At 31.3% G+C, this 52,533-nt stretch carries 50 protein-coding genes, 9 tRNA genes and 1 other annotated feature; of the genes, 49 read left to right on the top strand and 10 right to left on the bottom strand.

Annotation, left to right across the window (positions count from 1 at the left end):
* The first annotated feature begins 25 nt into the window (after positions 1–25).
* The 9 genes from B5X81_RS25650 to B5X81_RS25690 all read left to right on the top strand — a co-directional run bounded on the left by B5X81_RS25650 (position 26) and on the right by B5X81_RS25690 (position 1,155).
* A tRNA-Lys gene (locus B5X81_RS25650) sits at positions 26–101 on the top strand.
* Positions 102–111: 10 nt separating this feature from the next.
* Positions 112–200: transfer RNA gene (locus tag B5X81_RS25655), tRNA-Ser, on the top strand.
* Between the two features lie 6 nt (positions 201–206).
* A tRNA-Ser gene (locus tag B5X81_RS25660) sits at positions 207–299 on the top strand.
* A 7-nt stretch (positions 300–306) separates the two neighbouring features.
* Positions 307–383, top strand: a tRNA-Ile gene (locus B5X81_RS25665).
* Positions 384–555: 172 nt separating this feature from the next.
* A tRNA-Trp gene (locus B5X81_RS25670) sits at positions 556–631 on the top strand.
* A gap of 59 nt (positions 632–690) precedes the next feature.
* Positions 691–767, top strand: a tRNA-Pro gene (locus B5X81_RS25675).
* A gap of 27 nt (positions 768–794) precedes the next feature.
* A tRNA-Ile gene (locus tag B5X81_RS25680) sits at positions 795–871 on the top strand.
* 75 nt (positions 872–946) lie between these two features.
* Positions 947–1,023: transfer RNA gene (locus B5X81_RS25685), tRNA-Ile, on the top strand.
* Between the two features lie 56 nt (positions 1,024–1,079).
* A tRNA-Phe gene (locus tag B5X81_RS25690) sits at positions 1,080–1,155 on the top strand.
* A 97-nt stretch (positions 1,156–1,252) separates the two neighbouring features.
* On the opposite strand, the gene B5X81_RS25695 is transcribed toward B5X81_RS25690, so the two are convergent.
* Positions 1,253–2,272 (bottom strand): ribonuclease H-like domain-containing protein, encoded by a 1,020-nt coding sequence (locus B5X81_RS25695; RefSeq protein ID WP_079495881.1) that lies wholly within the window; start codon positions 2,270–2,272, stop codon positions 1,253–1,255.
* A 140-nt stretch (positions 2,273–2,412) separates the two neighbouring features.
* On the opposite strand from B5X81_RS25695, the gene B5X81_RS25700 reads away from it, so the two are divergent.
* The 3 genes from B5X81_RS25700 to B5X81_RS25710 all read left to right on the top strand — a co-directional run bounded on the left by B5X81_RS25700 (position 2,413) and on the right by B5X81_RS25710 (position 3,803).
* Entirely contained in the window at positions 2,413–2,700 is a 288-nt protein-coding gene (locus B5X81_RS25700; RefSeq protein WP_079495882.1) for a hypothetical protein, read from the top strand.
* A 137-nt stretch (positions 2,701–2,837) separates the two neighbouring features.
* A complete protein-coding gene (locus tag B5X81_RS25705; protein WP_079495883.1) occupies positions 2,838–3,257 on the top strand; it encodes a nucleoside recognition domain-containing protein in 420 nt (139 codons plus the stop codon).
* Positions 3,258–3,353: 96 nt separating this feature from the next.
* Positions 3,354–3,803: a nucleoside recognition domain-containing protein gene (locus B5X81_RS25710; protein WP_244282249.1), complete on the top strand. Its 450-nt coding sequence runs from the start codon at positions 3,354–3,356 to the stop codon at positions 3,801–3,803.
* Between the two features lie 95 nt (positions 3,804–3,898).
* Here the strand turns inward: B5X81_RS25710 and B5X81_RS25715 are convergent, their stop codons facing one another.
* Positions 3,899–4,897 carry an asparaginase gene (locus B5X81_RS25715; protein WP_334293322.1) on the bottom strand — a complete coding sequence of 333 codons (999 nt, stop codon included), beginning with the start codon at positions 4,895–4,897 and terminating at the stop codon, positions 3,899–3,901.
* A gap of 404 nt (positions 4,898–5,301) precedes the next feature.
* On the opposite strand from B5X81_RS25715, the gene B5X81_RS25720 reads away from it, so the two are divergent.
* The 17 genes from B5X81_RS25720 to B5X81_RS25790 all read left to right on the top strand — a co-directional run bounded on the left by B5X81_RS25720 (position 5,302) and on the right by B5X81_RS25790 (position 18,066).
* Positions 5,302–5,871: a 5-formyltetrahydrofolate cyclo-ligase gene (locus tag B5X81_RS25720; protein WP_079495885.1), complete on the top strand. Its 570-nt coding sequence runs from the start codon at positions 5,302–5,304 to the stop codon at positions 5,869–5,871.
* 85 nt (positions 5,872–5,956) lie between these two features.
* Positions 5,957–6,730, top strand: a complete 774-nt coding sequence (thyX, locus tag B5X81_RS25725) for an FAD-dependent thymidylate synthase (RefSeq protein ID WP_079495886.1) — start codon at positions 5,957–5,959, stop codon at positions 6,728–6,730.
* Between the two features lie 302 nt (positions 6,731–7,032).
* Positions 7,033–7,287: a YhdT family protein gene (locus B5X81_RS25730; RefSeq protein WP_208985141.1), complete on the top strand. Its 255-nt coding sequence runs from the start codon at positions 7,033–7,035 to the stop codon at positions 7,285–7,287.
* Positions 7,288–7,338: 51 nt separating this feature from the next.
* Positions 7,339–8,796: a sodium/pantothenate symporter gene (panF, locus tag B5X81_RS25735; protein WP_079495888.1), complete on the top strand. Its 1,458-nt coding sequence runs from the start codon at positions 7,339–7,341 to the stop codon at positions 8,794–8,796.
* A 232-nt stretch (positions 8,797–9,028) separates the two neighbouring features.
* On the top strand, positions 9,029–10,189 hold the full coding sequence (locus B5X81_RS25740; protein WP_079495889.1) for a cysteine desulfurase family protein: 1,161 nt from the start codon (positions 9,029–9,031) through the stop codon (positions 10,187–10,189).
* Between the two features lie 4 nt (positions 10,190–10,193).
* The gene (gene thiI / locus B5X81_RS25745; RefSeq protein ID WP_079495890.1) at positions 10,194–11,366 is read left to right on the top strand and encodes a tRNA uracil 4-sulfurtransferase ThiI; all 1,173 of its coding nucleotides are present in this window, start codon (positions 10,194–10,196) and stop codon (positions 11,364–11,366) included.
* Between the two features lie 77 nt (positions 11,367–11,443).
* A complete protein-coding gene (locus B5X81_RS25750; RefSeq protein WP_079495891.1) occupies positions 11,444–11,794 on the top strand; it encodes a phage holin family protein in 351 nt (116 codons plus the stop codon).
* 235 nt (positions 11,795–12,029) lie between these two features.
* Complete coding sequence (spoIIAA, locus tag B5X81_RS25755) at positions 12,030–12,365, top strand: anti-sigma F factor antagonist (protein ID WP_079495892.1); 336 nt, start codon at positions 12,030–12,032, stop codon at positions 12,363–12,365.
* A 31-nt stretch (positions 12,366–12,396) separates the two neighbouring features.
* Positions 12,397–12,819 (top strand): anti-sigma F factor, encoded by a 423-nt coding sequence (gene spoIIAB / locus B5X81_RS25760; protein WP_079495924.1) that lies wholly within the window; start codon positions 12,397–12,399, stop codon positions 12,817–12,819.
* Positions 12,809–13,591 carry an RNA polymerase sporulation sigma factor SigF gene (gene sigF / locus B5X81_RS25765; RefSeq protein ID WP_079495893.1) on the top strand — a complete coding sequence of 261 codons (783 nt, stop codon included), beginning with the start codon at positions 12,809–12,811 and terminating at the stop codon, positions 13,589–13,591. Before spoIIAB ends, sigF begins: the two co-directional genes overlap by 11 nt.
* A 95-nt stretch (positions 13,592–13,686) precedes the next feature.
* A complete protein-coding gene (locus B5X81_RS27675) occupies positions 13,687–13,839 on the top strand; it encodes a hypothetical protein (RefSeq protein ID WP_170917614.1) in 153 nt (50 codons plus the stop codon).
* Positions 13,836–14,006 (top strand): hypothetical protein, encoded by a 171-nt coding sequence (locus B5X81_RS27980; RefSeq protein WP_208985142.1) that lies wholly within the window; start codon positions 13,836–13,838, stop codon positions 14,004–14,006. Before B5X81_RS27675 ends, B5X81_RS27980 begins: the two co-directional genes overlap by 4 nt.
* Positions 14,007–14,036: 30 nt before the next feature.
* The gene (gene spoVAC, locus B5X81_RS25770; protein ID WP_244282250.1) at positions 14,037–14,495 is read left to right on the top strand and encodes a stage V sporulation protein AC; all 459 of its coding nucleotides are present in this window, start codon (positions 14,037–14,039) and stop codon (positions 14,493–14,495) included.
* Between the two features lie 135 nt (positions 14,496–14,630).
* Complete coding sequence (spoVAD, locus tag B5X81_RS25775; RefSeq protein ID WP_079495895.1) at positions 14,631–15,650, top strand: stage V sporulation protein AD; 1,020 nt, start codon at positions 14,631–14,633, stop codon at positions 15,648–15,650.
* 10 nt (positions 15,651–15,660) lie between these two features.
* Complete coding sequence (gene spoVAE / locus B5X81_RS25780; protein WP_079495896.1) at positions 15,661–16,017, top strand: stage V sporulation protein AE; 357 nt, start codon at positions 15,661–15,663, stop codon at positions 16,015–16,017.
* A gap of 20 nt (positions 16,018–16,037) precedes the next feature.
* Positions 16,038–16,622 (top strand): stage V sporulation protein AE, encoded by a 585-nt coding sequence (locus tag B5X81_RS25785; RefSeq protein ID WP_330397456.1) that lies wholly within the window; start codon positions 16,038–16,040, stop codon positions 16,620–16,622.
* On the top strand, positions 16,600–18,066 hold the full coding sequence (locus tag B5X81_RS25790; RefSeq protein ID WP_330397457.1) for a spore germination protein: 1,467 nt from the start codon (positions 16,600–16,602) through the stop codon (positions 18,064–18,066). Before B5X81_RS25785 ends, B5X81_RS25790 begins: the two co-directional genes overlap by 23 nt.
* A gap of 40 nt (positions 18,067–18,106) precedes the next feature.
* On the opposite strand, the gene B5X81_RS25795 is transcribed toward B5X81_RS25790, so the two are convergent.
* Entirely contained in the window at positions 18,107–21,133 is a 3,027-nt protein-coding gene (locus B5X81_RS25795) for a penicillin-binding protein 1A (RefSeq protein ID WP_079495899.1), read from the bottom strand.
* A 305-nt stretch (positions 21,134–21,438) separates the two neighbouring features.
* Positions 21,439–21,644: a binding site (T-box leader), on the top strand.
* A gap of 77 nt (positions 21,645–21,721) precedes the next feature.
* Between B5X81_RS25795 and tyrS the strand changes: the two genes are divergently transcribed.
* Positions 21,722–22,948, top strand: a complete 1,227-nt coding sequence (gene tyrS / locus B5X81_RS25800) for a tyrosine--tRNA ligase (RefSeq protein WP_079495900.1) — start codon at positions 21,722–21,724, stop codon at positions 22,946–22,948.
* Positions 22,949–23,019: 71 nt separating this feature from the next.
* Here tyrS and B5X81_RS25805 read toward each other — a convergent pair whose 3' ends face one another.
* Together B5X81_RS25805 and B5X81_RS25810 are read right to left on the bottom strand one after the other, a co-directional pair.
* Positions 23,020–23,880: a DMT family transporter gene (locus B5X81_RS25805; RefSeq protein WP_079495901.1), complete on the bottom strand. Its 861-nt coding sequence runs from the start codon at positions 23,878–23,880 to the stop codon at positions 23,020–23,022.
* An 8-nt stretch (positions 23,881–23,888) separates the two neighbouring features.
* A complete protein-coding gene (locus B5X81_RS25810) occupies positions 23,889–25,079 on the bottom strand; it encodes a class-III pyridoxal-phosphate-dependent aminotransferase (RefSeq protein WP_079495902.1) in 1,191 nt (396 codons plus the stop codon).
* Between the two features lie 138 nt (positions 25,080–25,217).
* Between B5X81_RS25810 and B5X81_RS25815 the strand changes: the two genes are divergently transcribed.
* From B5X81_RS25815 to B5X81_RS25840, 6 genes are all read left to right on the top strand, one after another.
* The gene (locus B5X81_RS25815) at positions 25,218–26,555 is read left to right on the top strand and encodes an aminotransferase-like domain-containing protein (protein WP_244282251.1); all 1,338 of its coding nucleotides are present in this window, start codon (positions 25,218–25,220) and stop codon (positions 26,553–26,555) included.
* A gap of 224 nt (positions 26,556–26,779) precedes the next feature.
* Positions 26,780–28,261 carry a methyl-accepting chemotaxis protein gene (locus B5X81_RS25820; protein ID WP_170917615.1) on the top strand — a complete coding sequence of 494 codons (1,482 nt, stop codon included), beginning with the start codon at positions 26,780–26,782 and terminating at the stop codon, positions 28,259–28,261.
* Between the two features lie 220 nt (positions 28,262–28,481).
* Positions 28,482–29,495, top strand: a complete 1,014-nt coding sequence (locus tag B5X81_RS25825; RefSeq protein ID WP_079495904.1) for a hypothetical protein — start codon at positions 28,482–28,484, stop codon at positions 29,493–29,495.
* 289 nt (positions 29,496–29,784) lie between these two features.
* The gene (locus B5X81_RS25830; protein ID WP_079495905.1) at positions 29,785–30,216 is read left to right on the top strand and encodes a coiled-coil domain-containing protein; all 432 of its coding nucleotides are present in this window, start codon (positions 29,785–29,787) and stop codon (positions 30,214–30,216) included.
* Positions 30,203–31,270, top strand: coding sequence for a phosphodiester glycosidase family protein (locus tag B5X81_RS25835; protein WP_079495906.1), 1,068 nt, complete (start codon positions 30,203–30,205; stop codon positions 31,268–31,270). The genes B5X81_RS25830 and B5X81_RS25835 overlap by 14 nt, the downstream gene beginning before the upstream one ends.
* A gap of 252 nt (positions 31,271–31,522) precedes the next feature.
* Positions 31,523–31,834 carry a hypothetical protein gene (locus B5X81_RS25840; RefSeq protein WP_079495907.1) on the top strand — a complete coding sequence of 104 codons (312 nt, stop codon included), beginning with the start codon at positions 31,523–31,525 and terminating at the stop codon, positions 31,832–31,834.
* A gap of 14 nt (positions 31,835–31,848) precedes the next feature.
* On the opposite strand, the gene B5X81_RS25845 is transcribed toward B5X81_RS25840, so the two are convergent.
* On the bottom strand, positions 31,849–33,447 hold the full coding sequence (locus B5X81_RS25845) for a recombinase family protein (RefSeq protein ID WP_079495908.1): 1,599 nt from the start codon (positions 33,445–33,447) through the stop codon (positions 31,849–31,851).
* A gap of 313 nt (positions 33,448–33,760) precedes the next feature.
* The gene (locus tag B5X81_RS25850) at positions 33,761–34,573 is read right to left on the bottom strand and encodes a CAP domain-containing protein (protein ID WP_139380477.1); all 813 of its coding nucleotides are present in this window, start codon (positions 34,571–34,573) and stop codon (positions 33,761–33,763) included.
* A gap of 253 nt (positions 34,574–34,826) precedes the next feature.
* Between B5X81_RS25850 and B5X81_RS25855 the strand changes: the two genes are divergently transcribed.
* The 10 genes from B5X81_RS25855 (at position 34,827) to B5X81_RS25900 (ending at position 44,977) form a co-directional block, all read left to right on the top strand.
* Entirely contained in the window at positions 34,827–35,057 is a 231-nt protein-coding gene (locus B5X81_RS25855; RefSeq protein ID WP_079495909.1) for a hypothetical protein, read from the top strand.
* A gap of 383 nt (positions 35,058–35,440) precedes the next feature.
* Positions 35,441–36,271 (top strand): undecaprenyl-diphosphatase UppP, encoded by an 831-nt coding sequence (gene uppP, locus B5X81_RS25860; RefSeq protein WP_079495910.1) that lies wholly within the window; start codon positions 35,441–35,443, stop codon positions 36,269–36,271.
* Positions 36,272–36,661: 390 nt separating this feature from the next.
* On the top strand, positions 36,662–37,870 hold the full coding sequence (locus B5X81_RS25865; protein ID WP_079495911.1) for a DUF819 family protein: 1,209 nt from the start codon (positions 36,662–36,664) through the stop codon (positions 37,868–37,870).
* A 478-nt stretch (positions 37,871–38,348) separates the two neighbouring features.
* A complete protein-coding gene (locus B5X81_RS25870) occupies positions 38,349–38,726 on the top strand; it encodes a zinc-binding dehydrogenase (RefSeq protein WP_079495912.1) in 378 nt (125 codons plus the stop codon).
* Positions 38,727–38,744: 18 nt separating this feature from the next.
* Entirely contained in the window at positions 38,745–39,434 is a 690-nt protein-coding gene (locus B5X81_RS25875; RefSeq protein WP_079495913.1) for a PLP-dependent aminotransferase family protein, read from the top strand.
* Positions 39,435–39,452: 18 nt separating this feature from the next.
* Entirely contained in the window at positions 39,453–39,767 is a 315-nt protein-coding gene (locus tag B5X81_RS25880; RefSeq protein ID WP_079495914.1) for a hypothetical protein, read from the top strand.
* Between the two features lie 27 nt (positions 39,768–39,794).
* On the top strand, positions 39,795–40,217 hold the full coding sequence (yunB, locus tag B5X81_RS25885) for a sporulation protein YunB (protein WP_079495915.1): 423 nt from the start codon (positions 39,795–39,797) through the stop codon (positions 40,215–40,217).
* 128 nt (positions 40,218–40,345) lie between these two features.
* Complete coding sequence (locus B5X81_RS25890; RefSeq protein ID WP_244282253.1) at positions 40,346–41,818, top strand: sigma-54 interaction domain-containing protein; 1,473 nt, start codon at positions 40,346–40,348, stop codon at positions 41,816–41,818.
* Positions 41,819–42,114: 296 nt separating this feature from the next.
* Positions 42,115–43,668 carry an acyl CoA:acetate/3-ketoacid CoA transferase gene (locus B5X81_RS25895; RefSeq protein ID WP_079495916.1) on the top strand — a complete coding sequence of 518 codons (1,554 nt, stop codon included), beginning with the start codon at positions 42,115–42,117 and terminating at the stop codon, positions 43,666–43,668.
* 25 nt (positions 43,669–43,693) lie between these two features.
* Positions 43,694–44,977, top strand: a complete 1,284-nt coding sequence (locus tag B5X81_RS25900; protein ID WP_079495917.1) for a GntP family permease — start codon at positions 43,694–43,696, stop codon at positions 44,975–44,977.
* A gap of 174 nt (positions 44,978–45,151) precedes the next feature.
* Here the strand turns inward: B5X81_RS25900 and B5X81_RS25905 are convergent, their stop codons facing one another.
* Together B5X81_RS25905 and B5X81_RS25910 are read right to left on the bottom strand one after the other, a co-directional pair.
* Positions 45,152–45,652, bottom strand: coding sequence for an SEC-C metal-binding domain-containing protein (locus tag B5X81_RS25905; RefSeq protein ID WP_079495918.1), 501 nt, complete (start codon positions 45,650–45,652; stop codon positions 45,152–45,154).
* A 351-nt stretch (positions 45,653–46,003) separates the two neighbouring features.
* A complete protein-coding gene (locus B5X81_RS25910) occupies positions 46,004–46,315 on the bottom strand; it encodes a hypothetical protein (RefSeq protein WP_079495919.1) in 312 nt (103 codons plus the stop codon).
* Positions 46,316–46,595: 280 nt separating this feature from the next.
* Here B5X81_RS25910 and B5X81_RS25915 point away from each other — a divergent pair, with 280 nt between their 5' ends.
* Both B5X81_RS25915 and B5X81_RS25920 read left to right on the top strand, forming a co-directional pair.
* The gene (locus B5X81_RS25915; protein ID WP_079495920.1) at positions 46,596–46,877 is read left to right on the top strand and encodes a hypothetical protein; all 282 of its coding nucleotides are present in this window, start codon (positions 46,596–46,598) and stop codon (positions 46,875–46,877) included.
* A gap of 497 nt (positions 46,878–47,374) precedes the next feature.
* A complete protein-coding gene (locus B5X81_RS25920; RefSeq protein WP_079495921.1) occupies positions 47,375–50,023 on the top strand; it encodes a calcium-translocating P-type ATPase, SERCA-type in 2,649 nt (882 codons plus the stop codon).
* Positions 50,024–50,050: 27 nt separating this feature from the next.
* Here B5X81_RS25920 and B5X81_RS25925 read toward each other — a convergent pair whose 3' ends face one another.
* Positions 50,051–51,316: an amidohydrolase family protein gene (locus tag B5X81_RS25925; RefSeq protein ID WP_079495922.1), complete on the bottom strand. Its 1,266-nt coding sequence runs from the start codon at positions 51,314–51,316 to the stop codon at positions 50,051–50,053.
* A gap of 598 nt (positions 51,317–51,914) precedes the next feature.
* On the opposite strand from B5X81_RS25925, the gene B5X81_RS25930 reads away from it, so the two are divergent.
* Positions 51,915–52,533, top strand: a 619-nt coding sequence (locus B5X81_RS25930; RefSeq protein ID WP_139380389.1) for an IS4 family transposase, incomplete at its 3' end; no start/stop codon positions are given.

Genomic DNA, 52,533 nt, shown 5'->3' on the forward strand with positions numbered 1-52,533 from the left:
ATTTAAAATATTTATAAGTTAAATTGACCCATTAGCTCAGTCGGCAGAGCACCTGACTTTTAATCAGGGTGTCCCGCGTTCGAGTCGCGGATGGGTCACCAAATTAGAAGTGGAGGGGTGTCCGAGTGGTTTAAGGAGCTGGTCTTGAAAACCAGTGACTCCGCAAGGGGCCGTGGGTTCGAATCCCACCCCCTCCGCCAAGCTGTGGAGAAGTACTCAAGTAGGCTGAAGAGGACGGTTTGCTAAACCGTTAGGTCGGGTTTACCGGCGCGCGGGTTCGAATCCCGCTTTCTCCGCCAAGTATAGGGGCCTTTAGCTCAGTTGGTCAGAGCGTCCGGCTCATAACCGGCAGGTCCGGGGTTCGAGTCCCTGAAGGCCCACCATTTTAGTGAAATTTTAATTTAACAAAGCTTGCTAACAAACCTTTAGGTTTTGAAAAGTTTTGTGGTTTTACCAATAGGTAAAAATATTACCTTGGGAGAGGTTAGAAACAAGAAAGTTGACAATTATCAATATTGCAGTTTATCATGTTTCAGACTCCCATTATGTAAAAAAAGGGGTGTAGTTCAGCTGGTAGAACGACGGTCTCCAAAACCGTATGTCGTGGGTTCAAGTCCTGCCACCCCTGCCAATTCAGAAGCAAAAAGTTAAAAAGCAACTGAAAAAAGCAATGAAAATGTTACCCAAGGACGGGGTGTAGCGCAGTTTGGTAGCGCATCTGGTTTGGGACCAGAGGGTCGCGGGTTCAAATCCTGCCACCCCGACCATGATACAAAAACCTAGAATTATTACTTGGGCTTATAGCTCAGCTGGTTAGAGCGCACGCCTGATAAGCGTGAGGTCGGTGGTTCAAGTCCACTTAAGCCCACCAAGTAGGCAAAGCTTCTTAAGTTTGTATGAGGTTTTGCTGAGAACATAGAAATTAATATGGGTTATTAATTACTGGGGGCCTTTAGCTCAGTTGGTCAGAGCGTCCGGCTCATAACCGGCAGGTCCGGGGTTCGAGTCCCTGAAGGCCCACCATTTTATGGAAGCATAAGGTGAGAAATTAACAAAAAACTTACACTTTGCACCTATATGCCCAGATAGCTCAGTCGGTAGAGCAGGGGACTGAAAATCCCCGTGTCGGTGGTTCGATTCCGCCTCTGGGCACCAAAAAAGGACTATATGCAATTGCATATAGTTTTTTTATTATCCTTAATTTTGGGGTAATGCTATAACTTACTATATAGGATTCTACCAGTAGAATCATCTACTGATGTCTATATATTTGTTTTAAAATGTGAAAAGAAAAATCTTTGATAAAATCATAAATATTAGAATGTTTTATTTGATTTCCTTTTTTAACTACATATTTAAGTTTTTCTTCGTTATTCATTTTTGAAAAGTTAAAATTTTTATAGTTCAATTCATTCAAATTAAAGAATGAATATGTTTTGTCATTATTAGCATTAATATTTAATAATGGGAGTTTAAGCTTGAGCTGGTTATCTTGATTTAGTAGACTAAAATTATAATTATGATTATAAAAAATAAAATCTTGATCTAAATCTCCATAATATCTTCCTGACACTTCTAAGAAGTCCTTTTCTATTTTATAATCTGTAATTCTAATTTTAACTTTATTATGTAAATAAAACTCCTTTGGAAAACTATTTATAATATTATCCTTATCAATATGATTTATAATATTCAGTGTAGGTAAAAGATGTAATATATCCTCGAAATTGTGTAGTAAAATTTTTTCTTTTAAATCATTATTTTTACTGATTTCATATTTTTTATATAGCTTAATGCTTTCAGCTCCATCTATGGTGTCTTTTCTATTTATACCTAGGAATTTCTCAACAGTTTTAAGTTTACAGTTTTTCAATTTGAGCAAATTCTTGTTCTTTCTGACTAATTTATATAAATCGAAATTTAGATAAGGATCTATTCTATAGTCCAAATTGTATTTGGAAAAACGTCTATTTAAAAAGGGGATATCGAAAGTACTTCCATTAAATGTGATGTATAATTGGAAGTTATTGAAACTATTAATAAAGGATTTAAGCATTTCTAATTCTTCATTAGAATTGTTGCAGAAGAATTGTTTTATTATAATATTATGTTTTTCTAGATAAAGAATACCAATTAAAATAACTTTGTTGTAATGAGGATTTAATCCTGTTGTTTCAATATCAAAAAGAACGAAATTTTTGTTTTTTAAGAGATTAGTTAAGATGTTTGGAATTTTATTGTAATTATTTAAAGTGTTAGTGATTATATCCATTATATTACCTCCAGATCTTATGATATTTCATTTTATTTATCTCAAAATTTATTACTTTGTGTATATTATACATCAAAATACTGCTAAGATTAAACTGAAAAAACATTTGTGAATATAATGATATTAAAGGAGATGATAATTTGGATAAGGGTAAAGATATTTCCGAAAAAATATTTGAGACAGCTAACAATATTTCTAAAAAGGGAGATTCCATTTTGAAAATAGGTGAGTATAAAATAAATATAAAGTTAATACAAAAAGAAATTAGAAGAAAGAAGCTATATCTTGGGGATTTAATCTATAAATGGAGTCAGAAAAATGAAGTTGAAATGAATGCAATTACAACAATATGTAATGAAATAAAAGATTTAGAAATTGAAATTGAAGAAATAAATAAAGAAATATTAAAGATTAAAGAAAATAATTAAAAGAAGATAAAAAAATAATAAGCTGAGATAATTATACGATTTCTTCTATTGAATATTTATTACTATTTATGGTATTATTATCTTTGCATAGTATATTGCCTTAATACTTCACAAAAGCCTAAAACAGGGGGAACTATATGATTAAAACTGATACTATCAAACGAGGTGCTAAAAATGGTTTAAATACTGTAGCTGAACTGGCGAAGGTTATAATACCAGTATATTTTATTATTACTATATTGAAACATACTCAGGTACTAAGCTATGTAGCCAGTTATTTTGAGCCTTTAATGAAGGTTTTTGGCTTGCCTGGTGAAGCAGCTATTGTTTTGGTTCTAGGAAATGTTCTTAATATTTATGCTGCTATTGGAGTAATAGCTTCCCTAGTATTAACAGCAAAGCAAATAACTATTATAGCTGTTATGCTATCTTTTTCCCATGCATTACCTATTGAAACAGCTGTTAGTAAAAAAATCGGGGTTAGTGTAATAGTTGTTGTGTCAATACGAATAGGATTAGCTATTCTTTCTGGATTAATGATGAATTTGATACTTTAAAAGGTAGATTAGCATGAAATTAATAAATTTAAATATTTAATTTGAAATGTAATTTAGGGGTTTTAAAAATTACTATGAGCAGGAGGAGTATTATTTATGATTGACATGACTTCTGTAATATCAGAGGGGCTAATTGGAGGATTAAAATCTGTTTTTAATATAGCAATAATAGTATTTCCACTTATGATTGCAATGGAGATTGCAAAGGATTTAAAATTACTTGATAAAATATCAGATTTCTGTAAACCCTTAACTAAATGGTTAGGAGTATCAAAAGAATCTGCTTTTCCTTTAGCTATAGGGTTGGTAATTGGATTAGCTTATGGAGCCGGTATAATAATACAAAATGCAAAAGAAGGAAATTTAGATAAGAGAAGCCTAATTCTTGTTAGTATTTTCCTAGTTTGCTGTCATGCTGTTATCGAAGATACATTGATTTTTGTTGCAGTTGGAGCAAATGGATTCTTATTATTAACCATGAGATTAGTAACTGCATTAATTTTAACCATTATAATATCAAAGAAATTGCCTACCACCAATGAATAAAGAATAGTTACATAAGATAGAGACCATATATGTACGCTCATAAAATCAAACTTTACAAGCGTACAATCTATATAATAGGAGGGGGGATACCTCTCTTATTTTGTATAAAAATCCTTTTCAAATATCTCCTTAACTTCTTCAATATCATTTGTAATAGAAAGGGCTAACATTAGTTTTATCCTTGCTTTTTGACCATTGAGACTGCCACCAAATATAACCCCTAGGTTTCTTAGATTTTTTCCTCCCCCTTCATAACCATAGGAATCCAGAACTCTCCCCATGGGACATCTAGATACTAAGACTATTTTTATGCCTCTAGATATAGCATTTTTAATACCATCTACCATCATTGGTGGAAGGTTTCCTCTTCCCATGGCTTCAATAACGATTCCTTTAGCTCCATTATCGATGCAAAAATTAATTAAACTCGAATCTATTCCAGCATAGCTTTTAATAAGATATACTTTTTCTTCGATTTTGTCTGTTTCAATATGATGATGTTTTACAATATCTCTATAAAAAATTACTTCATCATTATCTACTATTCCCAGTGGTCCAAATTCTAAAGATTTGAAGGTATCAAGACTAAGGGTGTGGGTTTTAGTGACCTCGCTTGCTGCATTTACTTCATTATTCATAACCACCAGTACACCCTTATTTTTTGCTTGCTCTGATATTACAGTACATATTGCTGCAGCTAAATTACTTGGGCCATCATACCCTAATTCAGATCCATTTCTCATTGCCCCGGCAATAACTATAGGTTTATCTGAAAAGTTATTTAGGTCCATTAAGAATGCTGTTTCTTCCAAAGTATCGGTACCATGGGTTATTACAACGCCATCAATATCCTGTCTTTCAACTAATTTTTTAGTAATTTTAGATAACTCCATCATTTTTTTTGGTGTCATATGAGGACCTGGTATTCTTTCGAAATCTACAATTTCAATATCAGCAAATCTATCAATATTTGTGACCATAGACATAATCTCTTCACTTGATAAAGCTGGAATAGCAGCAGAAATTCTAGGATCAACCTTCATTGATATCGTACCACCGGTAAAAATAACAGCTACCTTTTTATTTGACATAATAAACCTCCTGACCAACTTATTTACAACCCTATTATATAATAATATCTGGATTAAATAAAAGATTATTAAGAACAATTAAGAAATATAATGTTCTAAAGCGTATTTTTGACAAAAAAAAGCAAAAGATTTACCACGTGGTAAATCTTTTGCTAGGGGTATTGGGAATAGAGATTATATGATTGAGGTTTTCCAGGGGGATAACCACAACAAAATTATAACAAAATTCGACAATGATTGCAAGGAAAAATGTCAAAAAAAGTAGAAAAATATTTAAAAATTTAAAATATAAACCTGAATATAATAAAATCAATGATAAATAAAGAAAAGGTCTTTAGTATTTTAAAAATGTAGTGTAAAATTAACATAAAAATATTATCTGAATTTTTTAAGGAGAGAGGGAATATATGATGGATGGTAAAGATGTTTTAAGAAAAAATATGTTAAAAAAAAGAAAATCAATGAAAGAAGCTGATGCAAAAGAATATAGTGAGAAAATAATATCAGAGTTAAAGAATCAAGAAATATTTCAAAAGAGTAGAAATATAATGATTTATCTCAGCTTTAATAATGAGGTTGATACATATAATTTGATGGAATACTGTTTGAAAAGAGGAAAGAAAATAATTGTTCCCTTTACTATAAAAAAAGAAAGACAAATAATACCAAGTGAAGTTAGAAATCCCCATGAGGAACTCATATTGAATTCCTTAGGATATAAAGAACCAGATATAAAAAGCATGAGGGAAGTAAATGTCGAAAATATAGATTTAGTAATAGTTCCGGGAGTAGTTTTTGATATTGATGGCAATAGAATAGGTTTTGGTGGTGGATATTATGACAGATTTCTTAAGAGATTAAGAAGCTCTACTATGACAATTGCCCTATGTTATGATTATCAAGTTGTTGATAAAGTACCTGTTGATCAATTTGATATGCCAGTAAAGTGTATAATAACTGAAAAAAGAATAATTTGAAATCCTTTACCATTATATTATTACTTTTAGACTATCAGACCTATATGTTATAATTATGAAGACAATTATATTAGGGGGTTACAATATGTGTAAAAAATTAAAGGTAAATCTTTTGAGATATACTCCAGATGCTGAAAAATTAGTTGCTTCAGCTGCCAAGCTTTGTTATTCTTCAGTTGGGGTTGATAAAATAGAAGAGAAGTTAAATGATGAAAGTATTGATAAATTTTTAGATATGCTAATGGGCATGGGCCATGAATCGCCAATTGAACATGTTAACTTTACCTTTGCTGTTGAAGGTGTTAGCAGAGTGCTAACTCATCAATTGGTAAGACATAGGATTGGATGTTCTTATTCACAGCAGTCACAAAGATATGTAAAATTGGATCAGTTCGAATACATAATTCCACCTGCTATTGAGAGTATCCCAGAGGCAAAGGATAAATTTATTGAAGTTATGAAAAAGGATCAGAGGGCCTATGATGAGCTAACAAAGCTACTATTTAAAAAGCATTATCAAGGATATATTGAAGAAGGCTATAGTGAAAAGAAAGCTAAGAGATATGCAGAGAAAAAATCTATTGAAGATGCAAGATATGTTTTTCCAAATGCATGTGAAACAAAAATTGTTTTTACTATGAATGCAAGGGCTTTATTTAATTTTTTTAAACATAGATGTTGTAATAGAGCTCAGTGGGAAATCAGAGAATTAGCTATTGAGATGCTTAGGCAAGTAAAAAGTGTGGCTCCGACTTTATTTAAATATTCGGGTCCCAATTGTTTAAACAATCCTTGTCCGGAAGGGAATATGACTTGTGGCAAAATAAATGAGGTTAGAGAAAAATTTAATAAATTATAATATTTAGAGTCATAAATTTCTGTAAGTAAATTGAAGATATTATTTTAATATGTTAAAATTAAACTGGGTAGTATCATGTATATGAACTATACCATATTATATTTAAATCTTAAAACTAAATAGTTTTATTAATCTGCTCTGAGCCTTTATTATGGACCGAGACAGAAGATGTTATTGTTAAAAAACTTTTTTTCATAAAGTTTTTGGCGGTTATTAGTACTCTTTCTATGTCTTTTTGTGCAAAATAGGCTTAGAAAGGGTTTTTTTATTGTTTTAAGATTGAAGGAAAGGAGAGGTAAATGTTGGATAGTAAGAAAAAAAATAAAATTTTAAGAAGAGAAGCTTTAATAACTATTGGGCTATATATTTTCTTTTTTATGTGGTGGTATGTATTTGCATATGGTTTAGGCTCAAAAGAACCTTCTCAGTATTCATATGTGTTCGGATTTCCAGGTTGGTTCTTCTACAGCTGTATATTAGGATATGTAGTCATATGCTTGCTATTGTGGTTTGTAGTAAAAAAATTTTTTGTTGAAGTTGATTTTGATGAGGATTAAATTTTCAAAATACTTGTAGGCAAATTTAAGCCTTAAAAAAAGGAGGTTAACATGGGAAATAGTCAAATAATTATACCAATGATAGTTTATTTAGCTATAATGTTATATATAGCATACCGTAGCAATAAGGTGTCTGCTGCGGTACAGGAAGAAGGATTTTTACAGGAGTATTTTATTGGTGGAAGAAGTCTTGGTGGATTCGTTCTTGCTATGACTCTTATAGCAACATATACAAGTGCTAGCAGCTTTATTGGTGGTCCTGGTGTTGCTTATAATTTAGGACTTGGATGGGTGCTCCTTGCTATGATTCAAGTACCTACAGCATTTATCACTTTAGGTGTTTTAGGTAAAAAATTTGCTATAATATCAAGAAAAATAGGTGCCGTTACAGTAACTGAGTATCTAAGAGCAAGATATAAAAGTGATGCAGTAGTAATATTATCATCAATTGCTATACTTATATTTTTTTCGGCGTCTATGATAGCACAATTTGTTGGGGGAGCCAGGTTGTTTCAAACGGTTACAGGATATCCCTATATTGTAGGTCTTGTAATATTTGGAATTACTGTTGTGATTTATACAGCTGTAGGCGGATTTAGGGCAGTTGCTTTAACAGATGCTATACAGGGGATTGTAATGGTTTTTGCTACTATTTTTCTATTTGCTGCAGTTCTAAAGGCTGGTGGAGGGTTAGATAATATAATGGAATCTCTATATAGAATGGATCCTGCAAGATTAACTCCAGATTCAGGAGGCTCTATAGCAAAGCCTTTCATATTATCATTTTGGGTTTTAGTCGGTTTTGCAGTATTGGGTTTACCTCAGACAACTATAAGGTGTATGGGCTTTAAGGATTCAAAGTCACTACATAATGCCATGATTATAGGCACAATTGTAGTTGGATTTTTGATGATAGGCATGCATTTAATAGGAGTTTTAGGAGCTGCTATAATACCAGATATAGAAGTAGGAGATCTGGCTGTACCAACTATAACATTGAAGGTATTACATCCAATTATAGCCGGAATATTTATTGCAGGTCCCCTTGCAGCAATAATGTCAACAGTTGATTCTATGCTTATACTAGCTTCGGCTACAATTATTAAAGATATATATATAAATTATGGTGGGAAAAATATATCATCTAAAAAGATTAGCAAATTAAGTTTTTATACAACAGCTATTCTAGGAATTATAGTTTTTATTTTATCAATAAAGCCTCCAGAATTATTAGTCTGGATAAATTTATTTGCTTTTGGTGGTCTTGAAGCAGCATTTTTATGGCCTACAATATTAGGATTGTACTGGAAGAGAGCAAACTCAACGGGAGCATTATTATCAATGGTTACTGGAGTAGGAGCATATTTTTATTTTACTATTTTGAAAATCAACTGGCTAGGAATGCATCAAATAGTGCCCACTGTTCTAATTTCACTAGCAGCTTTTGTAATAGGGAGCTTTATAGGCAAAAAAAGTGATGAGGGTACAATTAATTTATTTTTTGGCTAATGACGATGTATAAGTTTATTATAGAACCTATTATTAATGGGAAGTGGCAAACACTTCCTTTTTTTACTTTCTAAATACCTTTAGACAGTTAGAAAGCTTAGAAATTCAAATAATAAATATACTAAAGGGGAATTCATTATTTAAAAAATATTTGAATACAACCTAACTCTTTACAAAAACTATTGAGTAAGATAAAATATGGAAAGAATATAATGTTGTAGGAGTGTTTAAAATGGAAATTTATTTAGATAATAGTGCTACTACAAAGCCAAAGGAAGAAGTAATAGATATAATGGTTAAATCTATGAAGGAGTATTATGGAAATCCTTCATCTCTACATAGGAAAGGAGTAGAAATAGAAAAACTAATTAAAAAAGCAAGAAAGCAGATTTCAAAGGCATTAGGAGCTGATGAAGGGGAAATATACTTTACTTCAGGGGGGACAGAGTCCAATAACCTTGCTATTTTGGGAGCCTTGAAGGGAAATAAAAGAAAAGGAAAACATATAATTACTACAAAGATAGAACATCCTTCGGTTTTAAATGTATTTAATTCATTGGAGGAAGATGGATATGAAGTGTCATATCTGAATGTAGATAAGAATGGATTAATAGATATAAATGATTTTGAAAAATCATTAAGGGAAGATACTGTACTTATAAGCATCATGTATGTAAATAATGAGGTAGGAACTATACAGCCAATCCCTGAAATAACTAAAATAATTAAAAATAGAAAAAATAAACCTATATTACATATAGATGCTGTACAAGCCTTTGGGAAAATAAAAATTAATTTAAGGAAGCTCAAGGTAGATTTAATGTCTATTAGTGGTCATAAGATAAGTGGTCCAAAGGGAATAGGGGCCTTGTATGTTAGAAGGGGGACCAAAATCAACTCAATAGTTTTTGGCGGTAATCAGGAGCTGGGATTAAGATCCGGTACAGAAAATGTACCTGGAATTCTTGGCCTTGGAGTGGCTGCAGACCTAGTAAAGAAAAATATAGATTCAAATATTGAAAAAATGAAAGGTTTAAAAATGAAACTGGCAAAGGAAATAGGAGAAAATTTAGAAGAAATTAAAATAAATGGTGATATAGATGAAAATTCAGCCCCCCATATTCTGAATATATCTTTTAAGGGAATTAGAGGAGAGGTTTTAATCCATACTTTAGAGCAAAAAAATATATATGTTTCAACGGGTTCTGCTTGTTCTTCCAAAAAAAAGACCTTTAGCCATGTTTTAAAGGAAATGGGACTTGAAAATGATGAAATGGAAGGAGCAATAAGATTTAGCCTTAGTCCTGAGAATACTGAGGAAGAAATTGATTATACTGTTGAAAATTTAAAGAAGTCTGTTGAAGATTTAAGAAAAGTCATTGGTAGGAGATGAGAGGATGGAAAAAGTACTTATTATTAGATATGGAGAAATAAGCCTCAAAGGGCTAAATAGGCCCTATTTCGAAAATACTCTTTTAAAGAATATAAGGAGATCAGTAAGACAAATTGGAGATATTAGAGTCTATAAGTCCCATGGCAGACTTTATATAGATTTAGAGGATTATGATGAAGAGGATATAATAGAAATAGTTACTAAAATATTTGGAGTTGTTTCTGTAAGTATTGCATATATTTTTGAAGCTAATATGGAGAAAATATGTGAGGTGGCCCTTAAGCAGGCTCTAGAATGCGTAGAAGAAGGAATAAAAACCTTTAAAGTAGAAACTAAGCGTGCAAATAAAAATTTTCCCGTTAAATCTCCTGAAATCAGCAGGACTGTAGGAGGTTATATATTAGAACATATTGACGGTCTTAAGGTGGACGTACATAACCCCGATATTAGAATTAATGTAGAAGTCAGAGACAAGGCATATGTATATTCAAGAAAGATCCCAGGCTTTGGTGGGATGCCCTATGGGAGCGGAGGAAAGGCCATGGTTCTGCTTTCAGGAGGTATAGATAGTCCTGTGGCAGGCTGGCTTGTTGCCAAAAGAGGTGTAGAGATAGAAGCAATACATTATCATAGCTATCCATTTACAAGCGACAGGGCCAAGGAAAAGGTAATAGATTTAGCTAGGATATTGAGTAAATACTGTACAAAGATTAGATTGCATTCAGTCAATCTTTTAAATATACAAAAAGCTATTAATGAAAAATGTCATGCTGAAGAGATGACTATACTCTCTAGAAGATTTATGATGGCTATAGCCGAAAGAGTAGCCGTGGAAAGAAAGTGTAAAGCTTTAGTTACAGGAGAAAGTATTGGACAGGTTGCAAGTCAAACCCTTGAAAGTATAAATGTAACTAATGCTGCAGTAAACATGCCTGTGTTTAGACCATTAATTGCTATGGATAAAATGGATATTGTAAAAATTTCTGAAAAAATTGATACTTATGAGACTTCTATATTACCCTTTGAAGATTGCTGTACGGTATTTTTACCCGATAGGCCTGTTACAAAGCCAAGGCTGGAAAGGATTTTAAAATCCGAGGAGTTGCTTGATGTTGAGGGGTTAATTAGTGATGCAATTAATAATATGGAAGTTATTACTGTAAAACCAGAGGATTAAAAGGAATTATAGAGATTCAAGTAAAACTTTATGTAGATATGTGACTGAGAAACTAAAGAGAGGGGGAAAACAAAGCTTTGAGAAAGTTTATACTTAGATGGATATCCATGGCAATATCAATATATGTCATTGCAAAGCTTTTTGATAATATTTATTTAACAGGTTTTTTAACAGCTATGTGGTCAGCGGCTATATTAGGTATAGCAAATACAATTATAAAGCCCCTTTTGATTTTTATAACTTTGCCGATTAATATAATAACTCTGGGGTTATTTACATTTGTAGTCAATGGTATAGTATTAAAGCTAAGTGCAGGTATTGTACCTGGCTTTAGAGTCACTGGATTGTTTGGAGCAATAATAGCTTCAGTTGTTTTAAGTATTATCAATCTAATAATAACAGGATTTCTTGGAGTCAAAGACGATTAAGTGGATTTAAATGGTGTCAATCGACACCATTTTTTATATTTTGAGTAAATTAGAAGCATATATTACAAAAGTAGCTAAATTTCATTGAAGGAAAAAATTATAAATTAAAGAATACTAATATAGTGGAATATATTCAAATATTATAAATTAAAATTTCATATTTTTTCACTGGAATAAGATTTGAGTTTTATTGGGGTAGATCTATAAAATAAGTTAAAACATGGGAGGGATTTGATTGAGGCTTAAATTAGAGGTAGAAAACAATACATTAATTGTTTATCTTGATGGAGAATTGGATCATCATTCTGCTGAAGAAGTGAGAGAAGACATTGATAATTCCATTGATTTAAAAGATATCAAGAACTTAATTTTTGAGTTGTCAAATATGAAATTTATGGATAGCTCAGGAATAGGAGTTGTCATTGGAAGATTTAAAAAAATAGACAAATTAGGGGGAAAAGTTGGAGTTGTAAATACCAATCCCCATGTAGACAGGATTTTTCAAATGGCGGGAATGTATAAGATTATACATAAGTACAATAGCAAAGAAGAAGCTTTAGCTAATTTGTAAAGGGGTGAATATATTGAATTATCAAAACTATATGAAAATAGAGTTTTTAAGTAAATCTCAAAATGAATCATTTGCTAGGGTTGTTGTTGCTTCCTTTGTGGCTCAATTAGATCCAACCATAGAAGAATTGGCTGATATTAAAACTGCTGTTTCAGAAGCAGTTACAAATGCAATAATTCATGGCTATGACAGCTCCACAGAAAAAGTAGTTATAGAATGCAAAATAAAGGGGAATACTATAGAAATTGTAGTAGAAGATTTTGGAAATGGTATCGATGATATTGAACTTGCTAGGCAGCCTTTATATACTTCTAAACCAGAATTAGAAAGATCTGGTATGGGATTCACTGTTATGGAGACATTTATGGATGAAGTTTCTATTGAATCACAAAAAGGTAAAGGAACAAAAATAAATATGATAAAAACAATAAAGGTTGTAGAAAATGAGGAGTAGATGTTATGGGGTGACAGCTTCTTTTAAGAAAAATAGTAATTTTGATACAGAAAGAACAATAGAATTGATTAAAAAGGCACAAAAAGGTGATAAAGAAGCTCAAGCTATTTTAGTTGATGAGAACTTAGGATTAGTAAAGAGCTTAGTTAGTAGATTTGATAATAGAGGATACGAAAGAGATGATATATTTCAATTGGGAAGTATTGGCTTGATAAAGGCAATACATAAATTTGATTCAAGTTATGGGGTAAGATTTTCTACCTATGCAGTTCCAATGATTGTGGGAGAAATTAAGAGGTTTTTGAGAGATGACGGTATTATTAAGGTAAGTAGAAACTTAAAACAAACTGCCACCAAAGTAAAATACACTAAAGAAAGTTTAGTTAAACGTTTTGGAAGAGAACCTACTATAAATGAAATAGCCGATGAATTGAATATAGACAAGGAAGAAATTATATTAGCTTTAGAATCAAATATACAACCAGATTATTTATATGATGTTATACACCAAAATGATGGCTCACCAATACATCTAATTGATAAAATAAGTGAAACAAAAACCGATACTAATGAACAAATAATAGATAATATTGCTTTAAAGCAAGTACTAAATAAATTGAAGCCTAGAGAAAGACAGATAATTGTACTAAGATACTTTAAGGATAAAACTCAGTCTGAAATTGCTAAGAGCTTAGGTATATCTCAAGTACAAGTTTCAAGAATCGAAAAGAAAGTATTAGGTATTATGAAAAATATACTTGAAAAGACATGATGAAGATATGATAAATCATGTCTTTATTTTTTTTTGGAATTAATAAAAGGCAATATGGTTAATACTATAACTAAAACATATATTGAGGTGATAATGTGAAAAAGTTTATTAATAAAAGAAAAATAGTAATTCTTTTACTAGTTATAGTTTCTGCAACATCATTTTATTATGTATATAATAAAGTGAAAATAAATAGGCCCATTTCTGCTAAACTGGTTTTTAATGAAATTTTAGATGATGTTTTATGAATATAAATTATATTAAGAATATAAATAGAAATTTAATATTCCTGGAAAGCATTGAAGATAAAGAAAAGAGACATGAGTGCTATGATTTAATTATTCATAAAGATATTACTAGAATAGATACTAAAAAGAGTTTGCACAATGTTAAAAACAAATCTTTTTACCGATAAATGCTATTATTTGTAAATGGAGGTTTTAAGTTGAAAAAACAAATAACAAATGTAGATAAAGAAAAAGAATATAAGGAATATGTTAATGCAAAGGTGCCTAAGCCTAATTATATTAAAAATTGTATATGGGCATTTTTGGTAGGTGGAGTAATTTGTGCCATAGCTCAAGGGATTATGAATGGTTTAAAAAACTCTGGTTTAGATAAAACAGATTCGAATACTGTTACAGTAATAATAATGGTATTTTTAGGTGCATTTTTAACTGGACTTGGAATATACGATAAGCTTGGAAAAAAAGCTGGTGCTGGATCGATAGTTCCAATATCAGGCTTTGCCAATTCAATTGTATCTCCTGCTATGGAGTTCAAAAGAGAAGGATATATTCTTGGTGTTGGAGCTAAAATGTTTAGTTTAGCCGGTCCAGTTTTAGTTTATGGATTTGGTTCTTCAGTTATAATTGGGTTACTTTACTACTTTTTTAATAAATGAGGAAATTGCATAATAGATGTAAAGAATTTTAAAATACAAAATGTAGTAGAGAGAATCAGGCAAGTTATCTGCATATTGTATTTTAAAATTAATAATGCTAATTATACAAGTTTTTCAAATAAGGAGGCATAAGCTTTGGCAATAAAAAAGATAGGATCTCAAACTGTAAAATTTGATAATCCCCCTATAATTAATGGTACTTCAACCACAGTAGGACCTAAAGAAGGAGAAGGTCCACTTAGTGAATATTTTGATGTTGTTTTAAAGGATGATCTTTATGGAGAAAAGAGTTGGGAGCTTTCAGAAAGTAAAATGCTCCGTGAAACTGTTAAAGCTGCAATACAAAATTCTAATAAAAAAATATCTGATATGGAATATATGCTTTCGGGAGATTTGCTAAATCAATTAATGTCGGCTTCCTTTGCAGCTAGAGATTTAGGTATACCATTTTTTGGATTGTATGGAGCATGTTCTACAATGACAGAATCTTTAAGCTTAGGTTCTATGATTATTGATGGAGGATATGCTGATAATTTAATAGCTGTAACTTCAAGTCATTTTAGTAGTGCGGAAAGACAATTTAGATTTCCATTAGAACACGGAAATCAAAGGAAACCTACAGCCCATTGGACTGTTACAGGAGCTGGAGCAGCTGTACTTTCTTCCTATGGAAATGGGCCAATAATAAATTATGTCACCACTGGCAAGGTTGTAGACTATGGTATAAAGGATGCTAATAATATGGGGGCTGCAATGGCTCCATCAGCTGCGGATACAATAGTCAAACATTTTGAAGATACAGGCCTTTCAACAGACTATTATGATCTAATTGTTACAGGAGATTTAGGCCAGATTGGAAAGGAAATCACAGAAGAATTGGTTTTAGATAAAGGTTACAATATATTAAATAATTATAACGATTGTGGTTTATTGATATTTGATAATAAAGCCCAAGATACCCATGCCGGTGGCAGCGGATGTGGATGTTCAGCCTGTGTATTTTGTGGATATATCTATAAAGAATTAATGAAGAAAAATTTGAATAGGGTGCTTTTAATTTCTACAGGAGCATTATTGTCTGTTACAAGTACACAACAGGGGCAATCAATACCAGGTATTGCCCACGCTGTTTCAATAATAAACCAGGGAAGTTAGGAGGTAAAGAATGGATTATTTAAAAGCTTTTATAATTGGTGGGATAATCTGTGTAATTGGACAATTGCTTTTAGATGGAACAAAGCTTACTCCAGCTCATGTATTAGTTGCCTTTGTTACATCTGGAGCTATTTTAGGAGCCCTTGGTATATATGAACCTATAGTTGATTTTGGAGGCACAGGAGCTACAATTCCATTAACTGGATTTGGATATTCTCTATCAAAGGGAGCTATAGATTCTGTAAAAAGTCAGGGGCTCATTGGAGCGTTTACAGGAGGAATACAGTCAACTGCAGGAGGAGTTGCTGCAGCTGTTGTATTTGGTTATATTATGGCAGTAATATTTAATCCTAAAAGCAAAAAATAACTATAGAGAAGGGACTAATGATGAAAAGAAAAGTAATAATAGTAACAGATGGTGATGGATTTGCTAAAAGAGCTGTGGAAACAGCTACAACAAAAATAGGTGGAAGATGTATCTCAAAATCAGCAGGAAATCCAACACCAATAATTGGTAAAGAGATTGTTGATTTTATAAAAGAAGCAAAAAATGATCCAGTAGTTGTTATGGTAGATGATAGAGGACATAATAGGATGGGAAAAGGAGAACTGGCTTTAGAATATGTTGCAAGGCATCCCGATATTGAAATTTTGGGAGTAATTGCTGTTGCATCTAATACTCATTATGTAAATGGTGTAGAAGTGGATTTTTCAATAACAGCTGAAGGGAAAATAGTAGATGGTGCAGTAGATAAATTTGGGGAAAAAACAGATAAGAAAACTTTGTTTGGAGATACTGTGGATGTATTAGGTGAATGCAATATTCCCTTAATTATAGGCATAGGAGACATAGGTAAAATGAATGGAAAGGATGATTGTGAAATAGGAGCGCCAATTATTACAAAAGCACTTGAAGAAGTAATTAATAGGAGTGGAAGTAAAAATGAGGTTGTCAAAAAAAATAAAAGATAATATTGATTTTTTAGATAAGAAAATGGGGATATCGAAGAGCTTTGATTTAGTTAATAGAGAGGTAAAGATAGGGGGAAGAGCTGCCTCATTACTATTTATAGATGGTTTCGCAAAGGATGAAATAATGCTGTTTATACAGAAAACTCTTCAGGGGCTAGAAAGAGAAGATATAAATCCAAATACTATTGAGAAGCTAATGAAAGAAAAAATAGCATATTTAGAGGTTGAATCTACAAATGAATTTGAACAATTGGAGTTTATGGTTCTTTCCGGTGCATTGGCAATATTAATAGACAAAGAAGATAAGGCGATTATTTTAGATGTAAGAAGCTATCCTGTGAGGGGGCTTCAAGAGCCGGAGCTTGAAAAGGTAACCAGAGGTGCTAGAGATGGATTTACAGAAACCTTAGTATTTAATACAGCATTAATAAGAAGAAGAATAAGAGATCCTAATTTGAGGTTTGAAATAACAAAGGTTGGTAAAAGGTCTCAGACAGATGTAGTCATAGGATATATTGAAGATATAGCAAATCCAAATCTAATTAATGAATTAAAAGGTAAAATAGATGCAATTGACACCGATGCTCTGGAAATGACAGAAAAGACATTAGAGGAGTTTATAATGGGAAAAAACTGGAATCCCTTGCCTCAGGCAAGATATACAGAAAGACCCGATGTAACGGCTTCTCATCTTATGGAAGGGCATATAGTAGTTATTGTAGATAATTCTCCAAGTGTTATGATTCTTCCTGTAACAATGTTTCATTTTACCCAGCATGCCCAGGACTATTATCAGAATCCTGCAGTTGGAACATATTTTAGATGGATAAGGTTTACTGGAATAATATTTTCCCTTATAATACCACCCTTGTGGCTTTTGCTTGTGTATTACAAGGGAAGCTTCCCCGAGTGGCTTGAATTTTTAGGACCTAGAAAAACTGGAGAAATTCCATTATTAATTCAATTTATAATTCTTGAATTTGGTATTGATCTTTTAAGAATAGCTTCAATACATACTCCTAATGTTTTATCCACATCCCTTGCAATTATTGGAGGTTTAATTTTAAGTGAATATGCAATAAAAGTAGGATGGTTTATACCAGAAACAATACTTTATATGGCAGTGGCAGGATTGGGAATGTTTGCAACACCAAGTATTGAATTTTCCATGGCCATAAGAATTTTTAGGCTGATTTTATTAATTTCTACTGGAATATTTAAATTATATGGTTTCCTAATATCTTTAATTTTTATATGTATTGTATTTATTACAACAAAATCCTTTGGAGATTTAAGGTATACATGGCCTTTGATACCATTTAATAGAAAAGCTTTGTCTACTATACTTACAAGAAAGCCTATTCCCGAAGTAAAAAGAAGACCAAGCTTTTTAAAAACCATTGATAAAGATGCAGCTCCTCCCGATGAAGAAACTCCACAATAAAAAGCCATGGTAGACTTAATATCACCATGGCTTTTATATACTATTCATTGCTGTCTATAACATCATTTTCATCGGTCTCTACGATGTTTGAGTTGTTTGTATCATTTTCTCCTGTATTTTCAGTAGGTTTATTGTTTGATGGTTTTCTAATGGTGCCGTCGGGATATACAATAGTTCCATCTATAAGGAGCTTACTTCCATCGGGCAATATTTTGGTACCATTTGGTAAAACTATAGTGCCTAAAGGCAAATCATCGATGGATGGAATATTGTTGTTATTATAATTTGATGTATGGATATCACAGTATTCAGTTGGAGGTTCACCATAATCTCTAGGAACAATTCCACCATGTTCTTCTGGATTATATGGAACCGGTCTTCGAATGAATATCTGTGATCCAATTGATTCATCTGGACAATAGGATGTTGCAAGCTTTCCACTTTCTGAGCATACTACTGCTTTAACATGAACATCATCATATTCAGTTGGCTCTGTTCCCTTTATAAAGTATTCATTCCTCACATCGCCGGCTTCTTTTGAAAGATCAGTGGCAAGCTTACCAGATTTTGTATCGATCATTTTTGTTATTATACCATCTGGCCTTTCGAAATTTTTATTAGGTAAACCTTCATGGATTTCATCCATAATTTTTTTCCAAAGCTGAGCACCTAATATACTCCCATTAGGTAGTGGTGTTTGCAGGTCATTACCAATCCATACTCCTGCCACATAGTAAGGAGTATAGCCTACAAACCATGCGTCGATCTTGTCTGAAGTTGTACCGGTTTTACCTGCCACGGGGATATTCTGCTTCAATCTAGCCCTTGTTGCAACACCCTGTTCTTCAACTCCACTTCTCATAATATCAGTAATTAGAAAAGCCACTTGTGGATTTACTACCAAATTTTTCTGTTGTTTGTTATCTATTATGATATTGCCGTTTCTATCGGTAATTTTTGTAAATGAATATGGTTTTATATGAACTCCATTATTAGCTAAGCTTCCAAAGGCTGCTGTTAATTCTAAGGGTGAAATACCTCTAGTCATACCGCCTAAGGCCATGGCTGCCGAATTCGTATCGGTTCTTGGACCGGATTCTACCAAACTAGTAATACCCATTTTTTTCAAATATTCAATGGATGTAGAAACACCTATTCTTTCTGAAACAATAACAGAAGGAACATTGGTAGACCATTGTACAGCGTATCTTAAGGTCATAAGCCCTCTATAAGGATATTCTTGATGGTTATACCAGTTTTTAGGCCATCTTCTTCCCTTGGCATCATAGTGGGGTATATCGTCTATAATAGATGCAGCTGTCCAGCCGTTATCAAGGGCAGGAGTATAAATAGCAATTGGCTTAATTGTAGAACCAGGTTGTCTTGGACTTAAGGCTCTATTGTATTGTTTTTGTCCAGTTATATTTCTTCCACCAATTAAAGCTTTAACTGCTCCTGTTCTGTAGTCGATTATTACAGTAGAAGATTGGGGTTGTACTGTACCCTTTGAGCTTATACTGTAGTTTTCGTTTGATACAAGTAGATTTCCTTCTCCATCTTTTTTAAAGAATTCAGGATTAGAGTTTAAGAACTCGCTATTTATCACTAAGTTTTTTTGATTATCAAAGGATTTAAATTGTGATGGTATTTTAACTGAACCACCTTTGTAAATAAACATTTCCTTTGCATCATTTACTGCATAGGTATCACTTAGTTTTATTTGGATACTAATAAGTTTTTCATCTTCCTTGATGGGAATAAAATCTAATTTTCTATTTTTAAGTAATACCAAGTCCCCATTATCATTATATTTAAACTCATTTTTAAATAGTTTCAAATTATTGTCATTAGTTATAATATTTTCTTTTTTGTATAATATGATAGATCCTGTCGTTCCCTTTACATTTCCAGCCCCATCTTTTCTAAGGGATAATAGAGGGAAATTCTTATTATTCACATAAATATTTTCAAGTTTAGTTTGCATATCTAGGTCTAATGTACTGTAGATATTTAGCCCTTGTGTGTATAGCATGTTTGTTGCTTCTTCCCTTGTGATATCCATTTCTGCCATGAGAGAATCAATTACTTCGTCTTTAACCATATCGGTGAAGAATGAAGAAATATCAGTATTTTTAAGCTTGCCCGGTTTGAGTTTAGTTTTTAAATCTACATTTTTGGCTTCTTCATATTGAGCCTCGGTTATATAACCTTCAGTTTTCATAAAGGAAAGAACGGCCTTGTATCTGTCTATACAGCTATTATTAAAAACTATGGTATACATCTCACTACTATCATCTAATATGTAGTGCTCTTCTGTAACCTTGTCCTTTCTTATGGTTGTTATTGGTGCATTTTTCAAAGGGCTGGAAGTTATTCCTGCAATTAAAGCGGATTCTACCAAATCTAAATCCTTTGCATCCTTTGAAAAATATGTTTGGGCAGCAGCTTGAACACCTTTTGCTCCGCTTCCTAGATATATGGTATTCAAATAAGCTTCAAATATTTGCTCCTTCAGGAGAGCATTTTCAATTTGAATTGCATAATATGCTTCCTTAATTTTTCTTGTAAGGGTTTTTTCACTTTTAATTTCAGCTAAGTAAATATTTCTAGCCAATTGTTGGGTTATGGTACTGGTACCCTTGGGCATACTTCTCGTTTTAAGACCTTCAATGGCAGCTCCTACTAGTCTTTTGAAGTTAAAACCTTTATGATCGAAGAAGGTTCTATCCTCTGTGGCAAGAAATGCATTTTTTAAATCTTCATCAATATCTTCATATTTAACTACAGTTCTTAAACCATCACTTTGAATTTTTTCCAATATGTTTCCATTACTATCATAAATTACTGAGTTTTCATCCAGCCTAGAAGGAATTCTAGATGGATCTACAGGCTGTACATCCTTTAATGCTGCTTTAACAATACCTGCTGTTACTCCAAGACCAACAAATCCAAGAACAATTGCAATTAAAAATGCTACTTGAAAGAATAGGACTATCCGATTCTTTTTTTTAGCTTTCTTTTCGCTTTTTTTAGATTTGTTGGATCTACGGTTATTACTTTCACTCATATACAATTACCTCCCTAATTTGTATAAAAGGGCACTAAACCCAGTAGAAGAATAAAAAATTTAATGAATAGTCTGGGTTAAATAGTGTAAACTATAGATGATATTATATCATATCCTGTGGGGATTGTTAATTCCATAATAAATTTAAGAAAATTTTAATAAATATGAATTTGAAGAGTATATGAAGCTATATGATTTAATTAACTTAAAATAAAGTTAAAAAACTTTGACTTCTAAAAATTTTTAATTAAATTTCTTGTTATTATTAATATATTATGGTAGTATAAGGGTAATATTCACACTAATTAAAGGCAATGAAGGAATTTAGTAGTTTCCCGTGGTTACAATTAGAGAGTGGACCGGTTGGTGAAAGGTCTTCAGTACATGGGATAATGAATTACACTCTGGAGCTTCAAAGCCAAAAGCTTTGACGGATTCTACCCGTTATCGTAGTTAAAGGCATTATATTAATGTAAATTAAGGTGGTACCGCGGGCCTTCTCGTCCTTAGAAAGATGAGAAGGCCTTTATTATTTTAAATTTTAATGGTGTTTAACCATAATCAATTCTAAAAATTGGAGGTATTATTATGAAGAATGTTTTTGATGTTTTAAAGGAACGTGGGTACATTAAGCAAACCACCCATGAAGATGAGATTCGTGAACTTTTAGGAAAAGAATCTGTTACTTTTTATATAGGCTTTGACCCAACTGCTGACAGCTTACACGTAGGACATTTTATCCAAATAATGGTAATGGCCCATATGCAGAGGGCTGGTCATAAGCCTATTTTCCTAATCGGTGGTGGTACAACTATGATAGGTGATCCATCGGGAAAAACTGATATGAGAAAAATGTTAACTAGAGAACAAATTGAAAAAAATGGAGATGCCTTTAAAAAACAGGTATCTAATATGCTTGAATTTTCTGAAGATAAGGCTATCATGGTAAATAATGCTGATTGGCTTATGAATTTAGAGTATATTCCATTTTTAAGAGAGGTAGGAAGGCATTTTTCAGTTAATAGAATGCTTACAGCAGAGTGTTATAAGGCTCGAATGGAAAAAGGACTATCCTTTTTAGAGTTTAACTATATGATAATGCAGTCCTATGATTTTTTACAGCTCCATGAAAAATATGGATGCAAATTACAAATGGGTGGAGACGATCAATGGTCAAATATTATATCAGGTGCAGACCTTATCAGAAGAGTAAAGGGGGAGCCAGCATATGGTATGACATTTACCCTTTTAACCAATAGTGAAGGTAAAAAAATGGGAAAGACGGTATCAGGTGCATTGTGGCTTGATGGGGAAAAAACATCTCCCTATGATTTTTATCAATACTGGAGAAATATTGATGATGCTGATGTAGAAAAGTGTTTGGCGTTACTTACATTCCTACCAATGGATGAGGTTAGAAGGCTTGGTGCATTAGAAGGTTCAGAGATAAATAAGGCCAAGGAAATACTTGCTTTTGAAGTAACAAAGCTTATTCATGGTGAAATGGAAGCTAAAAAGGCTCAAGATGCTGCAAAGTCACTATTTGGTGAAGGAGCAAATGATGAGAATATTCCTTACACAGAGATTCCAAGATCGGAATTTTCTGAGGGTATGGAAATATTAACACTTTTAGACAAAATTAATATTGTTTCATCAAGAAGTGAAGGAAGACGATTGATAAGACAAAATGGATTATCGGTAGAAGGTGAGAAAGTTAAAGATTTTACTCTTTTGATTAAGGAAGAAGATTTTAAGGATGGAAAGCTCCTTATTAAAAAAGGCAAGAAGGTATACCATCAAGTAAGATTAGTGTAAATAATAGCCCTCCTATTAATAATCATAGATATATATCTTTAATTATTAATAGTAGGGCTCCTATAGATATATTAGTTGGTTTTGAAATTCTTTTTAGAAAGTATATTTTTTCTCTCCTCATATAAGCTTCTAGTGATTATACTGGCGATAACAATGGCACCTCCTATAATTCCATAGATACCCGGTGATTCTCCTGTAAATAGAAATACCCATATAGGATTAAGTAAAGGTTCAATAATAGGGATTAAAATTGCTTCAATAGCTGATACATATTTAATGGAGGTTGCATATAAAATATATGAAATTCCAAGTTGAAATATTCCTAATATTAAAAGTCCTAAGATACTATTAAAATTTGGAACAGATTTAAAAAAGAAGGGAAAACCAATTGCAAAGACAATTATATTACCAATTAAAGTCATTTCTACAGGCGAACCATCAACATGAAGCTTTAAAAATATTACCATTCCTGCCATTGCAATTCCACTTAATATTGCAACGAAGTTGCCTACAATGTTACCACTTCTTAAATCACCGATAAATAATAGGAGCATTCCAAACATCACAAGAATTATTGTAATCCAATCAGAGTTTTGAGGTTTTTCTTTTAAAAACCAAATAGAAAATAATGCAACCCAAATTGGAGCTGTAAATTGTAATAATATTGCATTTGCCGAAGTTGTAAGCTTATTAGCAGTAACGAAAAGTATCAACAGTGATGCATAGGAACATGAACCTAAAAGCTTGAATTTTCCAGAAAATTTTACTGGTTGCTTTAGATAAATTAGCATGATAACTGCTGCAATGCCGCTTCGAGCTCCAGCAATTGCCAGAGGATTCCAATCTATCAGTTTAATAAATAACCCTCCAATACTCCATAAAACCGATGTAATTATAAGATATATCATTGCTTTCTTTCTATTCTTATCCATATATCCAATTACCTCATGATTACTTCTTTAAGTACATGTTCTAGAGCCATACACATATTTAAAATGTCTTTTTTAGAAATAGTTAAGGCTGGATAGAACCTTAAAATATTGCTAGCAGGAGTTGTTCCAATAAAAAATCCTTTCTCCAGCATTTTTTCACATATTATTTCAGTGGAATCTTTAATTTTTAATTCAACAGCAAGCATAAGTCCTCTTCCTCTAACATCTTTAATAATTTCACAGGAGTTTTGAAGTTTTATTAGTTGATTTAAGAAAAATTCACCAATATTTTTTGAACGAGCAATGAGATTATTTTCTTTTATAATACTTATGACTTCATTTGCTATTTTACAGCCTAGTGGGTCGTTTTGATGTGATTGAGCATAATGGAAATTTTGTTCTTCAATTTGATTGGCTATTTCTTTTTTCATTACAACACCACTAATTGGATATCCATTACCAAGACATTTTCCCAATGCCACAATATCTGGCTTAAGATTATAATGGTTAAAACCAAACCATTCTCCTGTTCTTCCAAAGCCTGTAGTAACTTCATTAGCCACAATTAAACCACCATGCTTTTTCACTTCATTTGATAGAAAATCCACTAAATTATATGGAGGAAGTAAGACTCTCCCCCCTGAATTGCCAGGTTCTAGAATGAAGGTTGATATATTTGTAAAGTTAATATTTCTTAATAAACTGCAGTAATTTGTACATTTTTTATTTGAACAATTACTACATTTTAAGAAATCTACTTCAGTCCATAGATTATTATCACGAGGAAAACTAGTGCTGGAATATGCAGATAAATATGAAGTAGAAAAAGTCAAAACCTTCTTTTTATTTGAAACTAATTTTGAAATTCTCATGCTTAATTCTACTGCTTCACTACCAGAGCTCAAAAAAACTGCTTTTCCATCTTGAAACTGTAAAAGTTTAAGCAAGTTCATCGCTAAATTATCTGAAATATTACAAGTCAATTTGTAGTGTGAATGCATAATTTTATCTATTTGCTTTACTATAATAGAATTAATTTTTGAATTGCTGTGACCTAAAGCTGTACACCATATTCCAGCCTCAAAATCAATAATTTTTTTACCGTCATCACTGAGTAGTATTGTATTTTTTCCTTCTATGATATCAGTCTTAATAATTGGATGACAATTCAATATGTGTTTCAGTTTAATATTCCGCATGTTATAATCTCCTTTCTTTGCTAAAATTTTCTTTTCATTTATAATAAAATTATATTTAAAGAAATTATACAGTACAACATCAAAAAAAATGTGTTGTACCGGTATAGATAGATTGGAAAAATAATGGGGAGTGGTATTATGAAAAAATATGAACTAATAATAGAGCATATTGAAAAATTGGTTAAAATAAATCAATTGCAGCAAGGTAAAAGACTTCCTTCAATACGAGAGATGGCTAATAGTTTTAAGTGTAACAAATCTACTGTGATAAGAGCCTATAAGGAGCTTGAAATGAATCATAAGATATATTCTATTCCAAAGAGCGGCTATTACCTTGTAGGAAAAAACCAGTCAGATGAAAGTAAGTATCAATATATTAATTTTTCACAAGTTATGCCCGATCCTAAATTATTACCATATAGAGAATTTACTCATTGTATAAATAGAGCTGTAGAATTATATAAAGGCAATTTATTTTCCTATAGCGATACCCAAGGTCTAGAGTCTTTAAGAAAAGTATTAGTAGATCATTTTATTGAGCATCAAATATTTACAACAAAAGAAAGAATCTTTATTACAACTGGTTCACAACAGGCATTAAGTATATTATCAAAAATGCCTTTTCCAAATGGGAAAAGAAATATTTTAGTTGAACAACCTACCTATAGTTTAATACATGATTTAGTAAAAATTAATGGAGATAGGCTGGTTGGAATAGATAGAGATTATAAAGGAATAGATTTTAATGAGCTAGAAAGAATTTTTATGAAGGAAGATATTAAGTTTTTTTATACAATTCCAAGATTTCATAATCCTTTAGGCACAAACTATTCAGAAAAAGACAAAAAGAAAATCCTTGAGTTAGCTGAGAAATATGATGTTTATATTGTAGAAGATGACTATTTAGGAGATATTGATATAAACAAGAAAAATTTACCTATCTTCTATTATGATATATTTGACAAGACTATTTATGTGAAAAGCTTTTCTAAAGCATTTATGCCAGGAATAAGGATAGGGGCACTAGTACTGCATAATAAGTTGAAAGATGAATTTTTAAGACACAAAAGATATTATGATTTAAGTACATCTGTGCTGTCACAAGGGGCTTTAGAAATCTTTATTAATAGTGGGATGTATAATAATCATGCTAGAAAGGTAAGGTTGGAATACAAAAAAAAGATGAATTGCTTAAAGGAAAGTTTAAGAAATGTAGATACAAGTGAATTAGAATTTTTTGTTCCTGAAACGGGCTTTTTTTTATGGATAAGATTGCCTGAAAGAATTAATATTAATATGTTAGTTAAAAGGTTGGAAGAAAAGAATATTTATATAGAACCAGCAAAAAAATTTTTTATTGATAACCATTGTAGTGAAAATAGTTTAAGGCTGTGTATATCTAAACTAACATTTAAGGAAATTAAAATAGGAATAAGAATTCTAATAGGAGAAATTAATCAGATGAATTTCTTCTAAAATCCTATTTGTTTTTATTAAAAAGAATAAGATTAAATATTGAGGAAATTGCATAATACATGTAAAGAATTTTTAAATTAATAATCTTAATTATCAAGTTTTTCATTTATTGATTAGAAAATAAAGGAAGGATTTACGTTAAAGATGTCGAATAGAAATAATCGATGTCGAAAAATTTATTTCAAATATAACTGTAAAAAATTTAGTAAATGGAGGTATATTTCATGGATGTAGAACAAGTAATTTTCAAAAGGAACAAGCTATTGGCTAAACTTCTATGGTTTTCGTTAATTATGGGACTAGTGGTTGATATAGTTAGTAAACAACCTAAAATAGTTATAATTACACTGGCAAGTGTTGGAACCTTTGTATGTGGATTAGTAACTTTTTTTACTTATACACGGAAATTTCAAAAACATATAAGATATTTTGTAGTGTTTGGATCATCAGTATTGGCATATCTATTGATTAGAAGTGGTTCATCCATTGGTACATATTTTATTGTTTATTATACTTTAGCTATTGTTACCCTTTACCATGATCCAAAGCCCATTATTATCACTGGATGTATAAATTTATTTTTAACAAATTATTTTTATTTTACACATTCGAGTTCAATATTTTCTGTATTAGAAACAAAGGCAATTGTTTCTTTAAACTTATTTATGATATTAATAACTGGGGTGCTAATATCCCAAAGTACAATAGGAATCAAGCTGAGAAGGCAATTAGAAGAAGGACAGAATAAGGCCCAAACAGATAAATCAAAGATTGAGGAAATGCTTAATCAAATAAAGGATACTGCCAATGTTTTAAATAATTTTAGTGCTGGCTTCAATAAAAGTTTAGTTGCAATAAAGAATATATCAAGTGAGATTACAACGGCTTTTTCAGGTGTAGCAGCAAGTATTGATTCTCAAGCCCAGAGCGTTATAGATATAAATGATACCATTGAGTTAAATTATTCTCAGGTTCAAATAGTTACAGATGGAACTTCTAAAATGAAGAAAGAAGCAGATACTACCTTTGAGACTATTTCAAAGGGGGATTCAGAGGTTAAATTACTTCAAAATCAAATTAGTAAAGTAAATATTGATATCAATGATACAGTCAGTATAATAAATGATCTTAACATTCAATCACAACAAATAGAGGCTATTTTAAATACAATAAATGCCATAGCTGAGCAAACTAACTTATTAGCCCTTAACGCAGCTATAGAAGCAGCAAGGGCAGGAGAATCTGGCAGAGGATTTTCTGTTGTTGCAGAGGAGATCAGGAAATTAGCTGAAACTTCTAGTGAATCCACAGCAGAAATTTCTAAAATTTTAGATGAAGTAAAACAGAAGGCTGAAAAAGCATCAGAAAGGGCAAACTTTGCTCAACAGGGTTTTGATACAAGTAGAGATATTACAAATAATGTTGCTGAAACTTTTAAAAATATTAATAAAAATATAAATTCTGTTGTAGATCAAGGGGATATAATAGATAGTATGAATAAAAAAATAAGAGAAAGATCGAACAAGATAGCAAATTCTGTAAATTTAATATCTGATGAAGTAGAAGAAACTTCAGCAGTAGTACAGCAAGTAACAGCTAGCGTTGAAGAGCAAAATAGGAACATAAAAGATTTATTAAATAGTTTTGAACAGTTAAATGAACTGAGTGATAAAATAAAAGAATTAATAAATAAAACTAATATATAGATAAGCGATACTTATATTAAGTTTTAATGTTCTATATCTATATCTATTATAATAGATATAGATATATTTTTTTATCTGCTTATTGCTGTTTTTAATTATATTATATTGAAATTATAAGTAGTAACAAGTTTGTATTGAGTTAGTAATAAAATTGTAACTATTTTTATAATAAAATGCTGTATAATATGTTAGATATATTAAATTAATGGAGGTAATTTATATGAAAAAGCATTTAAAGAAAATGATCCTTATAACTTCTTTGGCTTTAGTGCTTACAGCATGTCAAGCTGATCAAGAGAATTTGAGCTCTACAGAAGAAAATACTGAAACTGAAATACAAAGTGAAGAAAAAATTAATGTAGGGGAAGAATTTGAAAAATTAGTAAGTAATGAAGGGGAAATTGAAGAAATTAAAGATTTTGTTGACAGCAATATTAAAAATGCTGATAAGGAAATCGCCGATAAGATGGTACATTATCTGATCGATAAGCAAAACGAAAATCTAATTGAAGAAAGTAAGTATTTCTATAATGAAGACAGTAGAAAAATTTATGATGAAGTTATGAAAGTCTATGAAAATATGAAAGAAGAATTTGGAGAAAATTACGTATTTGCTGGGGAAAATAAATATTTACTTGTAGATAATATGGAGAATGAAGAAATTTCATCACATATAAAGGAAATATTTGATAAAGGCTATGGATTAATTACTGCTGAAGCAACTTTTTATCCTATAATTGATTATAAAATCATGAAACAGAATTATGGTGCAAGTGTAGGCGATATGACTGCTGAATATTTTAATATTATGGCAAATGAGATAGATGAACCTACCCTTGTAGAAGAATATCTTGCAGTTGAGGTAAGTAAACTAAAGGATAGAACCTTTAAATATGAAGAGTTTTTAAAAAAATATCCTGATTCTGTTTTTATAGATGAAATTAAGATGCGTTATATGGAATGTATTTGGAAACTTGTCAATCCAAATATATTTGATGGAACCCTTGATCAGAAATTCCAAGTTATAGATGAACTTAAGGAAGTTTATAAGAATATACTCTCAGATGATTCCCATCCTGTGACTGTTGAAGCGGTTAAGGGGATAACAGAATTTATTGAAAGTAAAAATGGACCGTTAGGAAGCCAAGATAATATGAATGCGATTTTTGAAGTTTCCGATAAACTTCGCAAGGAGACGGAGAATAAAATTGATGAGCTTTATTTAGGAGAATAATAGGAAGACTAAAAAATAGTATTATAAAAGTTTTAAGGCCAATTAATTAAAGAAAGATTGGCCTTTTTTCCATTTTTGATTATGACAATTTTTGTAATATGATTCAAAACTGTTGACATTCAGATGGTGTATAATATAATGATTAATTGAGATATAACTTTCAAATAAGCTCTTTTATTTATAGAAAGTAATAAATATTATGCTATAATAATGTTGTGATAAATAGAGTTTAAAATTTTTATGGCTTTCACATCAGAAAATAGAAATTTAAAAAGTAAAGGAAGATTTTATGTCAGATAGTATTAATTCAAAAAGTTATCAATCGGGAAAAATTAAAAGAAAAAAAAGAAAAGAGAATAAAATACTGAGAAATATGTTTCTACTTATAATTAGTATAGGCCTTTGGGGCGGAATTGTATATTATGGATATATGTATGCAAAGGAATATGTTGATAAATCTATAAGTAGTGTTAATCAGAATAATATAATGTTGGTAGAACAGTTAAAGGAAGAAGTTAAAATAATTAACTCTGATATTAAAAGACTTAGTAATGAAATAAAGGATTTAAAAGAAGAGGTTAGAGACGCAGATTCAACTTTATCGGATTCAAATAATATTCAGGAAGATATTGATAAAAAACTTAAAAATTTAGATGATAGATTAGAAAAGTTAAAGGAAAGTCTTAAGATTCTTGAGGAGGCACCAAATGTTAAGAATTAATGCATTTATTTTTTTTCTGCTAGCTCCTTTTGTGGCTATATTTTTAGTGACCGTAGATTTTGCCCAGACGTCTAATGCCATGAGTATTCCAAGGAATATTATTCAAGAAGATATTAAGGATCTACATAAGGAAAATGAAAGTTTTCATAAAGCCATTGTGGGATTAAAAAATCAAATTAGTAATTTTCACGAAGTGGCTGTATTTCAACGGGAAACCTTTAATAAACAGGAAAATAAAATTACTGAGCTTTCTAATATTAGCGATAAACAAAAAAAGTTTTCCGATGATATTTATGAAAAAAAGATATTAAAAATGCTTGGACCGGCTGTAAAGGCCCATATTAGTGATAAAGTTGAAATAAAGGTTTTTCAGCTAAAAGAGCTGGGGTATAGAGGATATATTGCAAAGGTGAAACTCTTTGACCCATCAGTTTTTAAAGTAACATTAGCAAAAGATAGACTTGGAAAATCAGAAACTGTATCTAGTATGGCGAAGAGAAAAGGTGCTATGCTTGGAATAAATGGTGGGGGATTTTTTTCAACTGAAAAAAATGGTGAAAGATTTATAAAAATGACTGCAAATACAGTAATAAATGGTAAGCTTTTAGAGCCCTTTTACCAGGATGCGGAAAATTTCTTTTTTGCTGGGATTAATAAAAAAGGACAAGTTATAGGGACTGTACCGAAATCTGCTGAAGATATTTTCAAGCTAGAACCATATCAAGGGGTAAGTTTTGTACCAATGCTTTTAAAAGATGGGAAAAAACTTGTACTTCCAAAGGCTTGGAAGGAAACGAAGCATCCTCGTACAATACTTGGCAGATATGCAAATAATGATTTGATTATGATAGTTATAGATGGCCGGCAAGGAGAATGGAGTGTAGGGGTTAGCTTAGAAAGAGTTCAGGACAAATTATTGGAGCTTGGAGTAAAGGACGCTTATAATCTTGATGGAGGAGGTTCAAGCACATTTTACTACAATGGCCAGGTTTTAAATAGACCTTCAGATGGAAAGGAAAGACCTGTTGTAAATAGTATATTGATTTATCCTTAAAAGAGGTTAAATAGAGATATAAAAGTAAAGATATAGATATGTGATTAAAAGAAATTTAACTAACTCCAGTGGCAACTGAGAACCCTTTGTATCTTTGTCTATAAACCAATTTTTATTTAAATTAAAGAAAAAGGATAAACTCCCTATAGAGGATTTTAAGGTTTAGTATATTTTAAATATTAGTATTGTTTATCTATAATTAGAACTAAAACACCTTTTTATATCATATTATAGAAATAAGGGGGTGTTTTTATGTTTACCCGAAAAAAATATAAAGGGCGCACTAATAAAAAGAAAAGATATTTTGCTTATACATATATATTTATTGTATTTGCCCTTCTTATTGTGATATATGGTTTTATATTAGTAGATAAAAAAATTAAACCGACGGTTTTAACTATAGCAGAAATTAAGGCTAAGGAAATAGCTTCTAATGCTGTAAATGAATCTATACGGGATAAAATTACCGATGATATAAGATATCAGGATTTATACTTTATAAGAACAGATGAAGAAGGTAATATAACTTTTATGCAGGCAAATGCTTGCATACTATACTACTAAAAATTTCTAAAGGATTAATATTCAAATAATCTTATGTCTAAATTTTCTCCATCCCATTCAACTTTACTTACAATAGAATGAATAAGATTTCTTTTTTCTTCAAAATCAGCAGTATTTATTTTTTCTTGCAACTGAATAGCTGAATGATGTAATATAGCAATATTGAATTCTTCTAGGTCTGTATTGTTTTGGGGAGTTTTTGTTTCTAGTTTTTTATTTTCTTTATGAAGCTTATGTATTTCTTTTAGAATATAATCTGCTATCTCGTCATTGGTAGTAGAAAGCCTTCTAACAAGATTATCTATGGCATTTCTATTTTCCATAATTTTATTATTTATTTTTTGGTTTTGGAGGTTTTTATTTTTTATATTTTTTTTCATATCTCCAATGTTTTTTAATAGAGCAGGCATTAACTTTGTTTTGATGGTGTCAACTACTTGGGAATCGACTTTTGCAGCATTGAGACGTTTATTAGCACATCTTTTGCGCTTTGAATTGAATCTGAGGTTACACTCATAATAATTATAATAATAATTTGTATTTTTAATTTTAGGACCGTAGGCCACACGCATAAATGAACCACAATCTTTGCAGTACAAAAGTCCAGATAGTAAGACTCTATGGGAGGTACCCTTTCGTGATTGTCCTTTGCCGGGAAATTTATGTCTGTTCTTACTAAAGAGTTGCTGCACCCTTACCCATTCCTTACCTGAAACAATTCCCTTATGTTTTCCAACTGAAATTATCCAGTTGGAAATATCATTTTCTTTAATAAATCTATTGTTTTTAAGGATTCTTTTATTATAAGCAGTACAACCATATCTGCCATTGAACTTTTCTTTATCTGAAGAAATTTCAGAGCCAATAGAAGCAAAATAATTATATAAGTCAATATCTGCTTTGGCATATACAGGATTAGTAAGAATCATACGGATAGTATTTTTGTGAAAATCATTATCGTTCTTAGTTTTTAAATTGTTTTGAAGGCAGTAGGTTTCAACTTTTTGTAGGGATTGGAATTCTAAATACTTATCAAATAATATTTTGACTATATCTAGATCTTTTTTGACAGATTTAAGTTTATACATTTTTTTTTCTTTCATATTAGAATCTGTATAAACTATAGATTCGCTTTCATATCCTGTAGGGGTATTTCCTCCAAGCCACCTTCCTGATCTGGCAAGCTGATGCATATTATCCCTTATTCTTTCTGCAATGGTTTCTCGTTCAAGCTGGGCAAAAACAGAAGCAATATACATCATAGCTCGCCCCATGGGGGTGGAAGTGTCAAATTGTTCTTTAATAGATACAAAACCTATGCTATTATTTCCTAGAATTTCAATTATGTCTGAGAAGTCTGAAATATTTCTGCTTATTCTATCCAATCTATAGCAGATTAAAATATCAAACTTTTTATTTTGGGCATCCTTTATCATTTTTTTATACTGGGGCCTATCTATACATCCTCCAGAAAATCCTTCGTCTTCATAGACTATGTAGTCATCTATATTAAAATGCTTCTGGGCATAATCCATACAAAGCTGTATTTGATTTTTTGTAGATTCTCCTCTACCGGTAAATCTTGACTTTCTAGAATATACTGCTGCTTTCATATTATCACCTTTTTGATGTTTATTAATCTAATTATATGATTTTGAATGAAGAAAAATGAAAGGTTATATTTGAAAATTGTATTCTAAAATTAATAATGTTAATTATGCAAGTTTCTCATTTTATTAAGTTGAAGTAATAGGAAAGAATTTTTATGAATTATAGGTATAAAAATGAGATGACAAAAATTTATTATTAATTCTGATGCTAGAAAATGACAAGTAAGAATATTTCCAGAATTTAATAGCAAAACCCCACGATGAAAAAATCGTGGGGTTTTCACTAATCTGATAACGTCAATAGACGTCTTATAATTTAAGATCTGGGTTTTATAAACATTTGTGTCCAGTAAGCAGTTCCATTACTATCTACCGTATATCCTACACCTATTTCAGTAAAGTTTGTGCTCAATATATTCCTTCTATGACCATCTGAGTTCATCCAAGCATTAACAACTGCCTCAGGAGTTTTTTGACCTTTCGCTATATTCTCACCTGCCGCCATATAATCAATTCCAAATTGTTTCATCATATCAAATGGAGAACCATATGTTGGTGAAGTATGAGAAAAATATCCTTTGTCCCTCATATCCTGTGACTTTGTTCTTGCCACTTTTGATAATTCAGTGTTTTCTTTAAGTGCACTTAATCCTGCTTTTGCTCTTTCAACATTAACTAATCTAACAACCTCAGTTTCAAATTGTCTAATTGAATCGCTTACGTTATTATTAGTATTTTCAGTTTGGCTACTTTCCTTATCATTAGTTACTGGTTTTTCATTATTTTGATTATTATTTACATCTGTTGTTTTATTTGAATTGTCCTGTGAAGGTACCTTTGATTCTTGAGAAAAATAATCATATGGATTAAATGATATATTTTTCCAGCTATTTGTTGAAGTGTTATTAGTATCATAGCCATAAGTATTTATCTGAGGAATGCTGTATTTATATGTTATAGTAGTTCCATTATTTGATTTGTTATAACATACAGCATTATATTTTATCGAACCAGAATAGCTACTGTTGTAGGAATAGTAAGTTTTTGAAAGAGCACTTGCTGCAATAGGTGAGAAAGCAGATATTAAAAGAGTTGCTGACAATGCTGAAGCTAATAATTTCTTTTTCATATTTAAACCTCCCTTATGCATCATTGTATAATAATATTAAAAATAAAAAAAGGAACAATATATGTAAAAAAATCTTAATTTTGGATTTTACAGAGAACACTTAATGAATTATTAGGTAAATATACTGATAAATAGGCTAAAGTGTTTTCCCTTGAACATTATATATACTTTTTTTCATATTCAACAAAGGGGCTGTACCTCAATGTGTAATAGTACAAACTAGGATTTTCATAAGATTAATTGAGGTGGTGATATGAAAGTAAATATTAGATTATTCATTGGAGATTCAGATGTTCAGTTCAAAGATTTGGAGCCAGAGATACAACAAAGGTATAGAGAAAAGTTTAGCGATATTTACGCAGAGATAGTTTCAAAAAAAGTAGTTGAAATGATAAATCAGGGGAAACTAAAGGAAGAAATTCTGAATTATTTATGTATTGATGAATCGAAAACTTATGATAAAGGAGTATATAAAAATAGATAGAAATTATATTGAAAATTAATAATAGCAGTTATTTTTAGATATGAAAATATGAAGGAATAATTGAATATTAGGCAGTAGATATCTTAAAGATTAATTTAACAAAATCAAGGGGGCATAGAGCCCCACAAAATAAAAGGAGTTTTGCAATGATACTAGGCATTTCATTTACAATATTAGTATTGACAATATATGCAAATTTTAAACAATAATTAGGAGTTTAGTTCATTAAAGTATTTCAATAGAATTATCTGGATTTGATGAGCTTATATTTAAACATAATAATTTTTAGAAATATAAAATTACTATAGTGATTAATTGTTATATTTTTTACAGAATGTGATATAATCAAAATCGGTTAATATATTTTTAAAGGAGGTGTATTATTGAATATAGTCAAAGCAATTATTCTTGGCATAGTCCAAGGATTAACAGAGTTTCTTCCAGTCAGTAGTTCAGGTCACTTAGCCATTACCCAGAGTCTTCTTAATGTTCCCGAGGATAAAGTTGTGTTTTTAACTGTTATGCTTCACTTTGGAACTTTGATTTCGGTGTTTTTCATATACTTTTATGATATTTTCAAAATTGTAGTGGAGTTTTTTAAGCTTTTTGGAGAATTTATTACAGGCAGGGGATTTAAGCTAAATAATCAATATCGAAAGTTGGGAATTTTCATAATAGTGTCTTCTATTCCTACAGGAGTAATGGGGGTCTTTTTTAAAGACATATTTGCCAGCTTTTTCACATCTCAACTGGTAGTGGGTTTAGCTTTAATAATTACAGGAATCCTCCTTTGGTTGGCAGAAAGAATGCATAGGGGACAAAAGTCTGTCAATCAGATGAAATGGTGGGATGCCGCCGTAGTTGGAACTTTTCAAGGCTTAGCCATCACCCCGGGAATTTCAAGATCTGGTTCAACTATTGTCGGATCTCTACTCTTGGGTTTTAATAAGGAGTTGGCCACTAAGTTTTCCTTTTTAATTTCTATTCCAGCTATTCTTGGAGCAACGGTTTTTCAAGTAAAAGATGTTATGGCGGTAGGGCTTGGAGATTTTTCCCTTGGCATTATATTGGCTGGGGTTTTGTCGGCTTTTTTTGCTGGCCTTTTGGCGATCAAAAGTCTTATAAGTTTTATAAAAAGAGAAAAGCTTTATTATTTTTCATACTATACCTGGATTATAGGAACTATTATAGTTTTGATTACATTAATGGAATGATATAAGGCATTGTATACTATTTCTATTTAATGTTACATTAAATAGAAACAACTTTAAGGTTTAATAAATTTTTCATAAAATAATGAACGCTTTTATGTTTTTATGGGAAATTTATAATACTTTAGAGTTGTTTATCTTTAAAATATCTAAAGATTGTTTCACTGTATTTTTTTTAGCTTTAAATCTAAAAAACTATTTATTATAGATAAACTCTAAAATAAGTAATATTAACATATATACTGTTTAATATTTTTTATATAAAATTTAAATTTTTAAAAAAATAATAATGTTTTTGGAATAGTTTTTGCTTTATTTATGAATTAATAAAAAAAGGGTGCCCTAGTTAATATTTTTAAAGAGACGATTTAATAATTGGAAGGGGAAATTTTTATGAATACAAGTTTAATAAGTTCCGATAGTACTTGGTTTTTATGGGCAATTTTGACTGGAATTGCTGCATTAAGTATATGGCTTGAGCAAAATTATAAATGGGCTTCTAAGGTCACTGGATGTGTACTTGCCCTTATAGGGGCAATGATTTTATCTAATTTAAGAATTATACCTATAAATTCACCAGTATATGATAATGTTTGGAGCTATGTAGTTCCACTGGCTATTCCCTTATTATTATATAATGCGAATGTTAAGAAAATTAAAAAGGAAAGCGGAAGGCTTCTAATTATATATTTAATCAGTGGTTTAGGTACCATAGCAGGAGCTGTTATTGGGTTTTTGCTGTTAAAGAATTATATACCGAATTTATATAAGGTTGCAGGTATGATGACGGGTACTTATACTGGAGGAAGTGTAAACCTTGTTGCAATGTCAGATGCATTTGAAGCTACAGGAGAACTTGTTTCAGCCTCTGTTGTTGCAGATAATCTGCTGATGGCTTTATATTTCTTTGTATTAATAGCAATGCCTAGTATTGGATTTCTATATAGACATTTTACACATCCAATTATAGATGAAAATGAAAAATTAAGTAAAGATGGTACAACTGAATCTGCTTCATATTGGAAAGCAAAACCAATATCTCTTAAGGATATTGCTTTTGCAGTATCTACAGCCTTTATTATAGTTGCCATTTCAACTAAGATTGCCGATAGTTTTGCTATTTTAATCCCAACAGGTAATATCTTAATGAATTTATTAAATGGATTATTGGGAAATAAGTATCTAATTATGACTACAATAACTATGTTATTAGCAACTTATTTACCAAAATTTTTTGGTAATATTGCTGGAGCACAGGAAATTGGTACCTTTCTAATATACATATTTTTCACAGTTATAGGTGTCCCTGCTTCTATAGTATTAATTATACAAAAATCACCTTTGCTTTTAGTTTATTGTACAATTATTGTTGTCTTTAATATGGTAGTAAGCCTCGTGTTTGGAAAGCTATTGAAGTTTAACCTAGAGGAGATAATATTAGCATCCAACGCTAATATTGGGGGACCAACCACTGCAGCAGCCATGGCCATTGCAAAGGGATGGAACAATTTAGTTATACCTACCCTTTTAGTAGGAACATTAGGATATATAATAGGAAATTATTATGGTACTATTATAGGAAATCTTTTAAATGCCTTTTGATAATTGAAAAGATTATATAATTACTTTTTCTGAAAACTAATTGATATAGAGGATACAGGGTTTATATAGTAAAATTTTCAAACTAAATAATATCATAAGTAGAGAACCTTAAAATTTAATATTTTAGGTTCTTTACTTATAATAGCCTTAATTTAACTTGTTGTGCTAACTCCCTAAGTTATATTTAAAATCAAAAAATTTGATTTGCTAGCACACTAGGTTAATGTCAGATATTACGATACAATAATGAATCGCTTTATATATTTTGATTGATTTATACATCATAATAAAGCCACTAAATATATTAATCAAAATATTATTTATTATATTGGATTTGAGTAGTGCAAAGATTAATTTTAAATGCTTCTATATTAAACAATTTAATGTTTATGGTTATTGGCATAACTTTTGCAATTATGAATATTAGAGAGGTATAGAGATAATCAATATTTTACAGGAGGGAATATTGTGTTAGCGATTGTTAAAGAAAACAGTTGAAGAAATAAATAAAATAACAAATGGAGAAATGGCCGATGTTGTATTTGAAGCCACAGGAAATCCAAGGACAGTTGAAATCTGCATTAATAGTTTACGTAAAAATGGAAGATTAGTTTTAATAGGGATACTACATGAACCTGTAACTGCAGATTTAAGCAAAATAGTGAGACATGAATTAAATGTAAAGGGAAGTATTTGCTATACCTGGGAGGATTATGAGAAATCTATAGAGTTAGTTTCCAAAGGAAAAGTAAAGGTTGAGCCTATGATTTCCCATAGGTTTAAATTAAAGGATATAGATAAGGGATTAGAAGCAATCCATAAAAAACAAGCAATAAAGGTTATTTTAAAACCCTGAATAGAAGGAGGTAAATTTATGGAGAATTCAAAAAATATAGTCTATCCTTATATGCCAAATAGTGTTGAAGAGATTAAAAAGGAATTAGTAAAATATTTACCAGTTCCCATTATTAAATATGATGGCAATAAATATTACCTAGAATATAATAGGCCACATAGTATAGGGAAGGTAAGGAAGTTTTACGGAGTAATTGCAGCTGTATTAAGGTCCTATTCATGGCTTATGTCAATAGGAGAAAGGGGACTTAAAGAAGTAGCGGAATTATCAATTTTAAATAATAATTATCTAATGAAAAAGTTTTTATCAGAAGTTAGGGGTATTAGTGCTCCCTGGGCCAAGGGAAAACATAGAATGGAACAAGTACGTTATAGCTGGGAAAAACTTAAGAATGATACAGGAGTAGGTACCGACGATATAAATAGAAGAGCTAATGACTATGGATTGCAAAACTATTTCCAAAGTCATCATCCTTGGATTATAGACGAACCATTTACTCCAGAGCCCAATGAAAGCTATTCAAAAAGAGAGATAGACGAATATGCAGCTATTTTCAAAAGAATATCACAGGAAGCCTATGAAAATCCAAAATTAGTAAAAACTGCACCTCATAATGCTGCTATTTCGTTTATACCCACTGAAGAAATAACAGACCCTAAGGATTTAATTGTAACCTGGAGGGGATATAAAAAAAGAAATAAAATTTAGTTACTAAGAGGTGACTCCATGGGGAAAAAAATAATAGGATTTATTGTTAATCCAATAGCGGGAATGGGAGGCCCGGTAGGGCTTAAGGGAACTGATGGGGAAAAAACTTTAAAAAGAGCTGTTGAGTTGGGAGCTGTGAAAAGATCTCCCCTAAGGGCAGTGAAGGCTTTAAAGACATTAAAAAAATATACAGAGGATTTTCAAATTGTAACTTATCCGAAGGAAATGGGAGAGTATGAGGCTAAGGAATCGGGTTTTTTACCAATAGTAATAGGAAATTTTTATGGGGATAAAAGCATAGATGTTTATAAAAATAAACAGGTTTCGATTTAATAAATTTTGTTTTTTAGTAGTATAAGTATGCAAGCAAATACAATAATGATGAATAAATTAGCTTCAGAAGTGGCGTTAACAATACAAACTAAGATTAGATCAACTGAAACATCAAGTATAAAGGTGCCGATGGGAAATATATTTGGCAGTCAATTATTAGCCCAATATGGTCCTAAGATTAATATAAGGGTTACCCCGATAGGAAGGGTTAAAGTAGATTTTTTTACAGAATTTCAAGAATCGGGTATAAATCAAACTAGACATAAAATATATCTGACTGTAGATACACAGGTTAAAACAATTATTCCCTTTGCTTCAACTCCAATTGATGTACAATCAACGGTTCCTATTGCAGAGACTATTATAGTAGGAAGAGTTCCAGACAGTTTTATAAATGTACCTGAGGATGAGTTTATGAACGTAGTTCCTGATGGAAGCGGTAATAAGTAATAAATAAAATTCTAAGTAGATAAATTATAAAACTAAAGACAGCAAAAAATTTACTTTGTTGTAGATTTTTTGCTGTCTTTTTGTTATCTTAATTACTAAGATAACGATAGGAGGTGGAGAAAATTAACATGGAAAAAGGAAATTATTTAAATATGAATTTTCTCGACATAAGGAAAATTAAGCTGGAAGAGTATAGAGAGGACCTAGTACTTCTATTTAATCTATATAAAAATATATTTAACAATATTTATAATTGGATGGTTGTTGTAGACACGGAAGGTTATATTATTATGATGAATAAAAGATACTGCGATTTTATTGGAATAAGTCAGGAGAAAGCTATTGGTAAGCATGTTACACAGGTTATTGAAAATACCAGGATGCACATAGTTATAAAAACTGAGAAAAAAGAGATTGGAGATATACAGGAAATCAGAGGAAATAAGATGATTGCCGATAGAATTCCAATCTATGAGGATGGAAAGTTGATGGGTGCTGTAGGAACGGTGATTTTTAAGGATTTAGTTGAATTTGATGTCTATGTAGAAAACATTTTGAATATGAAAAGTCAGTTGGAATTCTATAAGAAGGAATTGAAAAAGGCCTTGGGGAATAGTTATACTTTTGAAAATATTATAGGAAAAAGCGATGCAATAAGAGAAGTAAAGGATTTAGCCAAAAAAGTGGCTATGACAAAATCCAATGTATTGTTGCTGGGGGAAAGTGGTACTGGTAAAGAATTATTTGCCCATGCCATCCACAATGCAAGCTCCAGGTCAGAATATCCCCTTATCAAGGTGAATTGTGGTGCCATTCCCTCGGAACTATTGGAGTCGGAGCTATTTGGTTATGAGCAGGGGGCTTTTACTGGGGCAAAAAAAGGAGGCAAGCCTGGTAAATTTGAGTTAGCTAATCGCAGTACAATTTTTTTAGACGAAATTGGAGACTTGCCCCTGAATATGCAGGCTAAAATTCTGAGGGTTATTCAAGAACGTGAAATTGAACGGTTAGGGAGTATAAAGAGTCAAAAAATCGATGTTAGGATTATTGCAGCAACCAATCGTAATCTAGAAGATATGGTTAGGAAAAAAACTTTTAGGGAAGATTTGTATTACCGATTAAATGTGATTAGCATTAATATACCACCTCTTAGGGACCGAAGAGAGGATATCCCATTATTGATAAAACACTTGATGAAAAAGCTCTCCAGTCAAATGAAACGTCATGTAACAGAGATATCTCAAGGAGCTTTAGAGGCTTTGACCAATTATCGTTGGCCTGGAAATATTAGGGAAATGGCTAATTTGATAGAAAGGGCATTTAATTTAGTGGAAAAGGAAGCCATGATTGATTTAGACCATTTCCCCTATTATATCCGTAAGGAAGCTGGGACAGATGCAGGTATAGTATCAGATGTCATGGAAATAAATTTAGAGGGGACTTTAAAAGATATATTTGAAGAAATAGAAAAAATTGCAATAGAGAGGACACTACTGAAACACAATGGAAATAAATTCAAAACAGCAAAGAAATTAGGAATTAGCCGAACAAATCTCTATGGGAAAATTGAAAAATATAAGTTAGAAATGTTAACAAAGTAAACACTGTAACAAAAAAGTACAGGAGTTAGGTTATAATTCTTTTAGATTAATTATAGTTACTGAAAAATCAATGAACTTATTTTGAAAAATATATATTATTTTGAAAAATCTGAAAATAAGTGTAAAAGTTATGAACAGAAAAAATTAAATAATCCATTAAATCCTCCTCATTTATGATGATTACATAAAATCTGTCTATATGAAGCTTTAAATAGCAGGTATTTCCACAGTTTATAAAGGTGGCACGAGTTTTGCGAAACTATTATACAACTAAATCATGAAGGGAGGATTTTAATATGTCGGTAAAATTCACCACTGCCCAGGAAGCAGTAAAGCTAATCCGATCAGGTAGTACCTTAGCAACAGGAGGGTTTGTTGGTAACGCTGTACCTGAAGAGCTGGAAATTGCACTGGAGAAAAGGTTTTTGGAAACAAATGAGCCCAAGAATTTAACTTTGGTATATGCAGCAGGACAAGGGGATGGAAAGGATCGTGGGCTAAATCATTTAGGCCATGAAGGATTGTTAAAACGAGTTATTGGGGGCCATTGGGGTTTGGTTCCAAAAGTTCAAAAACTTGCCTTTCAAAATAAAATAGAAGCTTATAATTTTCCCCAAGGTTCCATTTCCCATCTATTTAGAGATATTGCAGCCAAAAAGCCAGGAACTATTACAAAGGTTGGTTTAAAGACCTTTGTTGATCCACGGGTTGAAGGAGGAAAGCTCAATGAAAAGACAACTGAGGATATGGTTCATTTAATTAAGGTTTTAGGAGAGGAATATCTGCTTTATAGGGCTTTTCCTATTGATTTTGCTTTAATCAGAGGAACCTATGCTGATGAAAATGGAAACGTTACCATGGAAAAGGAAGCAGGGACTCTTGAGGTTTTATCAATTGCCCAAGCATGTAGGAATTCCGGTGGAAAGGTAATTGTACAGGTTGAAAGAATTGTCAAGTCAGGAAGCCTTGATCCAAGACTTGTAAAAATTCCGGGAATCTATGTAGATACTATTGTAGAGGTAAAGGATATGAAGAATCATATGCAAACCTTCGCTGAGGCCTATAATTCCAGCTATACTGGTGACATTAAGATTCCAATTGATTCTGTTAAGCCTATGGAGTTAAGCGAAAGAAAAATTGTTGCCAGAAGGGCTGCAATGGAACTAGTACCCCAGGCGGTGGTGAATTTGGGAATCGGTATGCCGGAAGGTGTGGCTGCAGTTGCAAACGAAGAAGGAATTGGTAAAGAAATGGTACTGACAGTAGAGCCGGGACCAATAGGTGGAATCCCTACCGGAGGTTTAAGCTTTGGTGCTGCAATCAATCCAGAAGCAATTATTGATCAGCCATATCAATTTGATTTTTATGATGGTGGAGGCTTAGACGTTGCATTTTTAGGATTAGCCCAATGCGATAAAATTGGAAACATTAATGTAAGTAAATTTGGCCCCAAAATAGCTGGAGCTGGTGGATTTATTAATATTACTCAAAATGCTAAAAAGGTTGTGTTTTGCGGGACATTTACAGCAGGTGGACTGAAAATTACAGTTGAAGAAGGTAAATTAAAGATTTTACAAGAGGGTAAGGTTAAGAAATTCCTCAAGGAGGTTGAACAAATCACCTTCAGTGGAGAGTATGCAACGGATGAAAACCAAACAGTGGTTTATATCACTGAAAGAGCTGTATTTATCCTAGGAAATGAAGGTATTGTGTTGACTGAAATTGCTCCGGGCGTGGATTTGCAAAAGGATATACTTAATCAAATGAACTTTAAGCCAATGATCAGTCCTAAGCTTAAAGAAATGGATAATAGAATTTTTAAATTGGAAAAGATGGGATTAATAATCTAATAATTGAAAAAAAGGAGGGAAAACAATGTTAGGAATAATAATTGGTTTGGCCTTATTAATGTTTTTAGCCTACAAAGGGATGTCGATTATATGGGTGGCACCAATTTGTGCTATGGTGGTTGCCCTTACAGGTGGATTAGAACTATTACCAGCTTATACACAGTCATATATGACGGGGTTTGTAGGTTTTGCTAAATCATGGTTTCCTGTATTTATGCTGGGAGCAATTTTCGGTAAGGTTATGGACGAATCTGGAGCAGCTCAATCAGTTGCCCATTGGATTATTTCAGTAATTGGAAAGAAAAGGGCTATCTTAGCAGTTGTAGTGGCTTGTGCCGCATTAACCTATGGTGGAATTTCACTATTCGTCGTTGTGTTTGCAATCTATCCTTTGGCAATTGCATTATTTAGAGAAGCAAATATTACTAGAAAGTTAATTCCCGGTTCTATCGCTTTGGGAGCCTTCGCCTTTACAATGACAGCAGTACCAGGAACACCTCAGATTCAGAATTTAATTCCTATGGATTACTATGGAACAACACCTATGGCTGCACCAATTATGGGTACAGTGGCGGCGTTAATTATGTTTAGTGTAGGTATGTTTTGGCTGACATATAGAGAAAAGAAATTAAGTGCAGCTGGTGAAGTCTTTGTTGAACCGAATAAAAAAGTAGAGATTACTGATTCTAGTCAATTGCCTAATCCCTTTATTTCAGCCTTGCCATTGATTACAGTGGTTGTTCTGTTAAATGCATTTAAATTTAATATCGTTACTTCTCTATTGGCAGGCATTGTTTTAGGATTAGTACTTAATTATAAACGAATTCCTTCTATGGTTTCCACAATCAATGATGGAGCATCGGGTTCAGTTTTAGCTATTATTAATACAAGTGCTGCTGTAGGCTTTGGTACGGTAGTAAGAGCAGCACCTGGTTTTGAAACCTTAACAAATGTGATGCTTGGTATTAAAGGAAATCCACTTATTTCAGAGGCTGTGGCTGTAAATGTATTAGCAGGGGCAACGGGTTCTGCATCTGGAGGAATGGGAATTGCACTTGAGGCTCTAGGTGAGAAATATGTAGAATTGGCAGCAAGTACAGGAGTTTCTCTAGAAGCTTTTCATAGGATTGCATCTTTAGCCAGTGGAGGCTTGGACACATTACCCCATAATGGAGCTGTATTGACGCTTTTGGCTGTTACTGCAATGACCCATAAGGATTCCTATTTTGATATATTTATTACCTGTACTGCAACCCCTGTATTATCAGTTGCTATAGCAATAATTTTAGCAAGTATAGGCCTTATATAATATAATTTAACATTATAATAGTAGAGAAGTTAGCGGAAATTTATTTAAATTATTATCAGAATAGATTTAAATATACAATAGGCACTTATAAAATTAAAAATTTTATAAGTGCCTATTATTGCAATTTTTTAATATACAAATATACAGCTGAATTTAATAATATTTACAGTAAAGTTATTTATTTAAACAGCATTTTTTGTATTTTTTTCCACTACCACATGGACATGGTTCATTTCTTCCAATTTTTTTATCATTTACAACGATACGGGATCTGTTATAATCTTTTCTTATTTCTTTTCTTCTTTCCTTGGTAAGTATGTCATCCCATTGAGGTAGATTATAAAGCCAATCTGCTTTGGCTGCGAGCATGTTGTAATAGAGCTTTTCAAAGTCTACAGAAAGAGACAGATTACTTTCTTCTGTTAAGTTGTCAAGGTCTATTTCTTCTACAAGGCTTGTATTAATTCCATCTAGAAAGCCAACAAAGGTTACGGTATCCATTTCAAATTTTTCTGAAAGCTCAGCTAGAGCCCCCTCTATTTTTTCATTTTTGTTTTCTAATATATATTCATAATTTTTTTGCTCCTTGGGAAGATATTCACCCCAAAATTTATTGTATTCTTCTTGTGAGCGTTCAATATAAGCCTGATCTTTCCATTGTTTAAATAAAGACATTAAACTACATCCTTTCTTCAATTTTCATTTGTGAATATTTAAAGCAAAATTAATTCTTAAGTATTATATCATATATTAGAAAAAAATAGGATATGTAAATTTAATTTAAGAGATTTGGATTTTTGTTTAAAATATTATCGTGAAGAATCTTCAGATGGCTTATATTTTAAGTTGATATTTTTAGAAAATTTTTTATTGTATTTATCGATAAAATGATTTGTTAATAATAAAATGTCATCTTTACGTTCTTTTAAAGGGGGAATATTAAAAGATATTACATTTAAGCGATAGTATAGATCTTCCCGGAAAGCTTTCTTTTTTTAAGTATAAAAAAAGAAAGCTTTCAAAAAACTAACTTGATTTTTTTCTTATGTAATTTATATAACAAAGGTACATTTCATCGGCAGTTTTTAACTTTTCAAGTAAATCATTCAATACATTTATAGCTTCATTAAGATCGTATTCTAAACGTCCTTTTTCAGCACTATTATTTTGCATGAGTATTGATTTTTTAATAGAACATATATTTTTACGGGCTGTGGAAACTTGTTTAGAAAACCTACTTAAATTTCCACGAAGATAATCATCGGCTCCATCAGTTCCCAGCTTTTTAATCAAATTTTTTATAGTATAATAATGTTTTAAATATACTGACCTTTTCATTTTAACACTCCTGACAATATAGTGTATATATTATTATTATATTATACTATATATTGATTAATTTAACTATATGATAAATAGCAATAAATGAGAAAAATGTATAATTATCTCGAAAGAATTCCTTTTTATTACAAAACTAGTCAAAGGAATCTATCTCACTTTATATAATACAGTATATAAAACCGAATTATTTATATGAAATTCAAAACTTTGATAGAAACTTTTAAGCTTTTTATGAATAATTCGATTTATAGCATATTATACTTGGGAGGAGAAAATAATGAATTTATCTTTTGCAGAAAAAGAAATTATATTTGATTCATATGATGAGCTTTATAAATATGAAATTGGTAATGGAAGAGTTAACTATAAGTATAGTGATAGGGTGGTTATTAGGGAACTGAATCCAAATACCGGTAATGGATATATTTGTGGTAGATTTTTAGAAGAGAATGAATATAATATAAACTCAAGGGGTTGGATAAAGATTAAAAACTTCAATGAAAAACAAATCAAAAATTTACTTGAAGAAGCTATGATATCCTTTTTATTATATTTATAATTTACTAAGTATGAAAGAGACAATTGATTATATGTGGAATTTTAAGGGGAAAACTGGTTCATAAAAATCACTCAAATGAAATATTAAAACTCACTGAATTGTATTTAAAATAAATTATTTGATTTATTAGCACAACAGGCTAAGTTTACATATTAGTATATAAAAGACTTCCTTTGGAAATTATAATTATAATATAAAGATTCAGGTAAAGACTTTAATACCGAGTATTTTTATATTTGTTTTACTAGGAATTTTTTATACTTGAGGAAATTGAATAACTCTAATTTAGCAAAATTGAATAATATATATGGTATAGCTTTCGAGATTTCAAAACTATATGTAGTAGATAGTTTTTGCAGAAGGTAATTATGTAATTTACTCACTTAAATTATTATATAAAATACTAAAAAAATTTACTATGCTAATTTCTATGGTGAGAGTTTTAATAATTTCTAATACAACAGGATAAAGGATTTAGAAGCTGAAGGGAGATTCGAATGGGATATCACAATAAATCTGTAGAAGAAACTTTATTAGATTTTAATACAGACCCTTTAAAAGGTCTTGATATAGAGGAAGTGAAAAATCGACGTAATAAATATGGGGAAAATAGTCTCGAAGAAAAAGAAAGTAAAACAGTTCTTAATATGATTATAGATCAGTTTAAAGATATTCTAATTATCATATTAATTATAGCCGCAATTATTTCCATTGCCTTAGGTGAGATTATTGATGGAGCATTTATCATTATAATAGTTATTTTAAACGCAGTTTTAGGTGTTATACAAGAAAATAAGGCCAGCAATGCTTTGAAAGCTTTACAGGAAATGTCTGCTCCCGCTTCTAAAGTGTTGAGGGATGGGAAATTGCAAAAAATAGCATCTTCTCAGCTTGTTCCAGGGGATATAGTTGTATTAGAAGCAGGAGACTATGTGCCAGCAGATATTAGATTAATTGAAAGTGTAAATTTGAAAATTGAAGAGGCGGCTCTAACAGGGGAATCGGTATCGGTTGAAAAACAATGGGATGTAATAGTTGATGAAGACCTAGCCCTTGGGGATCGTGGAAATATGGCATTTATGAGTACCATTGTAACCTATGGCCGTGGTAAGGGAATAGTGACAGAAACAGGTATGAAAACGGAAATTGGAAACATTGCAACCATGTTAAATGAAGTAAAAGCTGAACCTACTCCACTTCAAAAAAAACTTGCTCAATTTGGTAAGATATTGGGGATTATATGCTTAACTGTTTGTGTAATCATCTTTATAATGGGAATACTTAGAAACGAAGATTTACTTGAGATCTTCATGACAGCAGTTAGCCTGGCAGTTGCTGCAATTCCAGAAGGGCTGCCGGCAGTTGTTACAGTTGTATTGGCCTTGGGAATGCAACGAATGGTTAAAAAAAATGCAATAGTTAAAAAACTTGAGGCAGTGGAAACCTTAGGAAGCACAACAGTTATATGTACCGATAAAACAGGAACACTTACTCAAAACAAAATGGTTGTTACAAAGGTATTTGATGGAAGTAATATTTGGGATGTAAGCGGTGCAGGTTATTCTACTATTGGACAATTAATCTGTGAAAAAGGAGAATGCACATCAGATACTCTTGAAAGAATTATGCAAGTATCCGTTTTATGTAACGATGCAAAGCTTATTAAGGAGAAAGAAGAAATTATTGGAGATCCCACTGAAGGGGCCCTGGTTGTTCTAGGTGCAAAGGGTGGATATCCTCAGGATGAACTTAATAAAAATTATCCCAGGATAGATGAATATCCCTTTGATTCAGAAAGAAAATTAATGTCCACAATACATAAAAGAAAAACTGATTATATTATGTACACCAAGGGTGCACCGGATGTTATATTAAGTAAATGCAGTAAAATTAGTGTTAATGGTGAAATAAAGCCATTAACCAATGAATATATAGAAAAAATTAATAAAGCAAATAATAAATTTGCAAATAAAGCTTTAAGGGTTTTAGGCTTTGCAAACAAAATAGTATCCGAAGGGACAGACATTAAACAAGAAGAAAATGATCTTGTATTCTTAGGCTTGACAGGAATGATAGACCCTCCAAGGGAGGAAGCAAAAGAAGCAGTAAAGCTTTGCAAAAGAGCAGGCATCCGTGTTGTTATGATAACCGGTGACCATAAGATAACAGCAAGTGCTATTGCAAGGGATATTGGTATTATAGATGATCAACTGGAAGCAATGAGTGGGTCAGAAATTGATAATTATAGTGAAGAAGAATTTAAGGAAAAAGTTAAGAATATAAATGTTTTTGCAAGGGTGTCACCGGAGCATAAAGTGAAAATTGTTAGAGCTATTAGATCAAATGGGGATATAGCAGCTATGACAGGTGATGGAGTTAATGATGCCCCGGCTTTAAAACAGGCAGATATTGGTATAGCTATGGGTATTACAGGTACTGATGTTGCCAAGGAAGCTGCTGATATGGTACTGACGGATGACAATTTTGCCAGTATTGTAGATGCAGTTGAAGAGGGGAGAGTAATCTTCAATAATATTCGAAAATTTGTAGGATTTTTATTATCCTGTAATTTTGGGGAATTACTTTTAATTTTCTTATCAATGCTATTGGGTTGGGGCTCGCCTTTGGTTCCTGTCCAAATACTTTGGATCAATTTGATAACGGATTCTTTTCCAGCCTTTGCATTAGGAATAGAAGCCAAGGAAAAAGGTGTTATGGATCAAAAACCACGTCCTCCAGATGAACCAATAGCTGATAAAAAAATGATTGTTAGTATTGCATTCCAATCGGCTGCACTGGCAGCAGCTGGGTTAATCTCTTTTTGGGTTGGAAGTCGGTCTGGCGATAGATTAACAGGGCAAACCTATTGTTTTATAACTGTAATTATTGGAGAATTATTAAGGGCATATTCAGCACGATCTGAGACAAGCTTTTTGTTTAAAGTTAAAGTTTTTAGTAATAAATACTTAAACTACTCAATACTATTGGCAGGAATTTTGCTGTTTACAGTAGTATATGTGCCATTTTTACAGCCAATTTTTAAAACAACTACTGTATCAATGACAGGTTTAGGTTTAACTATGGCTTTTGGCCTTTTACCTTTATTTGCCGGTGAAATTTCTAAAACCTTTAAAAATAGATATTAATAAAGAAAGAAGCAGATTTAAATGATTTTAAATCTGCTTAATTTCTTTACCTTCTACATAACGTGCAATAATATTTCTATCATCTCCTAAGTATAAGAATCTTTCCAGTCTATCTTCTAGAGAATATCTGTCTGCAATTAATTTATCATCTTCAATGACCAATGCATCGAATAAATAACCTTCTTCAAAGCTTCCGGTTTTTCCGAAAAAGTTCCCGCCACCTTTAGTTCCTAAATAAAACACTTCTGGAATAGTAAGTGGTTTATATTCTGGATTATTTATACTTAATAATTTAGATAATTGAATTGCCCGAACCATTGCTTCGTTTAGAGCAATTTTATGACCACCTGCTATATCACTGCCTAATCCAATGGGAATTCCCATATTTAAATACTTTCTCAAAGGCATTATCCCACTTCGTACATTTATATTTGAATCAGGACAATGAACTAATATTACATTTTTACCTTTAATTATATTAAGTTCTTCGTCACTTAGATGAATTCCATGGGCCATAGCAGTTTTTGTATGTCCAAACAGATAATATTTATCATAAACATCTAAATAGTATTTTGAATCGGGGAAAAGCTCCTTAACCCAGTTAATTTCATTTATATTTTCACTTAAATGGGACTGAACTGGGAGGCTGTATTCTTTAGTTAATTCACCTAGTTTCTCTAGCAGCTCATCTGTACTTGTTGGTGCAAATCTAGGAGTTATTATAGGCTTAACTAATTTTTCATTTTTATATTTTTTTATAAGATATTCTGTTCCTTTTATAGACTCTTCAGTGCTTTCAATAATAAAGTTGGGGGCGTTTCTATCCATATTTACTTTACCAATATAGGCACCAATCCCCTTCTTTTTTAATATTTCAAAAAGTATTTCGGTACCCTTTGTAGAAGAAGATGCAAATATACATGCCCTAAGGGTACCACTATCTACTAATTTATCTGCAAATTTAGTATAAACTTCTTTAGCAAATTCTTCATTTTGAAATTCCTTTTCCAAATCAAAGGTATAATCATTTAACCATTCAAGTAATTGTTTAGTCATACCCATGCCACACTGCAAAAACTGAGATGCATGAAGATGTAAATCAACAAAACTAGGAATAATTAATTTGTTTCCATAGTTTCTAATTTTACAATTACTATATTCTTTAGGTAATTCTTTATAAATTCCTTTTACTTTACCATCAATAGATACAATAAAGGCATTATTATAGATTTCAAATTTATCAGTGTTTTTTGTGAATATAATATTTCCTTTTAAGACTAAAGTTTCATTCATATTGATCCTCCTAGTATATATATTAAAATATAATTGTTTATAATAAACAAATGTTCTTAGAAATGCTGAGTATTTTGATACTTGAGAAGTATAGCTTCGGAGATTAAAGAACTATATGTAAGGGAGCAGATGATTTTTTAAGAAGGTAATTATGGAATTTATTTGTTTAAATGTATTATTAAAATGGCTATAGGGATATTATATCTCATCAATAGCTTTCTTGATACATATAAATGAGGAAATTTATTAATCAATTTGTTCAACCTTTAAAGTTGTTTATCTTTAGAAAAAAATATATTTTGATGATATAGATCATTCTAAGTACTTTAATATGTAAATCAGTAAAAGAGCAATAGGATTAGTACCAATGAATGGGATATCACTAGACGATTTAGCATTAAATGGTATAATAGAAAGTGTCGATTTGAAAGAAATCCTGATATTGCATATAGTATGGAGGTGGAGTTTTTAAAACTATATGTAGGAGTCATAGGCGTTAACTTAAGCCAAGTTATACCAAGGTAAAAATTACATTTGCAAAAAGACAACAAAAATGGGAATCTCTAAGTGACGACCAAATCACAAAGGAGAGATTCCCATGAAGATATCTTCATCACTTATTATAAACGTAATTCGATTTTTAAACCATATAAAAATAATGGAAATTGCTAAAAATATTGGTTTTACAAAGCGTAGAACAATGCTTATGCCAGAAACTCTTGTTAAAGTTTTTACTTTTGGTTTAATAAATATAGCAAATCCTTCGTTAAATGAAATTGCATCAAAGTGTGAAGCACTACAACCTGGTTTGCAAATTAGTAAAGTAGCAATCCATAAAAGATTAAAGAAAACATCTAAACTTTTGGAAGAAGTATTTAAAGAGACTATGCATCTTACAATAAATAACATGCTTACAGCAAAAACAACTAAAATCTTTTCACAGTTTAAAGATGTAAAAATATGTGATAGCACAAAAATTACTTTGCCCGATAAATTATCAAATATATGGCCTGGTCTAGGCGGAAGCAATGCTAAATCTGCTTTGAAAATTCAAGGTGTATATAGTTTAGTATCCAGTTTATTTGGGAGCATAGAATTAACAAAAGCTCCTGGGCCTGACACAACTTATACAGATAAACTACTTACATTAATTGATAAAAATGAATTGCTTATTACAGACCTTGGATACTTTAGTAAAGCCTTTTTTGAAAAATTAG

The sequence above is a fragment of the Maledivibacter halophilus genome (genome assembly GCF_900167445.1).
GTDB lineage: Bacteria > Bacillota > Clostridia > Peptostreptococcales > Caminicellaceae > Maledivibacter > Maledivibacter halophilus.

Excerpts from the sequence above, each read along its gene's own strand:
- B5X81_RS25740 (WP_079495889.1), top strand. The coding sequence starts at position 9,029 with ATGGAAATTTATTTAGATAATAGTGCTACTACAAAGCCAAAGGAAGAA.
- B5X81_RS25810 (WP_079495902.1), bottom strand. The coding sequence starts at position 25,079 with ATGCGGAATATTAAACTGAAACACATATTGAATTGTCATCCAATTATT.
- spoVAE (WP_079495896.1), top strand. The coding sequence starts at position 15,661 with ATGGATTATTTAAAAGCTTTTATAATTGGTGGGATAATCTGTGTAATT.
- B5X81_RS27980 (WP_208985142.1), top strand. The coding sequence starts at position 13,836 with ATGAATATAAATTATATTAAGAATATAAATAGAAATTTAATATTCCTG.
- B5X81_RS25905 (WP_079495918.1), bottom strand. The coding sequence starts at position 45,652 with ATGTCTTTATTTAAACAATGGAAAGATCAGGCTTATATTGAACGCTCA.
- B5X81_RS25705 (WP_079495883.1), top strand. The coding sequence starts at position 2,838 with ATGATTAAAACTGATACTATCAAACGAGGTGCTAAAAATGGTTTAAAT.
- B5X81_RS25880 (WP_079495914.1), top strand. The coding sequence starts at position 39,453 with ATGGGGAAAAAAATAATAGGATTTATTGTTAATCCAATAGCGGGAATG.
- B5X81_RS25710 (WP_244282249.1), top strand. The coding sequence starts at position 3,354 with ATGATTGACATGACTTCTGTAATATCAGAGGGGCTAATTGGAGGATTA.
- thyX (WP_079495886.1), top strand. The coding sequence starts at position 5,957 with ATGTGTAAAAAATTAAAGGTAAATCTTTTGAGATATACTCCAGATGCT.
- B5X81_RS25875 (WP_079495913.1), top strand. The coding sequence starts at position 38,745 with ATGGAGAATTCAAAAAATATAGTCTATCCTTATATGCCAAATAGTGTT.
- B5X81_RS25795 (WP_079495899.1), bottom strand. The coding sequence starts at position 21,133 with ATGAGTGAAAGTAATAACCGTAGATCCAACAAATCTAAAAAAAGCGAA.
- B5X81_RS25895 (WP_079495916.1), top strand. The coding sequence starts at position 42,115 with ATGTCGGTAAAATTCACCACTGCCCAGGAAGCAGTAAAGCTAATCCGA.
- B5X81_RS25805 (WP_079495901.1), bottom strand. The coding sequence starts at position 23,880 with ATGGATAAGAATAGAAAGAAAGCAATGATATATCTTATAATTACATCG.
- B5X81_RS25920 (WP_079495921.1), top strand. The coding sequence starts at position 47,375 with ATGGGATATCACAATAAATCTGTAGAAGAAACTTTATTAGATTTTAAT.
- B5X81_RS25855 (WP_079495909.1), top strand. The coding sequence starts at position 34,827 with ATGAAAGTAAATATTAGATTATTCATTGGAGATTCAGATGTTCAGTTC.
- sigF (WP_079495893.1), top strand. The coding sequence starts at position 12,809 with ATGAGGAGTAGATGTTATGGGGTGACAGCTTCTTTTAAGAAAAATAGT.
- B5X81_RS25820 (WP_170917615.1), top strand. The coding sequence starts at position 26,780 with ATGGATGTAGAACAAGTAATTTTCAAAAGGAACAAGCTATTGGCTAAA.
- B5X81_RS25845 (WP_079495908.1), bottom strand. The coding sequence starts at position 33,447 with ATGAAAGCAGCAGTATATTCTAGAAAGTCAAGATTTACCGGTAGAGGA.
- B5X81_RS25815 (WP_244282251.1), top strand. The coding sequence starts at position 25,218 with ATGAAAAAATATGAACTAATAATAGAGCATATTGAAAAATTGGTTAAA.
- tyrS (WP_079495900.1), top strand. The coding sequence starts at position 21,722 with ATGAAGAATGTTTTTGATGTTTTAAAGGAACGTGGGTACATTAAGCAA.
- panF (WP_079495888.1), top strand. The coding sequence starts at position 7,339 with ATGGGAAATAGTCAAATAATTATACCAATGATAGTTTATTTAGCTATA.
- B5X81_RS25915 (WP_079495920.1), top strand. The coding sequence starts at position 46,596 with ATGAATTTATCTTTTGCAGAAAAAGAAATTATATTTGATTCATATGAT.
- B5X81_RS25840 (WP_079495907.1), top strand. The coding sequence starts at position 31,523 with ATGTTTACCCGAAAAAAATATAAAGGGCGCACTAATAAAAAGAAAAGA.
- B5X81_RS25785 (WP_330397456.1), top strand. The coding sequence starts at position 16,038 with ATGAAAAGAAAAGTAATAATAGTAACAGATGGTGATGGATTTGCTAAA.
- spoIIAB (WP_079495924.1), top strand. The coding sequence starts at position 12,397 with ATGAAAATAGAGTTTTTAAGTAAATCTCAAAATGAATCATTTGCTAGG.
- B5X81_RS25695 (WP_079495881.1), bottom strand. The coding sequence starts at position 2,272 with ATGGATATAATCACTAACACTTTAAATAATTACAATAAAATTCCAAAC.
- B5X81_RS25720 (WP_079495885.1), top strand. The coding sequence starts at position 5,302 with ATGATGGATGGTAAAGATGTTTTAAGAAAAAATATGTTAAAAAAAAGA.
- B5X81_RS25865 (WP_079495911.1), top strand. The coding sequence starts at position 36,662 with ATGAATACAAGTTTAATAAGTTCCGATAGTACTTGGTTTTTATGGGCA.
- B5X81_RS25825 (WP_079495904.1), top strand. The coding sequence starts at position 28,482 with ATGAAAAAGCATTTAAAGAAAATGATCCTTATAACTTCTTTGGCTTTA.
- B5X81_RS25830 (WP_079495905.1), top strand. The coding sequence starts at position 29,785 with ATGTCAGATAGTATTAATTCAAAAAGTTATCAATCGGGAAAAATTAAA.
- yunB (WP_079495915.1), top strand. The coding sequence starts at position 39,795 with ATGCAAGCAAATACAATAATGATGAATAAATTAGCTTCAGAAGTGGCG.
- B5X81_RS25900 (WP_079495917.1), top strand. The coding sequence starts at position 43,694 with ATGTTAGGAATAATAATTGGTTTGGCCTTATTAATGTTTTTAGCCTAC.
- B5X81_RS25910 (WP_079495919.1), bottom strand. The coding sequence starts at position 46,315 with ATGAAAAGGTCAGTATATTTAAAACATTATTATACTATAAAAAATTTG.
- B5X81_RS25890 (WP_244282253.1), top strand. The coding sequence starts at position 40,346 with ATGGAAAAAGGAAATTATTTAAATATGAATTTTCTCGACATAAGGAAA.
- B5X81_RS25925 (WP_079495922.1), bottom strand. The coding sequence starts at position 51,316 with ATGAATGAAACTTTAGTCTTAAAAGGAAATATTATATTCACAAAAAAC.
- B5X81_RS25850 (WP_139380477.1), bottom strand. The coding sequence starts at position 34,573 with ATGAAAAAGAAATTATTAGCTTCAGCATTGTCAGCAACTCTTTTAATA.
- thiI (WP_079495890.1), top strand. The coding sequence starts at position 10,194 with ATGGAAAAAGTACTTATTATTAGATATGGAGAAATAAGCCTCAAAGGG.
- B5X81_RS25835 (WP_079495906.1), top strand. The coding sequence starts at position 30,203 with ATGTTAAGAATTAATGCATTTATTTTTTTTCTGCTAGCTCCTTTTGTG.